This is a genomic window from Streptococcus troglodytae (assembly GCF_002355215.1).
Taxonomy (GTDB): Bacteria; Bacillota; Bacilli; order Lactobacillales; family Streptococcaceae; genus Streptococcus; species Streptococcus troglodytae.
In genome coordinates this window covers 1,557,126-1,614,796 of the sequence record NZ_AP014612.1, presented here as the reverse complement: position 1 = coordinate 1,614,796, position 57,671 = coordinate 1,557,126, and the positions used below count along the sequence as shown (strand labels likewise).

General features: G+C 37.7%; 45 protein-coding genes and 13 pseudogenes (2 of these 58 cut by a window edge). 46 read left to right on the top strand and 12 right to left on the bottom strand.

The features are described from left to right. From SRT_RS07785 to SRT_RS07745, 10 genes and pseudogenes are all read left to right on the top strand, one after another. On the top strand, positions 1–39 hold the end of the coding sequence (locus SRT_RS07785; RefSeq protein ID WP_128833675.1) for an oleate hydratase. 1,737 nt of this gene lie to the left of the window's left edge; 39 of the gene's 1,776 nt are visible here — the last part of the coding sequence; its start codon lies beyond the left edge, outside the window; its stop codon occupies positions 37–39. Between the two features lie 565 nt (positions 40–604). Beyond that, positions 605–1,144: a 16S rRNA (guanine(966)-N(2))-methyltransferase RsmD gene (gene rsmD, locus SRT_RS07780; protein ID WP_128833674.1), complete on the top strand. Its 540-nt coding sequence runs from the start codon at positions 605–607 to the stop codon at positions 1,142–1,144. Then, positions 1,134–1,550: pseudogene (gene coaD / locus SRT_RS10870) on the top strand (pantetheine-phosphate adenylyltransferase); the annotation flags it as partial. The gene rsmD and the pseudogene coaD, both read left to right, overlap by 11 nt. A 48-nt stretch (positions 1,551–1,598) precedes the next feature. Continuing rightward, a pseudogene (gene sepM, locus SRT_RS07775) lies at positions 1,599–2,650 on the top strand (S16 family serine protease SepM). Between the two features lie 132 nt (positions 2,651–2,782). Next, positions 2,783–4,114, top strand: coding sequence for a bifunctional metallophosphatase/5'-nucleotidase (locus tag SRT_RS07770; RefSeq protein ID WP_128833673.1), 1,332 nt, complete (start codon positions 2,783–2,785; stop codon positions 4,112–4,114). Continuing rightward, the gene (locus SRT_RS07765) at positions 4,111–4,659 is read left to right on the top strand and encodes a YutD family protein (RefSeq protein ID WP_002268848.1); all 549 of its coding nucleotides are present in this window, start codon (positions 4,111–4,113) and stop codon (positions 4,657–4,659) included. Before SRT_RS07770 ends, SRT_RS07765 begins: the two co-directional genes overlap by 4 nt. Beyond that, positions 4,656–5,741 carry a dual-specificity RNA methyltransferase RlmN gene (rlmN, locus tag SRT_RS07760; protein WP_128833672.1) on the top strand — a complete coding sequence of 362 codons (1,086 nt, stop codon included), beginning with the start codon at positions 4,656–4,658 and terminating at the stop codon, positions 5,739–5,741. The genes SRT_RS07765 and rlmN overlap by 4 nt, the downstream gene beginning before the upstream one ends. Then, a pseudogene (locus SRT_RS07755) lies at positions 5,741–6,258 on the top strand (VanZ family protein). The gene rlmN and the pseudogene SRT_RS07755 overlap by 1 nt, the downstream one beginning before the upstream one ends. A 163-nt stretch (positions 6,259–6,421) precedes the next feature. Further along, complete coding sequence (locus SRT_RS07750) at positions 6,422–8,185, top strand: ABC transporter ATP-binding protein (protein ID WP_128833671.1); 1,764 nt, start codon at positions 6,422–6,424, stop codon at positions 8,183–8,185. Beyond that, positions 8,175–9,917, top strand: coding sequence for an ABC transporter ATP-binding protein (locus SRT_RS07745; protein ID WP_128833670.1), 1,743 nt, complete (start codon positions 8,175–8,177; stop codon positions 9,915–9,917). Before SRT_RS07750 ends, SRT_RS07745 begins: the two co-directional genes overlap by 11 nt. A gap of 67 nt (positions 9,918–9,984) precedes the next feature. Here SRT_RS07745 and SRT_RS07740 read toward each other — a convergent pair whose 3' ends face one another. Continuing rightward, a complete protein-coding gene (locus tag SRT_RS07740; RefSeq protein ID WP_128833669.1) occupies positions 9,985–10,821 on the bottom strand; it encodes a MerR family transcriptional regulator in 837 nt (278 codons plus the stop codon). 297 nt (positions 10,822–11,118) lie between these two features. Here SRT_RS07740 and SRT_RS07735 point away from each other — a divergent pair, with 297 nt between their 5' ends. Beyond that, complete coding sequence (locus tag SRT_RS07735) at positions 11,119–12,153, top strand: NAD(P)H-dependent amine dehydrogenase family protein (protein WP_128833668.1); 1,035 nt, start codon at positions 11,119–11,121, stop codon at positions 12,151–12,153. A 144-nt stretch (positions 12,154–12,297) separates the two neighbouring features. On the opposite strand, the pseudogene SRT_RS07730 reads toward SRT_RS07735, so the two are convergent. Then, positions 12,298–12,571 (bottom strand): annotated as a pseudogene (locus SRT_RS07730) (putative quinol monooxygenase). 126 nt (positions 12,572–12,697) lie between these two features. Further along, complete coding sequence (locus SRT_RS07725) at positions 12,698–13,435, bottom strand: DUF975 family protein (protein WP_128833667.1); 738 nt, start codon at positions 13,433–13,435, stop codon at positions 12,698–12,700. Positions 13,436–14,117: 682 nt separating this feature from the next. Between SRT_RS07725 and SRT_RS07720 the strand changes: the two genes are divergently transcribed. The 8 genes and pseudogenes from SRT_RS07720 to trpA all read left to right on the top strand — a co-directional run bounded on the left by SRT_RS07720 (position 14,118) and on the right by trpA (position 20,692). Continuing rightward, a complete protein-coding gene (locus tag SRT_RS07720) occupies positions 14,118–14,414 on the top strand; it encodes a chorismate mutase (RefSeq protein WP_223213937.1) in 297 nt (98 codons plus the stop codon). Between the two features lie 8 nt (positions 14,415–14,422). Then, the gene (gene trpE, locus SRT_RS07715; protein ID WP_128833665.1) at positions 14,423–15,784 is read left to right on the top strand and encodes an anthranilate synthase component I; all 1,362 of its coding nucleotides are present in this window, start codon (positions 14,423–14,425) and stop codon (positions 15,782–15,784) included. Continuing rightward, entirely contained in the window at positions 15,781–16,344 is a 564-nt protein-coding gene (locus SRT_RS07710) for an aminodeoxychorismate/anthranilate synthase component II (RefSeq protein ID WP_128833664.1), read from the top strand. The genes trpE and SRT_RS07710 overlap by 4 nt, the downstream gene beginning before the upstream one ends. Before the next feature lie 20 nt (positions 16,345–16,364). Further along, a pseudogene (trpD, locus tag SRT_RS07705) lies at positions 16,365–17,370 on the top strand (anthranilate phosphoribosyltransferase). Further along, on the top strand, positions 17,363–18,130 hold the full coding sequence (gene trpC, locus SRT_RS07700; RefSeq protein ID WP_128833663.1) for an indole-3-glycerol phosphate synthase TrpC: 768 nt from the start codon (positions 17,363–17,365) through the stop codon (positions 18,128–18,130). The pseudogene trpD and the gene trpC overlap by 8 nt, the downstream one beginning before the upstream one ends. Beyond that, on the top strand, positions 18,117–18,698 hold the full coding sequence (locus SRT_RS07695) for a phosphoribosylanthranilate isomerase (RefSeq protein ID WP_128833662.1): 582 nt from the start codon (positions 18,117–18,119) through the stop codon (positions 18,696–18,698). The genes trpC and SRT_RS07695 overlap by 14 nt, the downstream gene beginning before the upstream one ends. After that, on the top strand, positions 18,695–19,906 hold the full coding sequence (trpB, locus tag SRT_RS07690) for a tryptophan synthase subunit beta (RefSeq protein ID WP_128833661.1): 1,212 nt from the start codon (positions 18,695–18,697) through the stop codon (positions 19,904–19,906). The genes SRT_RS07695 and trpB overlap by 4 nt, the downstream gene beginning before the upstream one ends. 3 nt (positions 19,907–19,909) lie before the next feature. Beyond that, positions 19,910–20,692, top strand: coding sequence for a tryptophan synthase subunit alpha (gene trpA / locus SRT_RS07685; RefSeq protein ID WP_128833660.1), 783 nt, complete (start codon positions 19,910–19,912; stop codon positions 20,690–20,692). Between the two features lie 234 nt (positions 20,693–20,926). On the opposite strand, the pseudogene SRT_RS07680 reads toward trpA, so the two are convergent. Next, a pseudogene (locus tag SRT_RS07680) lies at positions 20,927–21,582 on the bottom strand (prepilin peptidase). A gap of 102 nt (positions 21,583–21,684) precedes the next feature. Here SRT_RS07680 and dpr point away from each other — a divergent pair. The 4 genes and pseudogenes from dpr (at position 21,685) to SRT_RS07660 (ending at position 23,987) form a co-directional block, all read left to right on the top strand. After that, a pseudogene (gene dpr / locus SRT_RS07675) lies at positions 21,685–22,211 on the top strand (DNA starvation/stationary phase protection protein). Positions 22,212–22,417: 206 nt separating this feature from the next. After that, the gene (locus tag SRT_RS07670) at positions 22,418–22,624 is read left to right on the top strand and encodes a YqgQ family protein (protein WP_128833659.1); all 207 of its coding nucleotides are present in this window, start codon (positions 22,418–22,420) and stop codon (positions 22,622–22,624) included. Next, on the top strand, positions 22,617–23,588 hold the full coding sequence (locus SRT_RS07665) for an ROK family glucokinase (protein ID WP_128833658.1): 972 nt from the start codon (positions 22,617–22,619) through the stop codon (positions 23,586–23,588). The genes SRT_RS07670 and SRT_RS07665 overlap by 8 nt, the downstream gene beginning before the upstream one ends. Before the next feature lie 9 nt (positions 23,589–23,597). Beyond that, on the top strand, positions 23,598–23,987 hold the full coding sequence (locus tag SRT_RS07660) for a rhodanese-like domain-containing protein (protein WP_128833657.1): 390 nt from the start codon (positions 23,598–23,600) through the stop codon (positions 23,985–23,987). A gap of 222 nt (positions 23,988–24,209) precedes the next feature. Here the strand turns inward: SRT_RS07660 and SRT_RS07655 are convergent, their stop codons facing one another. Further along, a complete protein-coding gene (locus SRT_RS07655) occupies positions 24,210–25,163 on the bottom strand; it encodes a DDE-type integrase/transposase/recombinase (RefSeq protein WP_128833656.1) in 954 nt (317 codons plus the stop codon). A 193-nt stretch (positions 25,164–25,356) separates the two neighbouring features. Here SRT_RS07655 and typA point away from each other — a divergent pair, with 193 nt between their 5' ends. From typA to ileS, 13 genes and pseudogenes are all read left to right on the top strand, one after another. Next, the gene (gene typA, locus SRT_RS07650; RefSeq protein WP_128833655.1) at positions 25,357–27,201 is read left to right on the top strand and encodes a translational GTPase TypA; all 1,845 of its coding nucleotides are present in this window, start codon (positions 25,357–25,359) and stop codon (positions 27,199–27,201) included. A gap of 28 nt (positions 27,202–27,229) precedes the next feature. Then, on the top strand, positions 27,230–27,484 hold the full coding sequence (locus tag SRT_RS07645) for a DUF3165 family protein (protein WP_128833654.1): 255 nt from the start codon (positions 27,230–27,232) through the stop codon (positions 27,482–27,484). Between the two features lie 187 nt (positions 27,485–27,671). Then, positions 27,672–29,026, top strand: a pseudogene (murD, locus tag SRT_RS07640) (UDP-N-acetylmuramoyl-L-alanine--D-glutamate ligase). Between the two features lie 2 nt (positions 29,027–29,028). Beyond that, positions 29,029–30,114: a UDP-N-acetylglucosamine--N-acetylmuramyl-(pentapeptide) pyrophosphoryl-undecaprenol N-acetylglucosamine transferase gene (locus SRT_RS07635; RefSeq protein WP_128833653.1), complete on the top strand. Its 1,086-nt coding sequence runs from the start codon at positions 29,029–29,031 to the stop codon at positions 30,112–30,114. Further along, positions 30,114–31,234, top strand: a pseudogene (locus tag SRT_RS07630) (cell division protein FtsQ/DivIB). Before SRT_RS07635 ends, SRT_RS07630 begins: the two are co-directional and overlap by 1 nt. Before the next feature lie 149 nt (positions 31,235–31,383). After that, the gene (gene ftsA, locus SRT_RS07625; RefSeq protein ID WP_128833652.1) at positions 31,384–32,745 is read left to right on the top strand and encodes a cell division protein FtsA; all 1,362 of its coding nucleotides are present in this window, start codon (positions 31,384–31,386) and stop codon (positions 32,743–32,745) included. 23 nt (positions 32,746–32,768) lie between these two features. Next, positions 32,769–34,073, top strand: a complete 1,305-nt coding sequence (gene ftsZ, locus SRT_RS07620; protein ID WP_128833651.1) for a cell division protein FtsZ — start codon at positions 32,769–32,771, stop codon at positions 34,071–34,073. Between the two features lie 2 nt (positions 34,074–34,075). Next, positions 34,076–34,747 (top strand): YggS family pyridoxal phosphate-dependent enzyme, encoded by a 672-nt coding sequence (locus tag SRT_RS07615; protein WP_128833650.1) that lies wholly within the window; start codon positions 34,076–34,078, stop codon positions 34,745–34,747. 13 nt (positions 34,748–34,760) lie between these two features. Next, positions 34,761–35,341: pseudogene (locus SRT_RS07610) on the top strand (cell division protein SepF). Then, positions 35,341–35,601 carry a YggT family protein gene (locus SRT_RS07605; RefSeq protein WP_128833649.1) on the top strand — a complete coding sequence of 87 codons (261 nt, stop codon included), beginning with the start codon at positions 35,341–35,343 and terminating at the stop codon, positions 35,599–35,601. Before SRT_RS07610 ends, SRT_RS07605 begins: the two are co-directional and overlap by 1 nt. Before the next feature lie 5 nt (positions 35,602–35,606). Continuing rightward, positions 35,607–36,394: pseudogene (locus SRT_RS07600) on the top strand (YlmH family RNA-binding protein). A gap of 10 nt (positions 36,395–36,404) precedes the next feature. Next, on the top strand, positions 36,405–37,220 hold the full coding sequence (locus SRT_RS07595) for a DivIVA domain-containing protein (protein WP_128833648.1): 816 nt from the start codon (positions 36,405–36,407) through the stop codon (positions 37,218–37,220). Between the two features lie 375 nt (positions 37,221–37,595). Then, on the top strand, positions 37,596–40,388 hold the full coding sequence (gene ileS, locus SRT_RS07590) for an isoleucine--tRNA ligase (protein ID WP_128833647.1): 2,793 nt from the start codon (positions 37,596–37,598) through the stop codon (positions 40,386–40,388). A gap of 333 nt (positions 40,389–40,721) precedes the next feature. On the opposite strand, the gene SRT_RS07585 is transcribed toward ileS, so the two are convergent. From SRT_RS07585 to SRT_RS07575, 3 genes are all read right to left on the bottom strand, one after another. Next, a complete protein-coding gene (locus SRT_RS07585) occupies positions 40,722–41,024 on the bottom strand; it encodes a DUF1827 family protein (RefSeq protein ID WP_161940042.1) in 303 nt (100 codons plus the stop codon). 66 nt (positions 41,025–41,090) lie between these two features. Next, positions 41,091–41,546, bottom strand: a complete 456-nt coding sequence (locus SRT_RS07580; RefSeq protein WP_161940041.1) for an NUDIX hydrolase — start codon at positions 41,544–41,546, stop codon at positions 41,091–41,093. Between the two features lie 110 nt (positions 41,547–41,656). Continuing rightward, positions 41,657–43,918 carry an ATP-dependent Clp protease ATP-binding subunit gene (locus SRT_RS07575; protein ID WP_128833644.1) on the bottom strand — a complete coding sequence of 754 codons (2,262 nt, stop codon included), beginning with the start codon at positions 43,916–43,918 and terminating at the stop codon, positions 41,657–41,659. A 255-nt stretch (positions 43,919–44,173) separates the two neighbouring features. Between SRT_RS07575 and argF the strand changes: the two are divergent. From argF to SRT_RS07530, 9 genes and pseudogenes are all read left to right on the top strand, one after another. Next, positions 44,174–45,152: pseudogene (gene argF / locus SRT_RS07570) on the top strand (ornithine carbamoyltransferase). Positions 45,153–45,228: 76 nt separating this feature from the next. Then, on the top strand, positions 45,229–45,459 hold the full coding sequence (locus SRT_RS07565; RefSeq protein ID WP_002263567.1) for a YkuJ family protein: 231 nt from the start codon (positions 45,229–45,231) through the stop codon (positions 45,457–45,459). Between the two features lie 213 nt (positions 45,460–45,672). Further along, entirely contained in the window at positions 45,673–46,359 is a 687-nt protein-coding gene (locus SRT_RS07560) for an amino acid ABC transporter permease (RefSeq protein WP_128833643.1), read from the top strand. Continuing rightward, positions 46,359–47,093 (top strand): amino acid ABC transporter ATP-binding protein, encoded by a 735-nt coding sequence (locus SRT_RS07555; protein ID WP_128833642.1) that lies wholly within the window; start codon positions 46,359–46,361, stop codon positions 47,091–47,093. The genes SRT_RS07560 and SRT_RS07555 overlap by 1 nt, the downstream gene beginning before the upstream one ends. 190 nt (positions 47,094–47,283) lie before the next feature. Further along, the gene (locus tag SRT_RS07550; RefSeq protein WP_128833641.1) at positions 47,284–47,760 is read left to right on the top strand and encodes a ferrous iron transport protein A; all 477 of its coding nucleotides are present in this window, start codon (positions 47,284–47,286) and stop codon (positions 47,758–47,760) included. Further along, the gene (gene feoB, locus SRT_RS07545; RefSeq protein WP_128833640.1) at positions 47,757–49,907 is read left to right on the top strand and encodes a ferrous iron transport protein B; all 2,151 of its coding nucleotides are present in this window, start codon (positions 47,757–47,759) and stop codon (positions 49,905–49,907) included. The genes SRT_RS07550 and feoB overlap by 4 nt, the downstream gene beginning before the upstream one ends. Positions 49,908–49,925: 18 nt before the next feature. Next, the gene (locus SRT_RS07540) at positions 49,926–50,072 is read left to right on the top strand and encodes a FeoB-associated Cys-rich membrane protein (RefSeq protein WP_161940040.1); all 147 of its coding nucleotides are present in this window, start codon (positions 49,926–49,928) and stop codon (positions 50,070–50,072) included. A 120-nt stretch (positions 50,073–50,192) separates the two neighbouring features. Next, positions 50,193–51,047 (top strand): bifunctional methylenetetrahydrofolate dehydrogenase/methenyltetrahydrofolate cyclohydrolase, encoded by an 855-nt coding sequence (locus tag SRT_RS07535; protein ID WP_128833638.1) that lies wholly within the window; start codon positions 50,193–50,195, stop codon positions 51,045–51,047. After that, positions 51,044–51,876, top strand: a pseudogene (locus SRT_RS07530) (NAD(P)H-hydrate dehydratase). Before SRT_RS07535 ends, SRT_RS07530 begins: the two are co-directional and overlap by 4 nt. 323 nt (positions 51,877–52,199) lie before the next feature. Here the strand turns inward: SRT_RS07530 and lrgB are convergent. The 4 genes from lrgB to lytS form a co-directional block, all read right to left on the bottom strand. Next, a complete protein-coding gene (gene lrgB / locus SRT_RS07525) occupies positions 52,200–52,931 on the bottom strand; it encodes an antiholin-like protein LrgB (RefSeq protein WP_128833637.1) in 732 nt (243 codons plus the stop codon). 1 nt (position 52,932) lies between these two features. Beyond that, complete coding sequence (lrgA, locus tag SRT_RS07520; protein WP_128833636.1) at positions 52,933–53,400, bottom strand: holin-like protein LrgA; 468 nt, start codon at positions 53,398–53,400, stop codon at positions 52,933–52,935. 174 nt (positions 53,401–53,574) lie between these two features. Further along, positions 53,575–54,309: a two-component system response regulator LytR gene (lytR, locus tag SRT_RS07515; protein WP_128833635.1), complete on the bottom strand. Its 735-nt coding sequence runs from the start codon at positions 54,307–54,309 to the stop codon at positions 53,575–53,577. After that, complete coding sequence (lytS, locus tag SRT_RS07510; RefSeq protein WP_128833634.1) at positions 54,290–56,032, bottom strand: two-component system sensor histidine kinase LytS; 1,743 nt, start codon at positions 56,030–56,032, stop codon at positions 54,290–54,292. Before lytS ends, lytR begins: the two co-directional genes overlap by 20 nt. A 436-nt stretch (positions 56,033–56,468) precedes the next feature. On the opposite strand from lytS, the gene xseA reads away from it, so the two are divergent. Beyond that, positions 56,469–57,671 carry the 5' portion of an exodeoxyribonuclease VII large subunit gene (xseA, locus tag SRT_RS07505; RefSeq protein WP_128833633.1) on the top strand. Its footprint extends 141 nt past the window's final position, so 1,203 of the gene's 1,344 nt are visible here — the first part of the coding sequence; the start codon lies at positions 56,469–56,471; its stop codon lies beyond the right edge, outside the window.

The following is a 57,671-nucleotide window of genomic DNA, read 5'->3' as shown; positions in this document are numbered from 1 at the left end:
GATCTTGAAAAATTACTGAAAGATTATCATCTTGTTTAAGTTGGACTTATGTTTAGTACAAAAACATTTTATGATCAATGGAGATTAGGATTATTGTATTCTAATCTCTTTTGTTATCATAAAGGTTTAGTTATAATAATTTATACTGATTTAAAATCAAAGTACAATCTAGTTTGCCTTGCATTATACTTTGCTCAAGTGAGAACAGACAGCGACCTCCTAGGAAATTTCATAACTGGATATTAAGTCTGCCGATCTCAATATCTCCAACTTATATAAGTTTTGATCACGGCACAACGTATTTAGTTAGTAAGGGGAGTATTTTACAAGCGATTGCATTTTAAATGTTGTTGAGTCTTAAACTAAACCGAATCGAACAATTAATTCGATGGACCGAGAGTGGTTGGCTGATACTGATAGACTCTTAATACTGTTACTTAGAATGGTAAAAAGAAATAATGACAGGACTATTAAACATGCTGAATGTATGAAAGTCCTTATTATAAGCTGCTTTTAATCTGATGGCAAACTCTTTTGGTTTTTTAATAGTTACTTAATTATTTGCCAGTACGAAATTGTTATACTTTTTGATATAATGGAAAGTATGAGAATTATTTCCGGTAATTATGGCGGCCGTCCTTTAAAAACCTTGGAAGGTAAGATAACCCGTCCGACATCAGACAAGGTTAGAGGTGCTGTTTTTAATATGATTGGTCCTTACTTTAATGGCGGTCGTGTCTTGGACCTTTTTGCAGGCAGTGGGGGTCTTTCTATTGAAGCGATTTCAAGAGGGATGACTGAGGCAGTCTTGGTGGAAAAGAATCGCAGAGCTCAAGCTGTTATTGAAGCTAATATCAGGATGACTAAAGAAGGAAATAAATTCCGACTGTTAAAAATGGATGCAGCGCGTGCTCTGACAAATTTAAATCAACAGTTTGACTTGATTTTCTTAGATCCACCATACGCAAAAGAAGTAATTGTGAAAAACATTAAGGAACTCTGTCAGCGAAAGCTTCTGTCTGAGGAAGTTATGGTTGTCTGTGAAACGGATAAAGCGGTTGAGCTGCCAGAAGAAGTTGCAGAATTAAGCATTTGGAAACAAAAAATTTATGGGATTTCTAAGGTAACGGTTTATGTCAGATAGAATTGGACTCTTTGCAGGTTCTTTTGATCCTGTGACAAATGGACATGTGGATATTATTCGTCGTGCTAGCGGACTTTTTGATAAGCTTTATGTTGGGCTTTTTTATAATAAAGATAAGACGGGCTTGTTTGAACCTGCTAGGCGGCAAATTATGCTAAAAGAGGCACTGGGTGATTTAAAAAATGTTGAAGTCGTTGCAGCTCGAGATAGTTTAGCAGTTGATATTGCCAGACAGCATCAGGTTACACATTTAGTTAGAGGGCTAAGAAATGCGCAAGATTTGGAGTATGAAGCTAATCTCGCCTTTTTCAATAGTCAATTAGCTCAAGAAATTGAAACTGTTTTTTTATTAACAGCTTTAGACTATCGTTATTTCAGTTCTAGTCGGATACGCGAGCTTATTCATTTTGGGGCAGACATTAGTCCTTATGTTCCGCAGGGAGTTGTAAAAGAAGTGGAGAAAAAATGTGAAAACAAACAAAAATTTAAATGGTGGCTAATCAGCGGTATCAGTCTTATTTTGCTTTTAATGGTACTCTTTTTTCCTCTTCCTTACTATTTAGAAATGCCCGGCGGAGCTTATGATATTCGTTCTGTTGTGACAGTTAATCATAAAAAAGATAAAGAGAAGGGGTCTTATAATTTTGTAGCTGTCTCTCTTAGTAAGGCAACCCCTATAAAAGTCCTCTATGCTTGGCTGACCCCTTTTACAGAAATTACCAGTGCCAAGGAAACAACTGGTGGTGTTAGTGATGCGGATTATATGCGGATTAATCAGTTCTATATGGAGACCTCACAAAATGGAGCTATCTATGAAGCTCTTACTTTAGCTCATAAAAAGGCAAACTTTAATTATATGGGTGTTTATGTTTTGCAGGTTAGTAAGAATTCAACTTTCAAGGGTGTTTTAAATATTGCTGACACTGTAACAGGTGTTAATGACAAGACCTTTCATAGTTCGAAAGAATTGATTAAATATGTGTCTGGATTGAAATTAAGCAGCAAGGTCAGTGTTCAATATACTTCTGAAAATAAGAAGAAAACTGCTAAGGGCAAGGTCATTAAATTATCAAATGGCAAAAATGGTATTGGCATTGGCTTGGTTGATCATACCAAGGTCACTTCTGATGATAAAATCGAATTTAGCACAAATGGTATTGGAGGGCCAAGTGCCGGTCTCATGTTTACCCTTGATATTTACGATCAACTAGTGAAAGAGGACTTATGTAAGGGTCGTATTATTGCAGGTACTGGCACTATTGGAGAAGATGGGACTGTCGGGGATATTGGCGGTGCTGATATGAAAGTGGCCGCAGCAGATAGGATTAATGCAGATATCTTTTTTGTTCCCAACAATCCTGTGAGTAAGGCAACTTTGAAAAAAATCCCAAAGCTGTCACTAATTATCAAGAAGCTAAACAGGCTGCTAAAAAATTAGGGACTAAGATGAAGATTGTTCCTGTTAAAAATGTGCAGGAGGCTATTGATTACCTAAGAAAGCATTAATAAAAAGGTTCTAGAATTTCTAGGACTTTGAACTGCACCCCAAAAGTTAGACAGAAAAAATCTAACTTTTGGGGTGCAGTTCAATTTTGTTTTCTCTTTTAATATCAGAGCTGAAAATGTTAAAATAAAAGAATGAAAGAAAGTCTGCGTATTTTACACATCAATGATTTACATTCTCACTTTGAAGCTTATCCCAAGATTAAGCGTTTTTTTGCTGAGCATTCAAAAACACAAAGGGAAGTGTTAAGATTTGATATTGGTGACAATGTAGATAAAAGCCATCCTTTGACCGATGTGAGTGCTGGTAGGGTAAATGTTGATTTGATGAACGATCTAGGAATTGATTTTGCAACAATTGGCAATAATGAAGGCATTGGCTTAGCAAAGGCTGAAATTAATCAGCTTTATGATAAAGCTGATTTCCAAGTCATCTTAGGAAATTTGAAAGATAAAAAAGGGCGTCCTGCTTGGGCTCAGTCCTATGTCATTTATGAAACTAAGGCTGGGACAAAACTGGCACTTTTGGCCTACACTTTTCCTTACTATTGGACTTATGCGCCTAATGGTTGGCAAGCTCTTGATGCGATTTCCAGTCTTAAAAAGGATTTGGGAAATCCAGAGGTAGCGGCAGCAGATTTTCGTATTTTACTTAGCCATTTAGGCATTCGTTTAGATGAAAAAATAGCGCGCCAAATTCCCGAAATTGATTTGATTATTGGAGCTCATACCCACCATGTCTTTGAAGAAGGTGAGGTTATCAATGGGACTTATCTAGCAGCGGCAGGGCGTTACGGAGATCATGTGGGACAAATTGATTTGGATTTCGAAGATCATAGCTTGACGGATATCGCTATTGAAGCTGTGCCAACCAGTGATCTTGATTCGGAAAAAGAAGATGCGGCTTTTGTTGCTCGTCTTTTTGAAGAAGGCGAAAAGTTGTTAGCAGAGAATTTGATCTGCAAATTATCTCGCAAACCAAGTCTGAAAGAGTGTGCAGATTTAGTGATGGAGGCAATGAAGAAGTCAGCTGCCGCAGACTTGGCTATTATAAACACAGGATTGATTGTTGAGCCTTTTTCGCAAACTATTAGTAAGGCAGAACTTCACAAATCCTTGCCACATCAAATGCGTTTGGTCAAATTCCAAGTGACACGAGATGAGCTCTTAGAAATCTGTCAAGATATCTTTTCGCAAGCTGATTTATTAGCCAATCAGCAGATTCGTGGTATGGGTTTTCGCGGCAAACAATTTGGCAAAGCAGTAACGAGTGGATTTACTTACAAAAATGGAAAAATAGTGTATAATAATAAGGCTATTGGCAGAAAAGATAAAATAAGTCTTGTTTTAGTGGATCAATATTATTTTGCTCCTTATTTTAATAGTCTAACGTCAAGAAAGGGGCAATTACTGTTTCCTGATTTGCTGAGACAGACAGTAGAAAAATACCTGAGAGGAGCTCTATGAGAAAAGACATTACTCCTGAAATGTATAATTACAATAAGTTTCCCGGTCCTCAATTTGTAACCTTTGATAACCATGTTAAGAGCGATGATATTGATTTGCTTCTTTTGGAAAATGTCAAAAATGCTTTTGATGTGACTGTTTTTACCCAACGCTTTTCAGACATCTTGCTCAAATACGATTATATTGTTGGTGATTGGGGCAATGAACAACTGCGTTTGAAGGGCTTCTATAAAGAGGAAATGCAAGGGAAAACTAAAACTCCTTACATTGGTTATTTGGATGATTATCTAAAAGAATATTGCAATTTTGGCTGTGCCTATTTTGTTTTGGAAAATCCTAATCCTAAAGAAATCAAAAGTGAAGAAGATAACTCTCAAAGACGTAAACGGCGCGATAATCGTAGAAAAAAACGTTTTAATAAAAATAATGCTAAAATGAATCTTCAAGAGAAACTTCGTCGCGAAAAGATAAAAGAGCGTCAGGCTATGCGAGAGATTCAGGATGCTAAGAATAATTTTGTGATAAGAAAAAAGGAAGTTAAATGAAACCATCTATTTATAGCTTAACCCGCAATGATTTAATTGCTTGGACGATTGAACACGGTGAAAAAAAGTTCCGAGCTACTCAAATTTGGGATTGGCTTTACCGTAAACGTGTTCAGTCTTTTGAGGAAATGACTAATCTTTCAAAAGATTTAATTGCTCTTTTAAATGAAAATTTCCTTGTCAATCCGCTCAAACAGCGTATCGTTCAAGAGTCAGCAGATGGAACAGTCAAGTATTTATTCGAGCTGCCAGACGGTATGTTAATTGAGACGGTGTTGATGCGTCAGCATTATGGTCTTTCTGTCTGTGTGACGACACAGGTAGGCTGTAATATTGGCTGTACTTTTTGCGCCAGTGGTTTGATCAAAAAACAACGCGATCTTAATAATGGCGAAATTACAGCGCAGATTATGTTGGTGCAAAAATATTTTGATGAACGCGGTCAGGGTGAACGTATCAGTCATGTTGTGGTGATGGGAATTGGTGAACCTTTTGATAATTATGACAATGTGCTCAAATTCCTGCGCACAATCAATGATGATAATGGACTGGCAATTGGTGCTCGCCATATTACAGTGTCAACTTCAGGCTTGGCTCATAAAATTCGTGCTTTTGCCAACGAAGGGGTTCAAGTTAATTTGGCTGTCTCACTTCACGCGCCTAACAATGAATTGCGCTCCAGCATTATGCGTATCAATCGTTCCTTTCCTTTGGAAAAACTATTTGCAGCCATTGAATATTATATTGAAACGACCAACCGTCGTGTGACTTTTGAGTATATTATGCTCAATGGTGTTAATGATAACCCTGAAAATGCTCAGGAATTGGCAGATTTGACTAAGAACATCCGCAAACTTTCCTATGTTAATTTAATTCCTTACAATCCTGTCACGGAACACGACCAGTACAGTCGTAGCCCCAAAGAGCGTGTCAATGCTTTTTACGATGTTCTTAAGAAAAATGGTGTTAACTGTGTGGTGCGTCAGGAACATGGAACCGATATTGATGCAGCCTGTGGACAGCTGCGTTCTAATACTATGAAACGCGATCGTGAGAAAGCGACTGCTGGAACAGCTCAGTAATGACTGCTTTTTTTGATGAAACAGCTGAGTTAAAACCAATTGGTCGCAAGCTATCTTGGCTTTTGCTGGTTTTATATTTTATCGCTATTTGCTATATGTGTTTTTGTCCTCAGCATGCAATAAAGGGTGTTCAAACCCCGAACATTCAGCATTTTGGTCGGCTTGTTGTACTGCTTGTCCCTTTCAATTCACTATTTAGTCTAGGGCACTTGTCCAGTCCTTTGAAACTTATCTGGGTGTTTGGTCAAAATGTTGTTAATATCTTTTTGCTCTTTCCCTTGGTTTTGCAAGTTCTGTTACTTTTTCCAAACTTAAGAACTAAGAAAAAATCTTGTTATTTAGTTTTTGCCTAAGTCTAAGTATTGAATGCACGCAACTGCTTCTTGATTTCTTTTTCGATGCTAATCGTGTTTTTGAAATTGATGATTTATGGACCAATAGTTTGGGTGGTTTACTGGCTTTTTATTGTTATCTTTTTATTCAAAAGAAAATAAGGAAAGTTTATCAGCAGAACTGATAGAGTGGTGGGATTTGTCTTGCCGCTTTTTGTATGAAATGTTTTTGCCGATTCAGAAAGTTCATTTTATTTGACTTAGAGTTGACTTCAAGATATACAATAGAAATGATGTAAAAAAAGATTTCCCTCAGATCAGAGATAAGAGGGAGTTTTTCTTGTCAAAATGAAAGAAAGGACAATAATGTCTGTTATAAAAAATTTATGGTGGTTTTTCAGACTTGAAAAGCGCCGCTATTTAATTGGAATATTAGCACTGAGTTTGGTCAGTATACTTAATCTGATTCCGCCCAAAGTGATGGGACATGTTATTGATCATATCACTAATAAAAATTTAAGCAAAGAGATGCTTCTATGGGATTTGTTTTACTTGCTTTTATCCGCTTTTGCCATGTATGGCTTGCGTTATGTTTGGCGGATCTATATTTTAGGAACATCTTATCGTTTGGGACAAATTATGCGCTCTCGTCTTTTTGAGCATTTTACCAAAATGTCACCTTCTTTTTATCAGAAGTACCGCACAGGAGATTTGATGGCACATGCCACCAATGATATTAATTCCTTGACTAGGTTAGCAGGTGGTGGTGTCATGTCAGCAGTTGATGCTTCTATTACTGCTTTGGTGACCTTAATGACTATGTTTTTCAGCATTTCATGGCAGATGACCTTGGTGGCTGTCATTCCTCTGCCTTTGATGGCTTTAGCAACCAGTCGTTTAGGACGTAAAACACATGAAAGCTTCAAACGTTCACAAGCTGCCTTTTCAGAACTTAACAATAAGGTTCAAGAAAGCGTTTCAGGCATCAAGGTGACAAAATCATTTGGTTATCAAACCAATGAATTAGCTTCCTTTCAAGCAACAAATGACATGACTTTTGCTAAAAATATGATAACCATGAAGTACGATAGCCTATTTGATCCTCTGGTTCTTTTGTTTGTGGGAGCCTCCTATGCTTTGACGCTTCTTGTTGGTGCTTTTTTTGTTAAAAATGGTCAGGTAACTGTCGGAAGTCTGGTTACTTTTGTGACTTACTTGGATATGCTGGTTTGGCCTTTAATGGCGATTGGTTTTTTGTTTAATATTGTTCAGCGTGGTGCGGTTTCTTATGAACGCATTATGGATTTGTTGTCGCAAAAATCAGATATTACAGATCCTAAGCATCCCTTAACAAAGATTGAAAATGGTTCTTTAGAATATGATATTGACCGCTTTGCTTATGAAAAGGAAGCAACACTTAAAGATGTTCATTTTACCTTGGAAAAAGGTCAGACACTAGGTATTGTTGGTCAGACAGGTTCAGGAAAAACCAGTCTTCTCAAACTTCTTTTGCGAGAATACGATGTTAATCAAGGTACAATCAAGTTAAATGGACATGATATTCGTCAGTATCGTTTGGCTGATTTGCGCAGTTTAATTGGTTATGTTCCACAGGATCAAATCCTTTTTGCCATGTCTATTTTAGATAATATTCGTTTTGGCGATCCTAATTTAACTTTTGCAGCAGTTGAAGGTGCCACTAAGTTATCTCAAGTTTACGATGATATTGTAGCCATGCCGCAAGGGTTTGACACGATTATTGGTGAAAAAGGCGTCTCCTTGTCTGGTGGTCAAAAACAAAGAATTGCCATGAGCCGTGCCATGATTCTAAATCCTGATATCCTTATCTTAGATGATTCCCTGTCAGCAGTTGATGCTAAAACTGAACATGCTATCATTGAAAATCTTAAAAAAACACGGCAGGGCAAGACAACTCTGATTACTGCCCATCGCTTAAGTGCTGTTGTGCATGCTGATTTGATTTTAGTTATGCAAGATGGGCGCATTCAAGAACGCGGCCGCCATGATGAGCTCATTCGAGCGGGTGGTTGGTATGCTAAAACTTATGAATCTCAACAATTAGAAATGAAAGGAGACATGGATGAAGAATAATGAACACCAAGGACGTGTTTTTTGGCGTCTGATGTCTTATCTTAAACCCTATAAATGGTTGACCTTCTTCGCATTGCTTCTCCTTTTGCTGACAACAGTGATTAAAAGTTTTGTTCCTTTAGTGGCCTCTTATTTTATTGATCATTTTTTGACTCATTTTAATCAGACAGCAGCCTTGCTTTTGCTGGGTTACTATCTGCTCTATGTTTTGCAGACGATTTTACAATATTTTGGCAATCTTCTTTTTGCGCGTGTTTCTTTTAGTGTTGTTCGCGATATTCGTAGGGATGCCTTTGCTAATATGGAAAGATTGGGAATGGCTTATTTCGATAAAACGCCAGCAGGTGCCATCGTATCACGTTTAACCAACGATACCGAAAGCATTAGTGACATGTTTTCAGGTATCTTATCCAGTTTTATTTCAGCTATTTTTATTTTTAGTGTCACCCTTTATACCATGTTAATGCTGAATTATCGCCTAACCTTTCTTGTCATGCTTTTTTTGCCCTTTATTTTTATTTTGGTCAATCTCTATCGGAAAAAGTCTGTTAAGGTTATTGCCAAAACGAGGAGTTTATTAAGTGATATCAATACCAATTTATCTGAAAGTATTGGAGGTATCAATATTATTCAAGCTTTTGGGCAAGAAGAGCGTTTAAAAGCAGAATTTGAGGCAATTAATGAAGAACATTTTCATTATGCCAATCGCTCTATGGCTTTGGACAGCCTTTTCCTACGTCCTGCTATGTCACTCTTGAAGCTCTTGGCTTATGCTCTTTTAATGGCTTATTTTGGTTTTAATTGGCAGACTATTGGTATTTCAGCTGGGATGATGTATGCTTTTATTCAATATGTTAATCGTCTTTTTGATCCTTTAATTGAAGTGACTCAGAATTTCTCGACCTTGCAGACCTCAATGGTGTCAGCAGGACGTGTTTTTGATCTGATAGATGAAAGAGGCTATGAACCTCATCAAGATGATAGTGATATTAGCATTTCAGCTGGAAATATTGAATTTAAGGATGTCTCTTTCTCATATGATGGACAGCATCAAATTTTAGATCATATTTCTTTTAAAGTCAATCAGGGCCAAACGATTGCTTTTGTTGGACCAACAGGATCGGGAAAGTCTTCCATTATTAATGTTTTCATGCGTTTTTATGAGTTTCAAGAAGGTCAAGTTACCATTGATGGTCATGATATTCGTCACTATAGTCAGGAAGAATTAAGAAAAAATATCGGTTTGGTTTTACAAGAGCCTTTCCTTTATCACGGGACAATCAAGTCTAATATTAAAATGTATCAGGATTTGACAGATGCGGATATTGAAGCTGCCGCAAAATTTGTGGATGCCGATCCCTTTATTCAAAGATTGCCTCATCGGTACGATGAACCTGTCAGTGAGCGAGGATCAAGTTTTTCAACTGGACAGCGGCAGCTTTTAGCTTTTGCCAGAACAGTGGCAAGTTCCCCTAAAATATTGATTTTGGATGAAGCGACAGCTAATATTGACTCAGAAACAGAGCAACTGGTGCAAAATTCTTTGGCTAAAATGCGTCAAGGACGGACAACCATTGCGATTGCTCACCGTTTGTCAACTATTCAAGATGCCAATTGCATCTATGTTCTTGATAAAGGTAAAATGATTGAGTCGGGAACTCATGAGGAGCTCCTAGCGAAAAAAGGAACCTACCATAAAATGTATCAACTCCAAGCAGGTATGATGGATTGAATAAGTTTTAACTAATAAAAAGGTTGGATAAGTGTACGTATATCTTATCCAACTTTTTTGTAAATCCTTAGTCTTTATTAACAGCGACCTGCATTCTAATAAATATTTCTCTTTTGTTGTGATTTAAATTAGGATGTTCATAAATGACCTCACAAATGTAATCTCCCTTAATTTGATAACCCTTATCAACAATCATTTGGTAGAAATTGTCTAATTTTTCAATCTCCTCTTGAAAAGAGGAACAGTAAATTGAAGCATAAAGAGCAGAAGGATAGGTTTTTATTTTAAAATTTTCCACAATATCATTAGAGAACATAAACATTTGATAAGACAACCAATTTTTATTTTTGAAGTCTTCTTCCTTAATAATAGAACCAACACGAGAAAAAATTGAATAGGAGAGATTATTTTTTCTCAAAGCCCGTTTAAATTCTCTTAGGTTAAATTCATAAGCCTCATCAGTCATTTGGTAAATATTTTCTTTCATTTCATAAACAATCATTCGTCTAGCTGGTAAAGTCAAAATTTCCAAACTTTGGTTATGCTTTTTATAATCATACATAAAGGCACCTGCTTGATAGGTATTGATTTCTGCTAAGCGCTCTTCCAAACGTTGCTTTTCAAATAAAAGACACTGGCGTCGTTCATTAATGTAATGGTTGAGTTCAGTCAAATTTTCATGTTTAGAAAGTATTCCTTTAATTTCCTCCAGAGAAAAGTCAAGTTGTCTTAAATATTGGATTTCATCTACTATCTGGGATTGATTGATATGATAATAACGATAGTTCGTTTTTTGATCAATACGATAGGGCTTTAAAAGACCAATTTTATCATAATAACGCAGCGTTTGAATAGGGATATTATTAATGTAGGAAAAATCTCCAATTTTTAAAATAAGCTCCATACCATTTCTCCTTGACTCTATAGTTACTATAGATATTATAATATATTTGTGAAATAAATATAGTTGTTTAGTTTATCTTTTATGGTGTTATTAATCTCCTTGTTTAACTCAAGTTATTCTGCAGTTCATTGCTGATAATGATATTTTGGGAATTTTAAATTTCAAAGATATTAATTAATGCAGCTATTAGAGAAAATTCCATAGGATCTCTTCTTGTTTAACGAAGGAATTTATTTGCCATTAAATTTGCATCTGCCTAATACTAAAAGACTATAGTAATAAAAGGAGAAACGTCTCATGAGAAATGCAAAAATTCGTGCTGTCCAATACGGCTGTGGTAAAATGTCAAAGGTCATCCTTAATTATCTTGTGGATCATGGTGTCGAAATCGTCGGTGCTATTGATAAAAATCCAGCAGTAGTAGGACAGGATATTGGTGATTTTGCTGACTTTGGTTATAAGACTGGTATTATTATTTCTGATAAGGCTGACCAAGTGTTTGATAATTGTGATGCCGATATCGCTATTGTTACCATTTTTTCCTACATGCCAGAAATGTATGAATTTTATGAAACGGCTATCAAACACGGTGTTAATGTCATTTCAACCTGTGAAGAAGCCATTTATCCTTGGACAACATCCCCTTCTGAGACCAATCGTTTGGATAAGTTAGCTAAAGAGAATCATGTCACTATTATGGGATCAGGCATGCAGGACATTTATTGGATTAATATGCCTTGTTTAGCAATGGCAGGAATGAATAAGATTAAAAAAGTGAGAGGTGTGGTCAGCTATAATGTTGAAGATTATGGTTTGGCATTGGCTGAGGCACACGGCGTTGGTTATGATTCAGAACGTTTTGAACGCGACATTGCTTCTGCGGAAAGTTTACCTTCTTATATGTGGAATGCTGCGGAAGCTATCTGCTCAAAAATGAATTGGACCATTCAATCCATTAGTCAAAAGAGTGTACCTTATACTTTAGATGAAGATGTCTATTCTGAAACGCTAGGACGCACGATTCCGGCTGGTCAAGTGACAGGAATGTCGGCAGTTACTAAGGTTCAAACGCATCAAGGCATTGACTTAGAGGTGGAATGTATTGGTAAAGTTTATCGACAAGATGATGGCGATATGTGTGATTGGGAAATTACAGGAGAGCCAGCTCTTATCTTCTCAGTTAACAAACCTGATACGGTAGCACTCACATGTGGTACAATTGTTAATCGCATTCCAACTGTTCTTGATGCCCCAGCTGGTTATATTACGTCGGAAAAGGCTCGCTTGATAACCTATCCGAGCTATCCTCTTCATACCTATATTGAAAAATAAGTCTAAAAAGATTATATGCTAAAGAGTAGCCGGTTTCTCGCTTGAAATGATGGGATAAATGGTATGAGAAAAGGAGCAGGACGATAAGGTCGGCTTTTAGGAAATCACGATTTGGTTCTGCTCCTTTTTTTACTTAACTTAGCCTTATGCCACTTTGATAGTGGGTTCGGCTGTGCTGTAAATTTTAAGTTCTCCAACAATTGAATTAATAACGGGTTGGTATTATGCTGAACAATGGCTGCTTGAGTTTGCCATTGTTCAACCATAACGAATTGATTAGGCATATCAATTGCTTCATAGAGTTGCTAGCTAATGTTGCCGGATTCTGCCCTTGATGAACGGATTAAAGGTAGGATATCAACTAAAAAGTTCTCTCTTTTGTCTGCCTTAACAAAAAACTTGTATTAATGATTTTCATGGGTAGTCTCCTTTCTGACGCGACAATCGAAGTCGTTTACATTCTTTTAGTATAGCCTTTTCAATATGAGCAAGTAAAAAAGCCAGATGTTCATCTAGCTTTTGGCATTAGAATTGATTTTAAGCATCAGACAGCCCCTGTTTCAGTTTCTTGAGATAGAGATGCAATAGAATGACTTGCTATTTGACTGTCAATCAAATTTTGATAAAAGGCAGCATTGGTTGTTTCAATGTAAGGAACGAGCCAAAGATAGCCAATACCAAGTGTGAGATTGGCTAAAATTGCCCAGCCAATAAAGCTTAACTGAAGAACAAAATATTCCCATTTATGACCATTCATTAATTGACGGCTTTCAGTGATAGCCTGAGTGACAGTTACGGATTCGCCTTTTTCCAATTTGTCTTTAAGAATATAGTTGGTCATGGAGTAACTGTAAGTTTTAATGATTCCAGGGATAAGAAAGAGCAATGACCACAGGTAAAGCAAAATACTCATAAGCACATTGGTCCAGAGGAACTTCCAAAAGCGATTTTCTTTTAAAAGATAGGTGCTCGCTTCAGTATAGGTTGGACGTCCTCCTTTAAAGAAGTTCAAAAATCCTAAATTAACTCCGATTGTCACCGTGAATGAAACGACCAAAACTAGTAGCCACAGAATAATGAGAAGTGGCAATGTTGCAAGAAAAGCAGTTTCTCCTATAGATAGGGCAAGAGAGGAGGTCAGAATAATGTATACGAGGATGCAAGCCAAGTAGATACCCATAACAGCTAAAACCGGCAAAATATATAGGCCAATGGCGTAACCCCAGTTTTCTTGCAGGCGTACTTTAGCTTCTGCTTTCAGATCAGCTCTTGTTTTTGACATAAAAGTCTCCTTAATAAATAATGATAGCAACTATAACTATAGCATAATTTGAAGTTAAGAACAATTTAATCTATTAACGAATTGCTTTTTCTAACGATGTGTTTTATGGAACCTAAAAATTATCACTTTTCAATATTATAAAAAAGTTTTTATCTCTCAGTGAGAAGGTGTTGTTATAAGGTCTTAGAAGTTATCAATTGGCTTATTTGTTTTGCATCTTAAATGTTTTCAGATTCTAAGTCAAACAGCTTTAAACGGTGTAACAAGGACAACTCAAACAATGGTTTTAGGACTTTAGAAAACTTTTCGAGGGAAACTTGACACAAACTAATGATAAAATACGCAAATACGCTTGCAATTCTTTTTTAGAAAGTGTATAATCTAGACAATAAATCAGAAAAGTACCAAATCTTTTGTTTTCAGGGAGTCTGTGGGTATTGTGAACAGGCAGCAGAATTTTGGGAAGTGGGCTGATTTTTAGAAAGCGAAGATAAACAATATTCTTCCGGTGAGCACACCTTATCGTGCAACTCCTTGTTAGAGGAGATTAAGATAACGGGGAAAGACTATTGGTTCTCGTTAATTGAGGTGGCACCGTGTTAGCTAGATTTAACGCCCTCACACAGATTTTCTGTGTGAGGTTTTTTGTTAGCTTCATTCAATTTTAATGCAGGTGATAATGATGACAAGTATCCAGAATCTGAGAAATCAAATTGATCAGTTAGATCATCAATTATTAGTTTTATTAGCGCAACGTCAGCAAATTGTTGAAAAGATTGGTCAGCTAAAACCTATCAACAGTCAAGCAGCTGTCACTGCTCCTGATCGAGTGAAACAAGTCCTTTTAAATAGACAGCAAGAGGCAGAAAAGCTCGGTCTATCACCAGATGTTGCTCTGGCTATTTGGCAAACGATGATTGAAGCCTTCACAGCTTTAGAGCTAAGGATTAATAGCAAACATGACCTAAATAGAAAGTGAGACTGAATATGAAAAAGAAGATATTGAGTGCTGATATTTTGACCCCAATCCTTGCTTACATGCGTGTACAGGGTGACCATAAGGTAATTTTGGAGTCTATCCCTCGTGAAAAGGAAAATGCGCGTTTTTCAATTGTTGCTTACAATCCTGTTTTTGAAATCAAATTTGAAAATGGGCAATTAACAGAGAATGGCAAAGTTATTGAAAGTGATCCCTTAGATTATCTCAGTCAAATCACTGTCAAATCACAATTGTCTCAGGATTTACCTTTTAATGGCGGCGCTATTGGTTTTGTGGGCTATGACATGATTGGCCTTTATGAAAATATTGGCAGTATTCCTCAAGATACGATTGGGACACCGGATATGCACTTTTTTGTTTATGAATCTTATCTCATTTTTGACCATAAGAAGGAGAAAGTTGTCATTGTTGAAGATAATCTTTACAGCGGCAGAGAAGAAGAGGAACAAAAGGCTGCCTTGCAGGAAGTTTTAGCAGATCTTAAAAAACAGGCGGTTGATGAATTTTCGGAACGTGATTTACATACTTTAACTTTTAAGAACCATTTGGAAGAAGCTACTTTTAAAGACATGGTTAGCAAAGCAAAAAAATTTATTCGTCAGGGAGATATGTTTCAATGCGTGCTCAGCCAGCGTTTCTCAGCAGATATTAGTGGCAAGCCTCTAGATTTTTATCGTAATTTACGTATTACCAATCCTTCCAATTATCTTTATTTTTATGATTTTGGTGATTATCAGATTATCGGAGCCAGTCCAGAAAGTCTCGTTTCTCTTAAAAATGGTGTGGTTACTACAAATCCTATTGCAGGGACACGTCCTCGTGGCGCCAACGATCAGAAAGACAAAGACTTATCTGAAGAGCTCTTATCAGATGTCAAGGAAGTAGCAGAGCACCGTATGTTGGTAGATTTGGGCCGCAACGATATTGGGAAAATTGCTGAAATAGGAAGCGTTCAAGTGTCTAAATACATGGAAGTTGAATTTTTTCGTTATGTGATGCATTTAACCAGTGTTGTCAAAGGTAAACTCCTGTCAGGTTTGACTGGTATGGATGCTCTTAAGTCAACATTGCCAGCAGGTACGGTATCAGGAGCACCGAAAATTCGTGCTATGAAGCGCATTTATGAGTTGGAAAAAGAAAAGCGCGGTATCTATGCAGGAGCAATTGGTTATCTTTCAGCAAGCGGAGATATGGACTTTGCCATTGCCATTCGTACCATGATTATCAAAAATCAAAAGGCCTATGTTCAAGCAGGTGCGGGGATTGTCTATGATAGCGTTCCTGAAAATGAATACTACGAAACCATTAATAAGGCCAAAGCAATGACTAGGATAGGAGAGATACAATGATTTTATTGATTGATAATTATGATTCTTTCACTTATAATTTGGCACAATTCATTGGTCATTTTACTGAAGTCAAGGTATTGAGAAATGATGATGCTGATCTTTATGAAGCAGCTCAAGAGGCAGATGGCCTTGTCTTTTCACCAGGACCTGGTTGGCCAGCTGATGCTGGAAAGATGGAAGCCTTGATTAAAGACTTTACAGAGGAAAAACCTATTTTGGGAGTCTGCTTGGGACACCAAGCCATTGCTGAAAGTTTTGGAGGGAAATTGGGATTAGCCCATCAAGTCATGCACGGCAAACAAAGTCAGATGGCAATCACAAAATCATCTCCAATTTTTAAAGAATTAGCAGAAAAGCTCGAAATTATGCGCTATCATTCCATAGTAGTCGATAAGCTACCAGAAGATTTTGAAATAACGGCTAGAACAGTAGATGATGACGAGATTATGGCTATTCAGCATAAGACACTTCCTATCTATGGTTTACAATATCATCCAGAATCCATTGGCACACCTGAAGGATTAAAAATGATTGAGAATTTTGTAAGATTAGTCGGTTAGAATGCAGAGAGGACGAATAGATGAAAGACATTTTTGAAAAATTAGCTGCTCAAGAAAATTTAACAGAAGCTGAAATAACGGCAGTTGCTGAAAAATTTTTAAAGGAGAATTGTCAGAAGCGCAAATAGCAGCCTTCTTAATGGCCTTGAAAATCAAGGGTGAAACACCGGAAGAAATTTTAGGCCTCATTAAAACGATTAAAAAAATGCGGTTGTTGTTCCTAGCCAAACAAGCGATGCTATGGATAATTGTGGTACAGGTGGTGATAAGTCCTTTTCTTTCAATATTTCAACGACTTGTAGCTTTGTCCTCGCTGCTGGTGGTATCCATGTCGCTAAGCATGGTAATCGCTCTATTTCTTCAAAATCAGGTTCAGCAGATGTCCTTGAAGAATTGGGAATCAATGTTGCCTTAGCTCCTGACAAATTGGCCCAAGTTCTAGATGAAACAGGCATTGTCTTTCTCTTTGCTCAAAAGATGCACCCAGCCATGCGTTATATTTCACCGGCTAGACAGGCCTTAGGTATTCCAACGGTCATGAATCTTATTGGGCCACTAACACACCCCATGGATTTGGAAACGCAGTTATTAGGTCTTTATCAAGCAGACTTACAAGATGATTTAGCTCAAGTCCTTAAACTTCTTGGCCGCAAACGTGCGGTTATCATTACTGGACCAGATAATATGGATGAAGCAGCACTTTATGGTAAAAATCATTATACTCTGTTGGATAACGGTCAAATTTCACAAGGTAGTTTCACTTTTGAAGATTTTGACATGCCAAAAGTTACGCTTGAGGATATCAAGGGTGGTGATGCTAAAGAAAATGCTCAAATCCTTGTTAGTGTTCTCAAAAATGAACCTAGTCCTTATTTAGAGACAACGCTTCTAAATGCTGGTCTTGGTTTTTATGCTAATGGCAAGGTGGATTCGATTAAAGAAGGCATTGACCTAGCACGTGAAGTCATTGCATCAGGCAAGGCTTATGATAAATTAAAGGCATTGCAGGAGGCGCAAGTTGACTAAAGAATTTTTACCTACTATTTTAAAGCAAAAACAAGAAGAAGTAGCTGGTCTAACTATGGAAGAAGTCAAACCGCTTCGTTTAAGTTATCATCTCTTTGATTTTTTAAAAGAGCATCAAGACCAGCTGCAGATTGTGGCTGAAGTTAAAAAGGCTAGTCCCAGTATGGGAGACATCAATTTGGATGTTGACATTGTCAACCAAGCTCAAACGTATGAAGCAGCTGGAGCTGCTATGATTTCTGTTTTAACTGATCAGGTTTTTTTCAAGGGAAATATTGATTTTTTGGCTGAGATATCTGGCAGTGTCAGTATTCCGACCTTGGCTAAGGATTTCATTATTGATGAGAAACAGATTGTTCGCAGCCGTAATGCTGGTGCAACAGTCATTCTGCTCATTGTGGCCGCTTTGCCAGAGAAGAGACTGAAAGAACTGCATGACTTTGCTACAGGTTTAGGGCTAGAAGTTCTAGTGGAAACCCATAATTTGTCTGAATTGGAAACAGCTCATCGTATTGGGGCACAGATCATTGGTGTCAATAATCGTAATCTTGTTACTTTTGAAGTTGATATCAATACCAGCTTAGAGCTATCTACCCATTTCCGAGATGATAAGGTTTATATTTCCGAATCAGGTATTTTTACAGGACAGGACAGTAAACTCGTCGCTCCCTACTTTAATGCTATTCTTGTAGGAACGGCTCTCATGCAGGCAGATAATGTCGCTGATAAAGTAAAGGAGTTGGCTATTGACAAAGGTTAAAATTTGCGGTCTATCAACACAAGAAGCGGTTACAGCAGCTGTTAGTAGTGGTGCAGACTATATCGGTTTTGTTTTTGCCAAAAGTAAACGTCAAGTCAGTCTAGAACAGGCTCAAAAATTAGCTGAACTTATTCCAGAAAGGACTAAAAAGGTTGGTGTTTTTGTCAGTCCGACTTTGGAGGAATTGAAAATTGCTATAAAGACAGTTCCTCTTGATTTAGTACAGATTCATGGTGACTGTGATGAAGACTTGCAAGCCGACTTTTCAGTTCCGCTTATTCGGGCTGTTCACATTAAAAAAGGCAAGGAAAATTTGCCAAGTAAAGCGGATTATCTGCTTTTTGATGCTCCCATAGCTGGCAGTGGTGAAACTTTTGATTGGCAACAGTTGGAGACAGAGCAGCTACAAAAGCCTTTCTTTATTGCAGGCGGACTAACAAGCGATAATGTCAAAGAATGTATTGAACATTTTGCTCCTTATGCTGTTGATGTGTCATCTGGTGTTGAAACAAATGGACGGAAAGATACAGAGAAAATTAAACGATTTATAGAAAGTGTGAAAAAATGACATATAATCAACCCAATAACAACGGTTTTTATGGTAATTTTGGAGGACAATTCATTCCTGAAACGCTGATGACAGCTGTTATTGAATTGGATGAGGCTTATCGTGAAGCCAAGGCTGATCCTAGTTTTCATGAAGAATTAGATGCCCTCTTAAAAGATTATGTCGGCCGTGAAACCCCCTTGTACTTTGCTAAACGTTTAACGGATTATATTGGTGGTGCTAAAATTTATCTGAAACGTGAAGATCTTAACCACACAGGTGCTCACAAAATTAATAATGCGCTGGGTCAAGTTCTTTTAGCTAAGCGTATGGGGAAAAATAAGATTATCGCTGAAACAGGTGCAGGACAGCATGGTGTTGCGACAGCAACAGCAGCGGCTCTCTTTGATATGGAATGTACCATTTATATGGGGGAAGAAGATGTGAAACGTCAAGCTCTTAATGTCTTTCGCATGGAGCTATTAGGTGCTAAAGTGCATTCCGTTACAGATGGATCGCGTGTGCTTAAAGACGCAGTTAATGCAGCTTTGCGAGCATGGGTAGCCAATATTGAGGATACCCATTATGTTATGGGCTCTGCTCTTGGACCAGCTCCTTTCCCAGAAATTGTTCGTGATTTCCAATCGGTTATTGGCAGAGAAGCTAAACGTCAATTTGCGGCAGTTTCAAATGGACAGCTGCCAGATGCAGTCTTAGCTTGTATCGGTGGCGGCTCCAATGCAATCGGCCTCTTTTATCCTTTTGTCAACGATAAATCAGTTGCCATGTATGGTGCGGAAGCGTCAGGTTTAGGGCTTGATACCGATAAGCATGCGGCGACCTTTGCCAAAGGACGACCAGGTGTTTTACATGGTGCTCTTATGGATGTGCTGCAGGATGAGCATGGACAGATTATGGAAGCTTTCTCGATTTCCGCGGGCCTTGACTATCCAGGCGTTGGTCCCGAACACTGCTATTTCAATGAAATTGGACGTGCAACTTACGATTCTATTACGGATGAAGAAGCTCTGGAATCTTTCAAATTGCTATCTCGTCTGGAAGGTATTATTCCTGCCTTAGAATCTAGTCATGCGATTGCTCTGACACAAAAAGTTGCGAAGGAACTAGGAGCGGATAAGTCCATTATTGTTTGCCTCTCAGGACGTGGTGATAAGGATGTGACTCAAGTTAAAGAACGTCTTGAGCAGGAAGCAAAAGAAGGGAAGTAGATTATGACAAAAACACTGACAAAGCATTTACAAGCTATTAAGGCAGAAGGCAAAGGTCTTTTCATCCCTTATATTATGGCTGGGGATCATGAGAAAGGTTTAGACGGTCTTTTTGATACCATTTCTTTTTTGGAAGATCAAGGTGTATCAGCCATTGAAATTGGTATTCCATGGTCGGATCCTGTAGCGGATGGTCCTGTCATTGAATTGGCTGGTCAGCGCAGTTTGGCAAAGGGGACATCACTGGCAAGTATTATTGCTAAGTTGCAGGAAAAGAAAACGCAAGTGCCGCTGGTTATCATGACTTACTTTAATCCTATTTTTCAGTATGGTGTTGAAACATTTGTTGCAGATCTGCAAAATACTTCTGTCAAAGGATTGATTATTCCCGATTTGCCTCATGAACAAGAAAGTTTTATCAAACCTTATCTGGAAAATTTAGACTTAGCTTTAGTTCCTTTAGTCAGCTTGACAACAGGTCTAGAACGTCAAAAGGAACTCATTGAAGATGCTCAAGGATTTGTCTACGCTGTTGCTATCAATGGTGTTACCGGAAAAACAGGGAATTATCGTGATGATTTGGATAAACATTTAAAACATTTGACAGAAATTGCTCAAATCCCTGTTTTAACTGGATTTGGTGTATCAACTTTAGCAGATATTAAACGCTTTAACCAAGTATCAGATGGTGTCATTGTTGGTTCAAAAATTGTCAAGGGCTTACATGAAGGAATGCAAGAAGAAATAAAAGATTTCATTTATGCAGGAAGTCATTATCAAAAATAATTATTCAATCAGCTAGTCGGGAATATTGTTTCTCTGATTGACTGATTTTTTAATTCCTTTCAAAAATCAAAATGATATATTGGTTATTTAGTTTTGCCATGCTGTCTGTAATTATTGTCTGCTTTTTTGATTTTTATTGAGTGTAATCTCATTGCCAATGTAATAAACGTTTGATTTGATTGCCTCCTTTTTGATATTTTGTTTAAAGTCTTTAGAGTTTTGTCCTTACAATCCTTAAATCAATTGAGAGAAAATAATAATGAGGTGACCCAAGAATAAGAAAGGGACAAAAGCAAAAGGTTCTTTGTGCTTTTGAAAAAGCAGGCTGTAAAGAATTCCCAATAAACTGGCAATCTGAATAATCCAAATAATTTGCTGAAGATTAAGAGAAAGTGCCAAAGTAGCCAGATAGAGGAAATCACCGCTTCCGATATTAATATTTTTGAGAGCAGCAAAAATACCAAATAGAAAAAGAATTAAGCTAATTAGGTTAAGAGGATAGATAAACATTAAGAGAAAAGTAAAACCTATCCACAGTGTCAAAGGATAAGACTGATCTTGTAAATCATAAAGAGATAAAAGCACGCCCATGAAGAGCAAACAGACTTGTGAAGTGGTTAATAAATCAAAAGCAAAACCTATGCTAATCAGTCCGCAGAGTAATTCTACCAAGGAATAACGCAATGGAATAGGATAACCGCAAAAGCGACAAGAATTTTTGTTGATGATTCGTGAAAATATTGGGATAAGATCCCTCACGGGTAAGCAGTTATAACACTTATTGCAATGGCTTCTAGGAAATATAATAGATTCCTGAGGGTAACGATCGGCAACTAAGCCCAAAAAGAGCCAAGAGAAGCTCCCAACATAAAAAATAAAATAAGTTTCATATCTATTTATTCGTCAAAAGAAAACAAAATAATTGCTTTTTATTTAGAATCGTTCTAAAATATAAATTGTAAAAAGGATATTTCTTTTAAGGAGGAGTTATTATGACAAATACAATTACTGAAAATATTTATGCCTCTATTATTCATCAAGTGGAGAAAAAGAAAATTCAGGAAATGAAAAAACCAAGGCTGTACTTAATCAGGCTGTAGCGGATTTATCAAAAGCAGCTTCCATTGTTCACCAAGTCCATTGGTATATGCGTGGTTCAGGCTTCCTTTATCTGCATCCTAAAATGGATGAATTGATGGATGCCTTGAATGGTCATCTTGATGAGATTAGTGAACGCTTGATTACTATCGGTGGCGCTCCGTTTTCAACCTTGAAGGAATTTGATGAAAATTCCAGACTTGAAGAAACAGCTGGCACATGGGATAAATCAATGACTGATCATCTCAAACGCCTTGTTCAAGTTTATGACTACCTTTCAAGTCTTTATCAAGTAGGTCTTGATGTGACAGATGAGGAAGGCGATGCTGTTTCTAATGATATTTTCACAGCAGCTCAAACAGAAGCCCAAAAAACAATCTGGATGTTGCAGGCAGAGCTTGGACAAGCTCCCGGTTTATAATATATGAAGATAGAAAGTTATTTGTTTAGAAAGATTTTCTATGTTAGGTGAAAGTCTGGCACTTTTGATATATCTCAAACGATGGGTTAGTTATCCAGCAATTGAGGTATGTCATTTTTTGAAGTCAGGCTTTTTTTTATTTAAAAAGAGGCAAGCGCTTGCAAAAAATCTTGAAAACTTTCTGTTTTTTTGGTAGAATTTGAGAGATGAAAACATTATATGATGTGCAGCGACTGCTAAAGCAATTTGGTATCTATGTTTATTTAGGTAAACGTCTTTATGATATTGAAATGATGAAAATTGAGTTAGAAAGACTCTATGATAATGGCTTGATTTCAAAGAGTGATTATCTACATGCTGAATTGATTTTACGCAGAGAACACAGAATAGAAAAGGAAAGAGAAGATGGCTAAGAAACTTTTAGGGATTGATCTTGGTGGAACAAGTATTAAATTTGGAATTTTAACTTTAGATGGGCAGGTTCAGGAGAAATGGGCCATTGAAACCAATATTTTGGAAGATGGAAAACATATTGTTCCAGATATTGTGTCCTCTATCAAGCATCGCTTGGGACTCTATAATTTAACTAAGGATGATTTTGTTGGTATTGGAATGGGATCTCCTGGAGCTGTGGATCGTAATCTAAAGACTGTTACAGGTGCTTTTAATCTTAATTGGGCTGCTACCCAAGAGGTAGGAACAATAATTGAAGCAGAATTGGGAATACCATTTGCTATTGATAATGATGCTAATGTTGCGGCACTTGGAGAACGCTGGGTTGGAGCGGGTAATAATAATCCTGATGTTGTCTTTGTAACACTTGGTACAGGTGTTGGTGGTGGCATTATTGCCGATGGCAATCTTGTTCATGGAGTTGCTGGTGCAGGTGGTGAAATTGGACATATTATTGTTGAGCCGGATACTGGTTTTGAGTGCACCTGCGGCAATAAAGGCTGCCTTGAAACAGTGGCTTCAGCAACAGGTGTCGTTCGTGTTGCACGTCATTTAGCAGAAGAATATGAAGGTATTTCCAGTATTAAAGCAGGTATTGATAATGGTGATGATGTGAGCAGTAAGGATATTTTTATTGCTGCACAGGCAGGTGATAAATTTGCAAACTCAGTTGTTGAGAAAGTTACTTTCTATCTAGGCCTTGCAATCGCCAATATCAGCAATATTCTTAACCCAAGCACAGTTGTCGTTGGGGGAGGAGTATCAGCTGCTGGAGAATTCTTACGCTTGCATATTGAAAATTATTTTAAATTGTACGCTTTTCCACAAGTGAAGCAATCTACAAAAATTAAAATTGCAGAATTAGGAAATGACGCTGGTATTATTGGGGCAGCCAGTCTTGCACATCAGTTTTTAGAAAGTTAAAGGAAAATTATGTCAATCATCTCTATCATTTCATGGGTTATTATCTTTGCTTTTGTAGCCTGGTTCATTTGGAATTATTTTCGTGTTCGCCGTGCTGCCAAGTATATCTCAAATGCTGAATTTGAAAACATGATGAGAGGCGCACAAATTGTTGATTTACGTTCCCCCAATGAGTTTCGTCGTAAGCATATCTTAGGGGCTCGTAATCTTCCTTCTGAACAATTCAAAGCATCTGTTTCGGCTCTTCGCAAAGATAAACCGGTTTTATTGTATGATAATACTCGTGGACAGCTGGTTGCTCGTGCTGTTTTAACTTTGAAAAAGGCAGGTTATAAAGATCTTTATGTCCTTAAAAATGGTTTAGATTATTGGAATGGAAAAATAAAAGAGAAGAATTAGTTCTTTTTGAGATAATGACAAGAATTAGCATGAGCTGCTGCCTTTTGTTTTTGCAATACTGGTTGATTAAGAACCTATCCTATTAAAGTTTGGAGATACCAAGACTGCGATTTTGTCATCTTGGTTTTTCTTTTGTATTTTAAAACATTTACATGTCTCTGAACATTTGTCAATGATGTGAGACCAAAAAAGATAAAACCTGACTAGCTTTTTGCTAGCCTATCAGGAGCTAGCTCCTGATAGGACTTTTCGCATGTCGATAGGAGATTTCCAGCCCAGAGTCTGCATGGGTAGTCTGTTTGAAGTGTAGAGGTAGCGTTTCATCTGTTTGATGAGGTCGTCATAAGAATAAAATTGTAAGTGCTGGTAGAATCGTCTATTGTCGTTTCTGTGGCTTCGTTCAACCTTACCGTTGTGTCTGGGAGTTCTAGGTCGGATGAGTTTGTGTTCAATGCTTAGTTCACGACAGAGAATATCCAGAGGGTGAACGTGTTTATTTTCCTTGAAATGGGTAAACTCGAAGCCATTGTCCGTTTGTATGATTTTCGGCTTGTAGCCAAAGTGTCGGATGGCCATTTTGACAAATTGGATGGTGGAATGAGAAGATTGTTCCTTGAAAGGGAAGATGAAGCGTTCTCGACTGGCCTCGTCAATGATGGTGTATTGGTAGAATTTATCAGGCATTGCCCCAGTATAGCAGTCTTTTGGCACGTATTTGACAGCCATCTGCCACTTGATACCGAGTTTTGTTGGTGTATCGTAAGGCTTTGGAATATAGGGTTTGGTCTTTGCTTTAGCAGGTTTGAAGAAGTCTAGTTTTCTCAAGATCCGAAAGAGTGAGCAGGGATGCCTGTCATAGCCCTTATTTAATTTGAGCTTGTAGAAGATTTCAATGAGAGTGGCATGGGGGTTTCTTCGAATACAGTTTTTTATCCAGGCTATTTCTTGTTCTGTATGAGCCTTGGGATGGGGTGTCAGAGGTCTGTGAGATTTGTCTTGAAGAGAGGCTTTGGTTCCGTCAAATCGTTTGTTCCACCTCATAAGGGAAGCTTTAGAGACCTTATAGCGTCGGCAGATGAAAGCAACAGAAGCGCCACCACGATAGGTTTTGACAGCATGGTAGCGAGTATCAAGGGTGTGTGGCAAATAACGAAAGGGTTGTGGTATACTAGTCATGAGAAAATTCCTTTTTGATGAGTGGGTGGTACTCTTATCATATCAAGGTTTCTTCTTTTTTGGGAGCTAGGTCTCACATCTATTGTAAGGCTACAGTATTTTAAAACATTTACATGTCTCCCCTGAGTTTTTCTTAATTTTTATGGTACAATAGATAAGTTGAAATAAATTAACGTAAAATGTAAGAGGAATTATGACAAATTTTAGAGAAGATATTAGAAATGTTGCTATCATTGCTCACGTTGACCATGGGAAAACAACCCTTGTTGATGAGCTCTTAAAACAATCACATACACTTGATGAGCATAAAAAATTAGAAGAACGTGCGATGGACTCTAATGATCTTGAAAAAGAGCGCGGGATTACTATTCTTGCAAAAAATACGGCTGTTGCCTACAATGGTGTGCGTATTAACATTATGGACACACCAGGACATGCGGATTTTGGCGGAGAAGTAGAACGTATCATGAAAATGGTTGACGGAGTTGTTCTTGTTGTTGATGCTTATGAAGGGACTATGCCGCAAACGCGTTTTGTTTTGAAAAAAGCTTTGGAACAAAACTTGGTTCCAATTGTTGTGGTGAATAAGATTGACAAGCCGTCAGCTCGTCCGGCAGAAGTTGTTGATGAAGTTCTTGAACTTTTCATTGAACTTGGTGCAGATGATGACCAGTTAGAGTTCCCAGTCGTCTATGCTTCGGCGATTAATGGAACTTCTTCATTATCAGATGAACCAGCGGATCAAGAACATACAATGGCACCCGTTTTTGATACTATTATTGAGCATATTCCAGCACCGATCGATAATTCAGAACAGCCACTTCAATTTCAAGTGTCTCTCCTTGATTATAACGACTTTGTTGGACGTATCGGTATTGGGCGTGTTTTCCGTGGTTCTGTTAAAGTCGGGGATCAAGTGACACTGTCTAAACTTGATGGTACAACAAAGAATTTTCGTGTCACAAAACTTTTCGGTTTCTTTGGCTTAGAACGTCGTGAGATTAAGGAAGCTAAGGCTGGTGATTTGATTGCTGTTTCAGGTATGGAAGATATCTTTGTTGGTGAAACGATTACACCAACTGATGCTGTAGAACCACTTCCTATTCTTCACATTGATGAGCCAACTCTGCAAATGACCTTTTTAGCTAACAATTCCCCTTTTGCAGGCCGTGAAGGTAAATTTGTAACCTCGCGTAAGGTAGAAGAGCGTTTGTTGGCGGAATTGCAAACAGATGTTTCCCTTCGTGTAGAAGCCACTGACTCACCAGATAAATGGACAGTTTCAGGTCGTGGAGAGTTACATCTGTCAATCCTTATTGAAACCATGCGTCGTGAAGGATATGAGCTGCAAGTATCGCGTCCAGAAGTTATCATCAAGGAAATTGATGGCATCAAATGTGAGCCATTTGAACGCGTGCAAATTGACACACCGGAAGAATACCAAGGTGCTGTTATCCAGTCCCTTTCAGAACGTAAAGGTGAAATGCTTGATATGCAAGCAACTGGTAATGGACAAACGCGTCTCATATTTTTAGCACCAGCTCGAGGACTTATCGGCTACCCAACAGAGTTCTTATCCATGACACGAGGTTATGGTATCATGAACCACACCTTTGATAAATATATGCCAGTTATCAATGCTGAAATCGGCGGTCGTCATCGCGGTGCCCTCGTTTCAATTGATACAGGTAAGGCAACGACTTATTCTATTATGTCTATTGAGGAACGCGGAACAATCTTCGTTAACCCAGGTACAGAAGTGTATGAAGGGATGATTATCGGAGAAAATGCACGCGAGAATGATTTGACAGTCAATATTACAAAGGCCAAACAGATGACCAATGTGCGCTCTGCAACCAAGGATCAGACAGCAGTTATTAAGACACCGCGTATTTTAACACTTGAAGAATCCCTTGAGTTTCTGAATGATGATGAATACATGGAAGTAACACCTGAGTCCATTCGTTTACGTAAGCAAATTCTTGATAAGAATGCGCGTGCTAAAGCAGCTAAGAAGAAAAAATCAGCTGAAGATTGAGAAGGCTTAGTAATGAAAAGGAGAAAAAATGTTTTATGCTATCATCGCTATTTTGCTTTTAATGTATTACATTTTTATTGCTCCTAAGACAATTAAAAATACCATGAACATGATTTCCGTGGTGGGAATTATCGCTTTCCTGATGGTCTTAGCAGGCATGACTTTTATTCGGATCATGCAGTCACCGCCTGAGATTTTTATTGGGATCGGTATGATTATTGTTGGTTATTACGCTTTGAAAGATGTTTTGCACTTACGAACAAGACCTAGAAATAAAAGATAAGAAATGGCACTGGATCATTTAAATCCAGTGTCATTTTATTTACAGCATTAATAACTGAAGAAGAAAGTAGGATTTAATCTTGCAGGTGTAAGGCATGATTTAATCTATTGTAAAATCTTGAAAAACTCTCCTATTAAGGGTAAAATATTAAAGTATCTAGTTAATGAGAAGGTAAAGAAAGATAACAATGAAACATGTCAAAAATTTTGAAAATAAAAAGGTTTTGGTTCTTGGTTTAGCACGATCAGGTGAAGCTGCGGCACGTCTCTTAACAAAATTAGGAGCTATTGTAACTGTCAATGATGGTAAGCCTTTTGATGAAAATCCATCAGCGCAGGCACTTTTAGAAGAAGGCATTAAAGTGATTTGCGGCAGCCATCCTTTGGAACTTTTGGATGAAGCATTTGCCTATATGGTTAAAAATCCGGGAATTCCTTATACAAACCCGATGGTGGTTCGTGCGCTTGAAAAAATATCCCAATTATAACAGAAGTTGAGTTAGCTTATTTGATTTCTGAAGCTCCGATTATCGGTATTACAGGATCTAATGGTAAAACAACGACCACAACTATGATTGCCGATGTTCTTAATCATGCAGGACAATCAGCACGACTTTCAGGGAATATTGGATTTCCGGCTAGTGAAGCGGCTCAGCTAGTAACTGAGAAAGATATCTTGGTTATGGAATTGTCTTCTTTTCAATTGATGGGAACGGAAAGTTTTCATCCGCATATGGCAGTGATTACCAATTTGATGCCAACTCATATTGACTATCATGGTTCATTTGAAAATTATATTGAAGCTAAATGGAATATTCAAAAAAATATGACAAAAGAAGATTTTCTCATTCTTAATTTCAACCAGGACTTAGCAAAAGGCTTAGCTAATAAAACGCAGGCAAAGATTATTCCTTTCTCAACTAAGGAGAAAGTAGATGGTGCTTATCTTGATGGCCAAATGCTCTGCTTTAAAGGCCAAGCCGTCATGTCAGCTTCTGAGCTTGGTGTACCAGGAAGCCATAATGTTGAAAATGCTTTAGCAACAATTGCTGTGGCTAAGTTATCAGGTGTTTCTAATGAAGTCATCAGAGAAACACTTGTCCACTTCGGTGGTGTCAAGCATCGCTTGCAGGCTCTGGGGAATATTGCTGGTGTTAAATTCTATAATGATAGTAAGTCAACCAATATTTTAGCAACCCAAAAAGCTTTATCAGGATTTGATAATAGCAAGGTTATCTTAATTGCTGGTGGTCTCGATCGTGGCAATGAATTTGATACGTTAGTTCCAGATATTAAAGGACTCAAGAAAATGATTATTTTAGGTGAGTCCGCTCCCCGCCTTAAACATGCTGCAGAACAAGCTGATGTCACTTATCTTGATGCCAAAGATGTTGCACAAGCAACTCGTATTGCTTTTCAGGAAGCTAGTCCTGGAGATGTTGTCCTTCTTAGTCCTGCCAATGCTAGTTGGGACATGTATAAAAATTTTGAAGTTCGTGGAGATGAATTTATCACAACTTTTAAATCTCTTAAAGGAGAATAGGCATGGCAAAAAAGAAAATTATCTTTACAGGTGGTGGGACAGTCGGTCATGTTACTCTTAATTTACTCCTTATTCCCCGCTTTTTAAAAGATGGCTGGGAAGTGCACTATATTGGTGATAAACATGGCATTGAGCATGAACAAATTGAGCACTCAGATTTTGATGTCATCTTTCATTCAATTGCAACAGGTAAACTGCGCCGTTACTTTTCTTTGAAAAATGTATTGGATGTTTTCAAGGTTGGTTGGGGTGTTCTGCAGTCTCTTGCGATTATGGTGAGGGTTCGTCCACAAGTACTATTTTCTAAAGGTGGGTTTGTTTCAGTCCCTCCTGTTGTAGCTGCTAATCTTTTGAGAATCCCTGTCTTTGTGCATGAATCTGATTTATCAATGGGACTGGCTAACCGAATTGCTTACAAATTTGCCACTACCATGTACACAACATTTGGACAGTCCGCTCATTTGACTAAAACGAAACACGTTGGGGCTATTACTAAAGTTAATCAAACTATTTCTAGCAGTGATGATAATACAGAAATCAAAACGATTAAAGAATATTTTGATCCTCGTTTAAAAACGTTGCTGTTTATTGGAGGCTCAGCTGGAGCCAAAGTTTTTAATCAATTTATTTCTGATACACCAGAACTCACTAAGCATTATAATGTTATCAATATTTCTGGCGATAAAACAATAAATAATCTGAGTCAAAATCTTTATCGTGTAGACTACGTGACGGAAATGTATCAGCCCTTGATGGATTTAGCAGATGTTGTTATTACACGCGGTGGTTCCAACACCATCTTTGAGCTGCTTGCTATGGCAAAACTTCATATCATTGTGCCGTTAGGAAAAGAGGCTAGTCGTGGCGATCAGCTTGAAAATGCTGCTTATTTTGAGGAAAAAGGTTATGCTCCGCAATTATCTGAAGAAAATCTAAACTTTGCAGAACTTGATAAAAAGATCAAAGATTTATTAGCAAATCAAACCATTTATCAAGATAAAATGACTTCATCAAGTGAGATAAAGACTCCGAATGATTTTTACAATCTTTTGTTAACAGATATAATATCTAAGAGTAAAGGAAAATAATGGCGAAAGATAAAGATACAGAAAAGCAAGAAATTCCTTTGACAGAATGGCAGCAGCGCAATTTGGAATTTCTCAAGAAAAACAAGAAGAAAAACGCGAAAAAGAAAACTAAATGAAAAGAAAATGGCTGAAAAAAAGGCTCATTTTCAAACTGATAAAGAAGCAGATAGTAAGGAAGGGGATAAGCAACCTTCAAGTTTATTTGATGATAAAAACAAGAAGAGCCTAAAAAAAGCCAGCTAAACCTAAAAAGATAAAAAAAGAAAAGAAGGTGCCAAAACCTCCTCGAAAGGACTACTGGCAGGCTGCTATGGTTATTATCATTTCAAGCATTGTTTTAATTGCCTCCTTATTTATGATTAGTCCTTTGAGTCGTCAAAAGGAGATAACTGTTTCGGGTAATAAAAATGCTATTGAATCTCAGTTAATTGAAGAATTAGGGATTAAGAAATCAGATTATCTAACGACCTTGCTTTTTCAGGCCAGTCGTTTTGAAAGAAATCTTAAGTCTAAGGATAAATGGGTAAAGGAGGCAAAATTAGTTTATCATTTCCCCAATCAGTTCACTTTAAGAGTAAAGGAGTACCGTATTATTGCTTATAGACAAACGGATAAAGGCTATGTCCCAATTTTAGAAAATGGTACCCGTGTTGATACCGTTAACGCTTCAGAACTACCTGGTTCATTTGTGACTATTAATTTAGATCAGGAAAAAGAGGTTCGAAAACTGGTTCAAAAATTGGCAAAACTTGATAAATCTTTAGTTGATAGTATTAAAGTCATTTCTTCTGTTGATTCCAGCTCCACAAAGGATTTGCTTTTATTGGAAATGAAAGATAACAACAGTGTTCGTGTTCCTTTATCAGAAATTGATACAAAATTACCTTATTATTCTAAAATTAAAAAGAATCTTACAGATGGCAGTATTGTTGATATGGAGGTGGGACTTTATAGTACAACTGCAGATATAGAAGCTTCGATTGCAAAACATAAGACAACAGCTACAACAGAGTCTTCTGAGAACGCCTCTAATGATGAAAATACTGATTCAACCCAAGCTTCAGAAGCAAATTCACAAGAAGGTTCACAATCAGTAACGCAGGCAACCGTATCTCAATAATAACAATGAGAGATAGGAAATTAAGTTTCTATAACAAAAACGTAAAAGCTTAACATTTTACGTTTTTTTATGGTATAATATTTTCTGAATAATTCTGTTTTTGACAGTTTTTAATAGTAATAGATTGGAAAGATAGAGAGGTCGAGTAAATGGCTAGAGATGGCTTTTTTACAGGATTGGATATAGGGACAAGCTCGATTAAAGTTTTAGTTGCTGAATTTATCAATGGCAGTATGAATGTTATTGGTGTTAGCAATGTCAAAAGTTCGGGTGTAAAAGACGGTATCATTATTGATATAGATACTGCGGCAGAAGCCATTAAATCAGCAATTAAAGAAGCAGAAGAAAAAGCAGGAATGTCAATCAACAAGGTTAATGTTGGTCTACCGGCAAATCTGTTGCAAATTGAGCCGACACAGGGGATGATTCCTGTTCCTAGTGAATCTAAGGAAATCAAAGATGAAGATGTTGATAGTGTTGTTCGTTCAGCTTTAACAAAGAGCATTACACCAGAACGTGAAGTGATTTCACTTATTCCTGAAGAATTCATTGTGGATGGTTTCCAAGGTATTCGCGATCCTCGCGGAATGATGGGAATTCGTTTAGAAATGCGCGGTCTAATTTATACTGGACCAAGTACTATTTTGCATAATCTTCGTAAAACAGTAGAACGTGCAGGTATTGAAGTTGAAAATATTATTATTTCTCCACTGGCTCTTACCAAGTCAGTTTTAAATGAAGGAGAACGTGAGTTTGGAGCCACCGTCATTGATATGGGAGGCGGTCAAACTACAGTAGCTTCAATGCGAGCGCAAGAATTGCAATTTACCAATACCTATGCCGAAGGTGGTGATTATGTTACTAAGGATATTTCTAAAGTCCTTAAAACATCCCACCAAGTGGCTGAGGCACTTAAGTTTAACTTTGGTGAAGCTAATGTAGTTGAAGCGAGTTCAACTGAAACTGTTCAGGTGGAAGTGGTGGGTGAACGCAATCCGGTTGAAATTACTGAACGTTACCTTTCCGAAATTATATCAGCGCGTGTTCGTCACTTGTTAGACCGTATTAAACAAGACTTAGAACGCGGTAGATTATTAGATCTGCCTGGTGGAATTGTTATTGTGGGTGGAGCTGCTATCATGCCTGGGGTTGTAGAAATCGCTCAAGAAATTTTTGGTTCCAATGTTAAACTTCATGTTCCAAATCAAGTCGGCATCAGAAATCCTATGTTTGCTAATATTATTAGCATTGTTGAATATGTAGGAACACTTACTGAAGTTGATATTTTAGCGCAAGGTGCGGTTTCTGGTGATGAAAAATTAAGAAGAAAACCGATTGATATTAAGCCGTCAGGTGTTGCACCCAAAACGAGAAGTTTTGCCCAACCGCAAGAGTCGACTACTCTTGAATCACAATTGGAACAATTGCCACCTCAACAGAAGGAAGCAAATGAGCCAAAACAAAAAGTGGGTGATCGTTTACGTGGTATCTTTGGTAGCATGTTCGACTAAAATTAAAGTGAGGAAAAATTAAAATGGCATTTTCATTTGATGCAGCATCTGTACAAGGTGCAGTAATTAAAGTTATTGGAGTCGGTGGTGGCGGCGGTAACGCTATTAACCGTATGATTGATGAAGGTGTTGCAGGTGTTGAATTCATTGCTGCTAACACTGATATTCAAGCTTTGAGTAGTTCCAAAGCTGAAACAGTTATTCAACTTGGACCTAAATTAACCCGTGGTCTTGGTGCAGGAGGTCAACCTGAAATTGGTCGTAAAGCTGCTGAAGAAAGCGAAGAAGCTTTGACAGAAGCACTTACTGGCGCTGATATGGTTTTTATTACTGCTGGTATGGGTGGTGGTTCTGGTACAGGAGCCGCTCCAGTTATTGCTCGAATTGCTAAGGGCTTAGGTTCATTGACAGTTGCTGTCGTAACTAGACCATTTGGCTTTGAAGGCAGTAAACGTGGGAATTATGCAATTGAGGGTATCAATGAACTTAGAGATGAAGTTGATACACTTCTTATTATTTCAAATAATAATTTGCTCGAAATTGTTGACAAAAAAACCCCTCTTCTTGAAGCACTTAGTGAGGCAGATAATGTCCTTCGCCAAGGTGTTCAGGGGATTACCGACCTGATTACAAGTCCAGGTCTGATTAATCTTGACTTTGCTGATGTTAAAACAGTTATGGCAAGTAAAGGCAATGCTCTCATGGGAATTGGAATCGGTACAGGTGAAGAACGTGTTGTTGAGGCTGCTCGTAAGGCAATCTACTCTCCTCTTCTTGAAACAACAATTGATGGTGCAGAGGATGTCATTGTCAATGTTACTGGTGGACTTGATATGACGCTGACAGAAGCTGAAGAAGCTTCTGAAATTGTTAATCAAGCTGCAGGTCATGGCGTTAACATTTGGTTGGGAACATCAATTGATGACAGTATGAAAGATGAAATTCGTGTGACTGTAGTTGCCACTGGCGTTCGACCAGACAAAGCAGACCAAGTCTCTGGTATTCGCCGTCAAGCTTCATCTTATACACAAGCAAGAACACAACAGCAAGCTCCGTCTTCAAATTCTACGCAACCAAATTTTGAACGCCGTCAAAATTTTGATTTTGATTTGAATGAATCGCCTGAGATGCCTGCTGCTGAACCGAAGCAAACTCAATCATCATCTGAGGCACAGCAATCAGCTTTTGGCGATTGGAATCTTCGTCGTGAAAATATTGCTCGTCCAACCGAAGGTGAAATTGATAGTCAACTAAAAATGAGTAGTTTTTCCGCTGATTCTGATGATGACGATGAATTGGAAACACCTCCTTTCTTTAAGAATCGTTAATAATGGATTTACAAGCAAATAAAGAACGCGTTTTTCAAGAAGTTGCAGCCTATGCTCAAAAGTCAGGACGCAGTAAGGATGATGTTACTGTCATTGCAGTGACAAAATATGTAGACAGTGATACAGCTGAAAAACTTGTTAAAGCTGGGGTTAAGCACATTGCTGAAAATCGTGTTGATAAGTTTCTCGATAAATATCATGCTTTAAGAGCTTACGATTTAACTTGGCATCTGATTGGAAGTTTGCAGCGTCGTAAGGTTAAGGACGTGATTAATTTTGTCGACTACTTCCATGCGCTTGATTCTGTAAAATTAGCTGCTGAAATTCAAAAGCGTGCAGATCATCAAATAAAGTGCTTTTTACAAGTCAATATTTCTGAAGAAGCAAGCAAACATGGATTCAGACTATCAGAAGTTGACAAGGCACTTGAAGAAATTCAAAATTTTGATAAGATTAAGGTTATCGGTTTAATGACGATGGCTCCAATAGATGCTTCCGAACAAGAGTTAACTGATATTTTTCAAAAAACGAATGCGTTGAGAAAGAATTTAAAAGAAAGAAAACTGAAGAATATGCCTTTTGATGATTTGAGTATGGGGATGAGTGGCGATTTTCCGATTGCTATTCAAAATGGCTCAACCTTTGTCAGAATTGGCAGTGCATTCTTTAAATGAAATGGAGATACATATGGCACTTAGAGATAGCTTTAACAAAATTATTTCCTACTTCGATACTGATGAGGTCAGTGAAGTAGAAGAGCCTGTTGTTGCGCCTGTTAAACGGCAGCAAGATGCTGCTCAACCTGCTAGTCAGCAGCAACAGCAAAATGCTCAAAGTCACCAATACCACCAATCAGCCTCCAGACCAAGTCAGCAGCAAGCACAGTCTGGACAGAATCGTCGTTCTGGAGAGGAAAATATTCACTCACTTCCAACACGCCGCCAATCTCATAATCAACAGCCTGCCCAAGAAAAACAACAATCGCTCTTAAACTCCCTCGTAAATATGAAGATGCTGAAGAAATTGTTGATTTGTTGATTAGAAATGAATGTGTTTTGATTGATTTCCAATATATGTTGGAAGCACAAGCACGTCGTTGTTTAGATTTCATTGATGGTGCGAGTAAAGTTTTAGCAGGAAATCTACAAAAAGTTGGGGCTTCAATGTATCTTTTAACACCAATAAATGTTATTGTTGATGCTGAGGAGATGACTCTTGCTGCAAATGGACAAGATGTTAGCTTTAACTACGATATGAAGAGACGTTAATGGTTATGGCATATGTTGTACTTATTCTAGCAAGAGTAGTTGATATTTATTCCTTTTTGCTAGTAATTTATGCTCTCTTGTCTTGGTTTCCTAATGCTTATGATAATTGGCTTGGAAAACGTTTGGTTGATATTGTGGAGCCGATTGTAAAGCCTTTTAAACGTTTTAATTTTCAATTTGCTGGACTGGATTTTACGATTATTGTTATTCTGTTGCTTTTGCAGTTATTAAAACGTTTCTTATTTCTTTTGCTTATTTAAAAACGATGACAAAGCAAGATATTTATCAACATTTTAGAGCAGAAGAACAGGAAGTAATTGAAAAAACGTATGATCTGATCAAACAAGTAGAGGATACTTATAGCTTTTATGTCACAGAATTCTTAAATCCTAGACAGATTACAGTGATGAAAAGTATCTTAGGTCAAACAAAACTACAGGTCTATCAAAGCTCTGACTTTATATCTTCTGAAAATGCTCGTTTGTTAATAGCACCAGCTTATTATGAGTTAAATATAGCAGACTTTCATATTAGTCTGTTAGAGATTAACTATAACAGTAAGTTTAATCAGCTAACACATTCTCAGATTTTGGGAACCCTGATTAATAGATTGGGTATTGAACGTTATCTTTTAGGTGATATTATCGTTCAAGGAAATCGTGCTCAGGTTTTTATTGAAAAACAATGGTCTCCTACCTTAACGCACAGGTTACTAAAATAGGGAAAGCCGCAGTTGTTTTTGAAGAAATTCCTTTTGAAAGACAATTAACAAGTCAATCTCACATTAGAGAAATGAATGTCTTGGTATCAAGTATGCGTCTGGATAAAATTATTGCAGCCGTTTTAAAATTATCAAGAAGAAAAGCAAATCAATTAATCGAAAGCGAAAAAGTCAAATTAAATTACTTAGTTCAACCAAAAGTCTCTTATGTGGTTGACATTGGTGATTTAATTAGTGTTAGGGGTTATGGCAGATTTACTATCAGTAGAGACAATGGCCTTTCAAAAGGCGGAAAGCATAAATTAATAATTGATCGAATCACACATAAATAAGGAGAATAGAATGGCAATTACAGCACTTGAAATTAAAGATAAAACATTTGGGACAAAAATGTTTGGTTACAATACTCAAGAAGTGGAAGAATTCTTGGATATTGTGGTTGATGATTATGAAGAACTGGTACGTACTAATCGTGAGAAAGATAACCGTATCAAAGAGTTGGAGGATAAATTAGGCTATTTTGATGAAATGAAGGAATCTCTTAGTCAATCAGTTATTTTGGCTCAAGAAACAGCTGAAAAAGTGAAATCATCAGCCAATACTGAATCAACTAACATTCTTAACAAAGCTACTTATGAGTCACAACAATTAGTTGATGCAGCTAAATCAAAAGCTAATCAGATTCTTCGCGATGCAACAGATGAAGCTAAACGTATTGCAGTTGAGACAGAAGAATTAAAACGTCAAAGCCGTGTCTTCCATCAACATCTTTTATCTGTAGTAGAGGGTCAGTTAACACTTGCAAATTCTCCAGAATGGACAGAGTTACTTCAACCAACTGCTGTTTATTTACAGAATTCAGATGCTGCTTTCAAAGAAGTCGTAGAGCAAGTTTTAGGTGAACATGTTCCAGATGCTGCTGATACTGAACCTATTGAGGTGACACGTCAATTTACGCCAGAGGAAATGGAAGAATTGCATCGTCGTGTTTCTGAAAGTAATAAAGAACTGGAAGAGACAAAAGCTGGTCAGTCTACAGTTGATGATCAACAGCCTCTTATTATCGAGGCAGCTGATGAAACAAAAGTAAATGAGTCAGCGGCTGAGCAACCAAATTTGAATGAAACACAGACTTTTAAATTAAATATTAACGAATAACAAAAACACAAGCTTGATTAATAGATTTAGCGAATAGGTGATGGTGTAAGACCTATGCTCCCTTAATTGAAGCTTATCATTTTGTTTGTTTCTATCTGATTTTCTAGGATAGAAGGTGGCTAGATTCACCTTACGAATCTAAAGAGGGAAATTCCAATAAGTTTTCCTTATCCTGCGTTAGTTCCTCTTGATAGTTTTGCTATCTTGAGTCACTGCTTGGGCTAAGAAAAATTTTTTAGAACTTTCTGAATTAAGGTGGTACCACGAGCTTTCGTCCTTTGATGGAAGTTCTTTTTATTGATTTAAGTCTATAGTGAATGAATTCCCTCATTCCTAATTCCAAAGCAAAACATCATTATATTATAAGGAGTTGTCATGAAATTAAAAGAAACGCTTAATCTCGGAAAAACAGCCTTCCCAATGCGTGCAGGTCTTCCTAATAAAGAACCACAATGGCAAAAACAATGGGATGAAGCTAATATTTATGCTAAACGTCAAGAATTAAATGCAAATAAACCAGCTTTTTTCCTACATGATGGACCACCCTATGCCAATGGAAATATCCATGTAGGACATGCTCTTAATAAAATTTCAAAGGATATTATTATTCGTTCCAAGTCAATGTCTGGTTTTCGAGCACCTTATATTCCGGGGTGGGATACACATGGTTTACCTATTGAACAAGTCCTTGCTAAAAAGGGTGTTAAACGTAAAGAAATTGACTTAGCAGATTATTTAGACATGTGTCGCCAGTATGCTTTGAGTCAAGTTGATAAGCAGCGTCAGGACTTTAAACGCTTAGGTGTCTCAGGAGATTGGGAGAATCCCTATATCACACTTGTTCCTAAGTATGAAGCTGCTCAAATTCGTGTCTTTGGTGCTATGGCTGACAAAGGCTATATTTATCGTGGAGCTAAACCGGTTTATTGGTCTTGGTCTTCTGAATCAGCTCTTGCAGAAGCAGAGATTGAGTATCATGATATTGATTCAACTTCCCTTTACTATGCTAATCGTGTTAAAGATGGTAAAGACATTCTAGATACAGATACTTATATTGTTGTCTGGACAACAACACCATTTACCATTACAGCATCTCGTGGTTTGACAGTCGGTCCAGATATAGATTATGTGGTTGTCAAACCAGCTAATGACGAACGTAAATTTCTCGTAGCACAAGCTCTTCTTCCAAAATTGGCAGAACGTTTTGCTTGGGACAATCCTCAAGTGTTAGCGACTCATAAAGGTATTGACCTTGACCGTATTGTCACAGCGCATCCATGGGATGATAATGTAGAAGAATTCGTCATGAACGGGGATCATGTTACACTTGACTCTGGTACGGGGATTGTTCATACAGCGCCGGGATTTGGTGAGGATGACTATAATGTGGGAGTTAAATATGGCTTAGATGTTGTTGTCACTGTCAACGAACGTGGTATCATGATGGAAAATGCCGGTCCTGATTTTGAAGGACAGTTCTATGACAAAGTTTTGCCAACAGTGAAAGAAAAACTAGGTGATTTGCTTTTAGCATCAGAAGTTATCACGCATTCTTATCCTTTTGACTGGCGAACAAAAAAACCAATTATCTGGCGTGCAGTCCCACAATGGTTTGCTTCTGTTTCAAAATTCCGTCAAGATATTCTTGATGAAATTGATAAGGTTCATTTTTATCCTGCTTGGGGTAAGACGAGACTTTACAATATGATTCGTGATCGTGGTGATTGGGTTATTTCACGTCAACGTGCTTGGGGTGTTCCGCTTCCAATTTTCTACGCAGAAGATGGCACTGCCATTATGACCAAAGAAGTGACAGACCATGTTGCCAATTTGTTTGAAGAACACGGCTCAGTCATTTGGTGGCAACGTGAGGCTAAAGAACTTCTTCCTGAAGGTTTTACTCATCCAGGCTCTCCAAATGGTGAATTTACTAAAGAAAATGACATTATGGATGTTTGGTTTGATTCAGGATCATCTTGGAATGGTGTTCTCAATACACGTGAAAACTTAGGCTATCCTGCAGACCTTTATCTTGAAGGCTCTGATCAATATCGTGGTTGGTTCAATTCATCACTGATCACTTCTGTAGCTGTTAACGGTCATGCACCTTATAAATCAGTCTTGTCTCAAGGTTTTGTTCTGGATGGCAAGGGTGAGAAGATGTCTAAATCAAAAGGAAACATTATTTCGCCAAATGATGTTGCCAAGCAATATGGTGCTGAAATTCTTCGCCTTTGGGTAGCTTCTGTCGACACCGATAGTGATGTTCGTGTATCTATGGAAATTTTAGCTCAGGTTTCGGAAACTTATCGTAAAATCCGCAATACCCTTCGTTTTTTGATTGCTAATACCACTGATTTTAATCCTTATGTCAATAAGATTGCCTTTGAGGATCTTCGTTCTGTTGATAAATATATGATAATCAAATTTAATCAGTTAGTTGCAGTGATTAATCGGGCCTACAGCCATTATGATTTCATGGCTATCTATAAGGCTGTTGTTAATTTTGTGACTGTTGATTTGTCAGCATTTTACCTCGATTTTGCTAAAGATGTTGTTTATATTGAAGCAGCAGACGATTTAGCTCGTCGTCAAATGCAAACGGTCTTTTACGAAATCTTGGTGAACATTACTAAGCTATTGACGCCGATTTTGCCGCATACGAGTGAAGAAATTTGGTCTTATTTAGATCATGAAGAAGAAGCATTTGTACAGTTAACAGAAATGCCTGAAGCACAAGAGTTTGCCAACCAAGACGAAATTTTGGATACATGGAGTGCTTTTATGTCTCTGCGTGATCAAGCACAAAAAGCACTTGAAGAAGCCCGTCATGCTAAAATTATTGGTAAATCATTAGAAGCTCATTTGACTGTCTATGCTAGTGAAGAAGTTAAAACGCTTCTGACTGCTCTTGATAGTAACATTGCCCAACTGCTTATTGTGTCACAATTGACAGTGACACAAGAACAAGCACCGGAAAATGCACTTGTCTTTGAAGATGTAGCCTTTAGTGTGGAACATGCTCAGGGTCAAGTTTGTGACCGTTGCCGCCGCATTGATGAAACTGTCAAAGAACGCCCTTATCATGTTACAATTTGTAATCATTGTGCAGCTATTGTAGAAAACCATTTCCCTGAAGCTGTTAGGCAAGGATTTGAAAGCAAATAAAAAGACTGAGCTCTTTCGTTCTCAAAAATTTGAGAATGATGAGTTCAAGTCTTTTTTTGCTTTCTAGATGAATTAATACCCTTCAAAAACCAAAAGTTTGTTACTAATGCTCCTAGCTTTGCTGCCTTTATTTCCACCTTAAAGGGATCTGTGAGACCTTTTAAGCTTGTTTGTAGTTGGCTGTGACGAAGAGACAAGAGACAAAATCACTACATTCATCGGCTGTCTGCCTAGTCTATTGATTTTTATTGAGTATAAAGCAGACAGATAAGATAAAACAAATTATTTAACTATTAATATTAGAATGAAGCTGTGCTAAGTTTCAGATGATTTCTAATCAGCTATTGGAATGGAAATCTCAATTAGGTTTGCGGTATGCAGTGTTTTTAATTGATCTAATAAAACAATATTTTTATTAATTTTACGCTTGAGGAAAAATTCTCGAATGGTTTCAATTTCATTATCTTTGATAGCACGATGTTTGTTTGAAATTAAAAGTTCATAATGTTTAGGCGCTTGAGTGAAAATAACGTCGGTATTGCCAGCTGAATAAGTTTCAACGAGTGTAGCATCAGTATGTTTTAGTTGATTTTTAACTAAATGTTGATGACTGCTAGTCGTATTGATTAATCTCATGTTTTTCCTCCTGTATCCATTCATAATAATATTATAGCATGAATTTTACGGAAATGCTGTCCTAATTTAGTTTTTCTCTTGGTCTTTTTGCCAGCAATCAATTCCCCATTTATGACTACCTCGTTTTAATTTACTTTTTGCTTCCTCAATAGAAAACCATGCTAAGTGGTTAAAATCTTCTAGAGGCTTACCAACCTGTGTAAACTGGGTGACTTCATAAAGGTAGGCAGGATTGTAAAAATAGGTTTCACGATGACTGGAGTAGAAATATTCATCAGCCTGACCATAATAATGGCCAATATCAGCCGTAAAACCTAGCTCTTCAATGAGTTCTCGCTCTAAAGCTGTTAAGTGATTCTCACCTGCTTCAATTTCACCGCCGGGTAGAAACCAAGCTCCATTGGGCGCCTGTACTAAAATGATTTTAGTCTTATCTTTGTTTGGAATAACAGCATAAACACCATAGCGCGTCTTGTAATCAACATTTTCTAATTTATTACCAAAGGTCGGATGGTTTGTCATATTATCTCCTTCAATTGTTAACCAGTCAGATTCGCTTTTTATTATACTAAAAAAAGCCATATTTGCCTAATTAGTGATAAAAAGAAAAAATCAGGAAAGACCTGATTTCTTTAATCTGAAGCTGCTTTGGTAACCGTTTCGACTTTGTTAGAAGCCCTGATAACAATTTTGCCGCTGCTTGTCATAATAGCTTTTAATTCTTTTTGATCAGGATGCTCTAAGTAGAAATCCGTAATAGCATCTTCAATATGTTCTTGGATAGTACGACGCAATGGTCTTGCTCCCATTTTAGGATCATAACCGAGATCAACTAATTTTTCTTTAACTTTATCAGTTACATCAAGGTGAATAGCATTAACAGCTAAACGCTGATTAACATCATCAAGCATGAGAGAAACAATTTGAAGAAGATTATCCTTGCTTAAAGCCTGAAATTCGATGATACCATCAAAACGGTTCATAAATTCGGGGCTAAAGAAGTTACCCAATTCACCTAGAACAGAATTAGTCCGGCCTTCTCGGCTGGCACCAAAACCAACATTAGCTTCAGATTTCCCTGTACCAGCATTTGAGGTCATGATAATAATAGTATCCTTAAAGCTGACAGTGCGTCCTTGTCCATCCGTTAGACGACCATCATCAAGTACTTGTAAGAACATATGCATGACATCTGGGTGAGCTTTTTCAACTTCGTCGAGTAGGATCAATGAATAAGGATTGCGACGAACTTTTTCGGTTAACTGACCAGCTTCTTCATAACCGACATATCCCGGAGGTGCACCAACAAGTTTAGCCACAGCATGTTTTTCCATGTATTCACTCATATCGAAACGAATCATACTATCTTCAGAACCAAAAAGCTCAATAGCTAATTGTTTAGAGAGTTCTGTTTTACCAACACCAGTAGGACCGACAAAAAGGAAAGAACCAATTGGCCGATTTGGAGTGCCTAGTCCAACACGATTGCGGCGGATAGCTTTAGCAATTTTGTCAACAGCAGCATCCTGTCCAATAACACGCGTTTTAAGATCGTCAGCAAGATGAATTAATTGTGATTGTTCCTTTTCTTTTAATTCACCAACAGGAATATTGGTCTTTTGCTCGACAATTACTTCAATATTTTTTTCTGTAATAACAGGAGTATTCTCCTTGTCAAGTTTAGCGGATTGCATTTCCTTGTATTTGGCAATTTGATCACGGAAGTAAGCTGCTTTTTCATAATCCTCATCACGAGTTGCTTGAGCTTTTAGATTTTCGGCTTCAACCAAACGGTGATCAATTTCTTTAGGATCTACAAAGTTAAGTGTTAAATTCATTTTAGAGCCAGCTTCATCCAGAAGATCAATAGCCTTATCAGGTAAGAAACGATCCTGAATGTAACGATTTGAAAGATTTGCAGCAGCTTCAATCGCTTCATCTGTATACTTTACATGATGGTAATCTTCATATTTGGGCTGAATACCCTTAAGAATCGTTATGGTTTCTGCAACACTAGGTTCATCAACTTTTACGGGTTGCATCCGACGTTCCAAAGCGGCATCTTTTTCAATAATCCGATATTCATTGAGTGTTGTAGCACCAACAAGTTGAAGCTCACCGCGTGCCAAAGCGGGTTTTAAAATATTTCCGGCATCCATATTGCCATCGCCAGCAGAACCAGCACCAACAATTTCATGAATTTCATCAATGAAAAGAATAACATCTTGACGTTGACGGATTTCTTCCATTAGCTTTTGCATCCGTTCTTCAAATTGGCCTCGAATACCAGTACCTTGAACGAGGCTGACGACATCCAGACGAATGACATTTTTTCCATGTAATTTTTGTGGAACATCACCATCAACAATTTTTTGCGCCAGTCCTTCGACAACAGCGGTTTTACCAACACCCGGTTCTCCAATAAGAACAGGATTATTCTTTGTGCGACGGTTGAGAATTTCGATAACCCTTGTGATTTCTTCATCGCGGCCAATAACAGGATCAATTTCACCCTTGCGCGCAATTTCGGTTAAATTAATACCAAATTCTTCAAGCAGCCCATTTGGCTTTTGGGAGGCCTGTTGCTGCGGTCCGCCGGGACGGCGATTATTGCCTCCGTTGCCATTGCCACCGCCAGCTTGTGTTGGCGGTGTGTTTGGCAGATCTTGATTATTAAAGGCACGAAAATTATTCAAATCGCCAAAGAAATCATCAAAGAAAGGATTGATGGATGACGAATTTTGTTGTGAAAGATGATTTAAAGGCCCATTTTCAGGATCCGTTTTCATAATTTGATAACAATTTTGACAAAGGTCAATCTGTTTTTGCTGACCATTAACATTAGCATATAGATGAATAGTCGCTTCATTTAAATTACAATTTTGACAGAGCATAATATAAATACCCCTTTCGTCATAGAATACAAGATTTGCTCATTAAAGAAATGGTCAATAATGGTCAAACTTTATACGTTAATTATAGCATCATTCGCTTATAAATCAAGTAAAAAGATTGGAAGTTAGAAATTTGATATGATTTGGCTACCATTTTGTAATATTGAATGCTTAGAGCTAATTTAGTTAAAGCTGTTCTTGACAAATATGAATAAAAATGTAAAAATTAAGTATAAAAATTCAAGGAGATGACTTATGGCAAAAGCAAAATCATTTTTAAAAGAAATTGATTATAGTAAGAAAGAGATAGAGGACTTCATAAATCTCGCTCTGCGATTTAAAAACTAAAAAGGAGCGTATTCCACACCGGTATTTGGATGGACTCAATATTGCTTTGATTTTTGAAAAAGCCTCTACAAGAACAAGGAGTGCTTTTACTGTTGCTGGGCAAGATCTGGGAATGAATATGTCTTATTTAGGGAAAGATGACATCCAATTAGGGAAAAAAGAATCTCTTGTTGATACGGCTAAAGTTTTAGGAACCATGTTTGATGGTATTGAATACCGTGGGTTTAAGCAAGAAAGTGTTGAGCTCTTAGCGGAGTTTTCTGGTGTGCCTGTTTGGAATGGTTTGACAGATACTTGGCATCCCACGCAGATGATTGCTGATTTTATGACTATAAAAGAACATTTTGGGAAATTTGAAGATCTGACCTTAGCTTATCTAGGGGATGGCCGTAATAATGTTGCCAATTCCTTACTTGTGACGTCAGCTATTTTGGGGATCAATGTTAAAATCATTGCACCTAAAGAGCTGCAGCCTGAATCAGAAATTGTAGATTTGGCTAAAAAGCATCAGACAGAAGGGCTAATTACAATTACTGATGACACTGCAGCTGTTGCCGATACTAATATTCTCTACACAGATGTCTGGGTATCCATGGGAGAAGAGGTTGATTTTAAGGAAAGGATCGATTTATTACTGCCCTATCAGATCAATCAAGCTCTGCTTAATAGGGTTAGAAAGCCCAATGCTCTTGTTCTGCATTGTTTGCCGGCTTTTCACGATCTCAATACTGAAATTGGCCGAGAAATTTACGAGCGGTACGGTTATAAAGAACTTGAAATAACAGATGCTGTATTTCAAAAGCATAGCCAGACTATTTTTCAAGAGGCAGAAAATCGTTTACATTCAATTAAAGCAATTATGTATCACTCCTTAAAAAATATCTAAAAATCAACTATTTTACTGTTTTTTTAGCTTATTTGTGTTAAAATGAAAAGAGTTAAAAAACGAATAGGAGAATATCATGGAATCACACTTAGTGAGAATTATTAATCGTTTGGAATTAATGACGACTGACAGCAATAATTTGAAACGTCATTTTGAACGTGATGGTGCTGTTGTTGCAGAGGTTTCCTTTAATAATGATCCAGAAAACGGTCCTGTCTTTACTTTGCGGGATGTTGCTGCGCATGAGACTTATACTTTTGACAGTATTGACCTTATTGCAATGGAAATCTACGATTTACTTTATTAATAGTTATTCAAAAAAGGGGTCTGGAACAAAAGAGTTCTGGACTCCTTTTTAAAGTTCAGTACAAGAGCTTTCTTTTTGGTATTGTTGATTAGATAATAGTTTTTAAGGGACTTATTATTTGTCTGTTTTTGCTCTTGTAAATTGTTAAAGGGTAACTTGTATTTTTATTCAAATTGTAATATAATATGTCATATCATTTTAGAGGAGTAATTCATGGATTTTTCATTTTTATCTAAATATTGGGCTTATTTTAATTATGGTGTTCTTGTAACCATCATGATTTCAGCCTGTGTTGTCTTTTTTGGAACTATTATTGGTGTTCTGGTAGCCTTAATTAAACGCAGTCCTATCAAGGTTTTAGATTGGTTGGTTTCCTTTTACGTGTGGATTTTTCGTGGCACTCCTATGGTTGTGCAAATTATGATTTCTTTTGTCCTTTTGCATTTTACCAATATGCCAATTGTTAAATTTGGTGTTTTAGATCTAGATTTTTCCCGTCTTTTACCTGGGATCATTGTTCTATCATTAAATAGTGGTGCTTATATATCAGAAGTTGTCCGTGCAGGAATTGAAGCAGTGCCTAAGGGACAGCTAGAAGCTGCTTATTCATTAGGGATTAAGCCAGTAAATGCTATGCGTTATGTCATTTTACCGCAGGCCTTTAAAAATATTTTACCTGCTTTGGGAAATGAGTTTATCACCATCATTAAAGATAGTTCTCTTTTGCAGACCATTGGGGTTATGGAACTATGGAATGGCGCTCAATCAGTCGTAACGGCAACCTATCTGCCTTTGACCCCACTTTTATTTGGTGCCTTTTATTATTTGATGGTGACAACCTTGATGTCGGCACTTGTCAAATTACTTGAAAATCGTTTTGGTAAAGGAGATGCCAGCTAATGTCAGAAACACTTATCAGTATTAAAAATTTGCATAAATATTTTGGTAAAAATGAAGTACTCAAAGGAATTGACCTTGATATCAAACAAGGAGAAGTTCTTGTTATTATTGGACCATCAGGATCAGGGAAGTCAACTTTTTTACGGACAATGAATCTTTTGGAAGTACCAACCAAAGGGAGCATTACGTTTGAAGGTATTGATATTACCGATAAATCCAATGATATTTTCAAAATGCGTGAAAAGATGGGAATGGTTTTTCAACAATTTAATCTTTTCCCTAATATGACGGTTTTGGAAAATATTACGCTTTCCCCTATTAAAACCAAAGGGCTTAGTAAGGCAGAAGCAGAAGAAAAGGCTTATCAGCTTTTGGATAAAGTAGGTTTGCGTGATAAGGCAGCGGCTTATCCGCAAAGTCTATCAGGTGGGCAGCAACAGCGAATTGCTATTGCGCGTGGCTTGGCTATGGATCCAGACGTACTTCTTTTTGATGAGCCAACGTCAGCTCTTGATCCAGAAATGGTCGGCGAAGTGTTAAGTGTTATGCAAGACCTTGCTAAATCAGGGATGACCATGGCTATTGTCACCCATGAAATGGGCTTTGCACATGAAGTGGCTGATCGTGTGATTTTCATGGATGATGGTATTATTGTTGAAGAGGGAGCTCCCGAAGAAGTTTTTAAAAATGCCAAAGAAGAAAGGACCAGGGATTTCCTTGGAAAAGTGTTATAAAGAAAAAAGCTGAGAGTTGCATTTCGCATAGTGATCTAGAAAGATTTAGCGGAGGTATACTCAGCTTCTTTTTTATAATGTTTCTCATTTATCTTTTTTACAGAATTCTATCAGAAAATAGAGAAAATTATGATATACTAAGCTTGTAAATTATTTATTTTATCAAAACTGTGAGAGGGGGTCAAAGAATTTGATTCTGCAGGATGCAAGAATAGATGTTCCTTATACTGTTGTCAGTATCAATTTGCCTGAAGACAGTGTGAGACATCTTTCCAATCTCGGTTTAAAAGTAGGCAGCCGTCTTGAATTGATTTCAAAAACGAAAACTAGTGCTATCGTTATGCTGAAATCTAGTCGTTTAGCTTTTGATGATTCGATTTTAAGTAAGATTGATGTTAGCGAAAGTCAGGAAACGGTTGAAACATTGCCTTTATCTGAGTTAGAAGTAGGTCAATTTGCATATATTGACAATATCTTTGCTGTTAATGAGGCTAAGCGCCGCCTTATGGATATGGGGCTGACGCGTCATACAAAGATTTATTTGAGGAAAGTAGCTCCTTTAGGAGATCCAATAGAAATCAGTTTACGTGGTTATGAGTTGACCTTGAGAAAATCTGAAGCACAGATGATTAGTGTTGTTAAGATAGACAATCAGGAGGAAAAATGACAGAAATTGCTTTGATTGGGAATCCCAATAGCGGAAAGACAAGTTTATTTAACCTTTTAACAGGGACAAGTCAGCGTGTTGGGAATTGGCCTGGTGTAACCGTTGAGCGTAAGAGCGGTAATGTCAAAAAGCTCAAAGAGATTAGTGTTCAGGACTTACCAGGTATTTATTCCATGTCTCCATACAGTCCTGAAGAAAAAGTAGCGCGTGATTATCTGCTGAGTAATCATGCAGACAGCATCTTAAACGTGGTTGATGCTACGAATCTGGAACGCAACCTTTACCTAACAACGCAGTTAATTGAGACAGGAATTCCTGTAACGATTGTGCTTAATATGAGTGATGTGTTAAAAAATCAGGGAAAATCTATTAATAGTGATAAATTGGCTTATCAGATGGGAGTGCCAGTCGTTGCGACCAGTGCTTTAAAAAATACAGGTGTTGATAAGGCTGTTAAAAAAGCCAGTCAAACAACTAAGAGCAGTGTTGATAGTATTCAATACCCAACTTATGATGCCAAATTTGAAGCAGCAATTGCCCAAATTATTGAGGTTCTCGGTCAGACAGTACCAGAACGTTTTAGCCGTTTTTATGCCATCAAATTATTTGAGCGCGACCGTCTGGTTGAAGAAGAATTAGATTTATCTTCTTTTCAAAAGAAGGAAATTAAAGATATCATCCAAATCACCGAAGAAGTCTTCACAGAAGATTCTGAGTCCATTGTGATTAATCAGCGTTATGCTTTCATTGAACGTGTGAGTCAAATGGCACAAAGTCAAGATAATGATTTTAAGATGTCTGCTTCTGATAAAATTGATAAGATTGTGACTAATCGCGTTTTGGCCCTACCTATTTTTGCAGTCGTTATGTTCTTAGTTTATTACTTATCCATTCAAACAGTGGGAACAATGGGGACGGATTGGGTTAATGATGTTCTTTTTGGCAAATACGTACCTGAGTTTATAACAGGTATTTTAGAAACTTTGAAGGTGCAGGCTTGGCTGCAGTCTTTAATCATTGATGGGATTGTTGCTGGTGTTGGGACAGTTCTTGGCTTTTTACCGCAAATTTTTGTCCTCTTTATTTGTCTGGGAATTCTAGAAGATATTGGTTATATGAGCCGAATTGCTTTTGTTATGGATCGGATTTTCAGACGTTTCGGACTTTCAGGGAAATCCTTTATTCCTATGCTTATTTCAACGGGATGCGGTGTTCCGGGAATTATGGCCAGTCGGACCATTGAGAACGAACGTGATCGCCGTATTACCATTATGACAACGACTTTTATGCCTTGTTCAGCCAAGCTATCCGTCATTGCCTTAATTGCGGGAGCCTTTTTCCCTCATAATCCTTGGATAGCTCCAAGTGCTTATTTCATGGGAATGATTGCTATTATTTTATCAGGTATTGCCCTCAAGAAAACCAGTTTTTTAGGCGGTTATACGAGTCCTTTTATCATGGAATTACCAAGTTATCATCTGCCAAAGGTTGATGCTGTTTTGCGCTATGCCTTTGGTAAGGCCATGAGTTTTGTTAAGCGTGCTGGAACGATTATATTTAGTTTAACCGTTTTAATCTGGTTTATGAGTTCCTATAATTTTACTTTGCATTCAGTTGATACGGAAAACAGTATTTTGGCTAGTCTTGGACGTCTCTTGGCTTGGATCTTTACACCGCTTGGTTTTGGAAATTGGAAAGCGACTGTTGCTGCTCTGACTGGTCTTGCAGCTAAGGAAACAGTAGTTGCAACTTTTGGGATTCTCTACAATAATCCCGATGCGACAGAAACAACGCATTCACTATGGGTTAGCCTTCAAGGAGATTATACAGCGTTAGCAGCCTATTCATTTTTGACATTCAATTTACTTTGTGCACCTTGTTTTGCCGCTATTGGAGCTATTAAACGCGAAATGGGAAATCTGAAGTGGACTTTAGTGGCTATTGCTTATCAAACGGGTCTGGCTTATCTTGTTAGCTTAGTTATTTACCAGCTTGGTTTAGTCGCTTTTTATGGCAAGCCAGTGACGCTTTGGACAGGTTTAGCGCTTGTTTTATTACTTGTGATGCTTTACTTTATTATTAGAAAGCCACGTCAGGTCAAAGAAAAAGTGATTACCTTAGATAATTTGAGTTTAAGTCATAACTAATAGAAAGGAAGAATGTCTATGTCAACCTTTATTATTGCTATCTTAATTGCAGCTGGAGCTTTCTTAGGAATCCGTCATTATATTAAGCAGAAAGGTTCTTGTGGCGATTGTGACTGTGCCTGCCCTGTTAAAGATGAGATGAAAAAATCAAGTAAGATACATTAAAACAAAGCTTCATATTTTGAACTGATTATAATATTTAAATATAGAAAAAAAGATGTAGCAGCGTGTTATCTGCTCATCTTTTTTGGTATAATAAAAGCAGTATTTTTTCAGGAGATGAGAATGACAGAAATTATTGATGGTAAAGCCTTGGCGCAAAAAATGCAGTTGCATTTAGCCAATAAAGTTGAACAGATGAAAGAAAAGCATGGGCTTATTCCCGGTCTTGTGGTGATTTTAGTAGGTGATAATCCTGCCAGTCAAGTCTATGTGCGTAACAAAGAGCGCTCAGCTATCAAAGCAGGATTTAAAAGTGAAACCCTATGCCTATCTGATTCTATTAGTGAAGAAGAATTAATTGAGATTATTGAAGGTTATAATCAAGATCCTTCCTTCCATGGTATTCTGGTTCAATTGCCGCTGCCGGCTCACATTAACGACAAGAAAATCATTTTAGCCATTGATCCTCATAAGGATGTGGATGGCTTTCATCCTATGAATACTGGTCATTTGTGGAGCGGTCGTTCCATGATGGTACCTTGTACCCCCGCTGGTATTATGGAAATGCTGAGTGCCTATCACGTTGATCTTGAAGGAAAACATGCAGTTATTATTGGCCGTTCCAATATCGTTGGGAAGCCAATGGCGCAGTTATTGCTCGAAAAAAATGCAACAGTTACCCTGACCCATTCTAGAACGGAACATTTATCAGAAGTCACACGCTGTGCGGATGTGCTTATTGTTGCTATTGGTCAAGGAAATTTTGTCACTGAGGAATTTGTTAAAGAAGGTGCTGTTATCATTGATGTTGGCATGAACCGTGACAAAAATGGAAAACTTATCGGCGATGTTAACTTTGATCAAGTCGCTCAAAAAGCCAGTCTTATCACTCCTGTTCCGGGTGGTGTCGGCCCTATGACCATCACCATGCTTTTGGAACAAACCTATCAAGCAGCTTTAAGAAGTGTGACCAAATGATTATTGATGACCTTTTAACGAAAAAATAATTAAACCACGTCCTCTTGACAGTTACAAGGGGACTTTTGGCCGTGTCCTTTTGATTGGCGGCAACTACCCTTACGGTGGCGCCATCATTATGGCTGCCCTTGCTTGTGTCAATAGCGGAGCTGGTTTGGTGACGGTTGCGACCCACAAGGACAATATCACAGCTCTGCACAGCCATTTGCCTGAAGCCATGGTCTTTGATATGGTTGAAAAAGATCGCTTGTCAGAGCAAATAACAGCAGCAGATGTAGTTCTTATGGGACCGGGATTGGCAGAAGATGACTTGGCTCAAACAACTTTTGATGTGGTTTGGAAGACCATCAAATCAAAACAGACCTTGATTATTGATGGCTCTGCTCTAAATCTATTAGCCAAAAGAAAACCAGCCCTTTGGCCAACCAAGCAAATCATCCTAACACCCCATCAAAAAGAATGGGAAAGATTGTCGGGACTGACTATTCCAGAACAGACAGAAACAGCAACACAAACAGCACTAGTTCATTTTCCAAAAGAGACCATCCTAGTCGCAAAATCCCATCAGACAAAGATTTATCAAGGACAAAAAATTGGACATATCCAAGTTGGCGGTCCCTATCAAGCGACTGGCGGTATGGGAGACACCTTGGCTGGAATGATTGCAGGCTTTGTTGCCCAATTTTACACAGACCGCTTTGACGTAACCGCTGTCGCTGTCTTCCTCCACTCTTATATCGCAGACCAATTAAGCAAAGAGGCCTATGTCGTCCTACCAACAAGAATCAGTGCAGAGATAGCAAGAGTGATGAAGGAGATGAGTGAGTGACATGACGAAAATAGTATTAAACGATATTTTAAATTTGATGAATTGCTTTCCTCACCTATTAAATCTTCAGAACAAGAAGTATACCTATCAAGCTTAAAAGCTAAATTGGATAAAGGATATCAAGATATTTTAGATGGCAATATGATAGATGCTAAAGAGGTCTTTGCTGAATACGATTTATAAGGTTAATTGACAAACCTGTGAGGTAGAATTTTATTAATTAAATGAATTTTTTTATTTTCCTTTTATCCCCCTACTTTTAAAAAGCCTTTCACGAAAAATTTCATGAGAGGCTTTTGTCTTATCGATAGCAGTTTTAATTTTTAGTGCACTAATCCTATCATGTAGCTAAAGACGGGAATAATCAAGTCAACGACGAGGCCGATAACAACGACTGCGATGGCAGCCATGGCGCCTTGTAATTCTCCTAGTTCTAGGGCAAAGGCTGCACCGACCGTATGTCCCGATGTTCCTAAACCTAAGCCGACACCGATTTCACTCTTATTGAGGTGGAAGAAAGCGACTAATTTTTTACCTAAAGCATAGATGATAACGGCGTTTAAGATACAAGCCATAGCAGTGATGGCAGTATTGCCGCCGATAGCGTGAACAATAGGAAGAGCGATGGCGGTTGTTGCTGCTTGCGGCAGCATAGAAGCAGTGCTAGCTTGGCTTAAACCAGTAGCTTTTGAAATAGCAACAATGATGACTAAGGAAACGATCATACCGATAATCAAACTGCTGATAATTTCCTTCCAATATTTTTTGACAACATCATTTTTCTTATAAAGTGGAACGGCAAAGGCAATGGTTGCGGGATTGAGAAACCAGAAAATCAAATCGCCGCCGGGTTTATAAGCCTGAGTATATAAGCTTTTAACATCAGTTCCCAATCCTTTCGCCAATAAAACAAGTACGATAATGCCTGCAACCATAGCGAAGAAAAGAGGTTGTAAGAGAAAGAAACCTTTGCTTTTTCTAAACACAGCTTGTCCAATAGTATAAAGGATTAATGAAAAACAAATGCCAAAAATAGGTGATTTTAACAGTTCCATCTTATTTTCCCTCTACTTTCTTGCTAAATTTCTTTTCAAAGCTATGAGCAGTCCATTTTTCCCAAAGACTTGCCACATTCACCTTTTTGATAGATAGAATGATAGAAGTGGTATAGGTGACAATGACTAGCATGAGAATGGTCGATAGGCTAATAACAGCGACCAACTGCAATCCTTCAGCTTTGAGAATATTTAAATTAGCTGCTAGGGAAATACCTGATGGGACAAACATAAAGCCAATCATACTAATTAATAAGGAGCCTAAGGAATCAACCCATTCAACTTTGATGATGTGGCTGCACAAGAGGACATACATGAGAATTAAGCCAATAACGGTGGTTGGAATTGGCAAGGCTTTAGGCAATAATTCTGAAATAAGCTGAGAAACGAGCAGAATAGCAGCATAGATAGACATTTGAATAAACATAGGTGCTGATTTTGATTGTGTTACTTTACTAGTGTGTTTCATAATACGAACGACTCCTTCCTTTCTTGACAACGTTATTGTAGCTCATTTTATGTAAAACGTTTTCAAAATTATCCCCGGTTGCAAAAAAAGAAGCTGAATTGCAATATCCAACTTCTTAACGCCAATGTAAAATCATTAAATGAAAATTTTGAGGGGTTAATGAAATTAATTCATTTATAAGGTCAAATGAGCATTCAACTCTTTCATATAGGAACGGCCGACTGGGAATTTTTCACCATTGACCATCACCAGTAAGAGTGTATGGTTAAACCAAGGCTGAATTTCCTGAATCATTTCCAGATTAACAACCGTATTGCGATGAATCTGCAGAAAATAATTGGTCTTGGCGCGAGTTTTAAACCAATTCAATGTTTTCTTGATAGTGTAGCTTGTGCTTTTGGTACTGACAGTCAGTTCCCCATCTTCAATGCTAGCGGCCACAATATCTGGCATCTTAAGGACAATGCTTCTATCTGCTAAAGTCAGTGTTAACAATTCCATACCTTTCTTTTCTGTCGTGGCTGTCTGATCTATTGTAGATAAGTGTTGTATTTTCTTAACTTTAGCCAGAGCTTTATCCACACGCTCCTGCTCGAAGGGCTTCAAAATATAGTCAGCAGCATTGCTTTCAAAAGCTTTAACGGCATAATGATCATAGGCTGTCGCAAAGACAACAAGTGGCGGATGTGCCAATTGATCTAATTGGTTGGCCAAGGTAAAACCATTTTCCTCGCTGAGTGAAATATCAAGAAAAATTAAATCAATCTGCTGGCGAAAGAGAATTTTTTCAGCACTACTAATATCTTCAGCTTCAAAAATATCAGGATGATCAAGTTCCTTGCTCTGCTGAATTAAAAAAGTTAATTCCTGTCTTGCCAACATTTCATCATCAAGAATTAAAATGTTCATCTTTATCTCCTTTTTGATAAGGAATCTCATACCAGACGGTTGTTCCTTGATCTGTACTGTCAAAGTGTAACTGACTGGCACTGCCATAAAGTAAATTTAGGCGATTGTTTAAATTAACAAGGGCTGTTCCTGTTCCCTTGCTTTCAGATACGGTTTCCTGTCCTAATTTGTCAATCATATTAGGAGAAATACCCTGACCATTATCGCTAACGGCAACCTTGTAAAACTCTCCCTGATCTGTTATGGAAATGCGAATATGATTGTCTTTTTTGCGTTCTTTAAAAGCATGGCGTATCGCATTCTCAACCAAAACCTGCAAACCAAAAGGAGGCAGGGTCATTTTAGTCGAAACAGTAATATGATAATCCAGTTGGTATTTATCAGGAAAGCGCAGCTTTTCAAGATTCATATAAGCATCAACGTGCGCTTTTTCCTGTTCTAAAGTGATTTCTCTATCTTGTCCGCCTTGTAAACTGGTTCGGAAAAAAGTACTTAATTGCATGAGAGCATATCGGGCTTTGTTGGCATCAATGCGGATCAAGGCACTGATAGTGTTTATGGCATTGAAGAAGAAATGGGGATTAATCTGAGACTGCAAGGCCTTGATTTCAGCAATATTAGCCAACTTATTTTGTTCTTCGGCAATACCGGTGGCCAATTGTCCAGAAAAAATTTGTGAGAGACCTAGGGCAAGATTTTCTTCAACTTCAGTCATCTTCTTATCACCAGAAAAATACATTTTTAAGGCCCCAACCGTCTCATCATTGATCTTGAGCGGAACGACGATGGCTGAATTGAGGAGACAGCTTTGGTCTGGACAGGCAATGGCTGTTTTGTCTAAGGCAATTTGTGGCTGACCGTTTAAAATAACACTTTTTGAGAGATCCGTTTTGACCGCTTGTCCGGCAATATGATGATCTTGACCAACGCCGATATGAGCTAGGACATTGGTTCGATCAGTCAGACCAACGGCATCAAAATTAGTATGCTGCTTAATGATATTACACACTTTAGTAGCTGATTGCTGACTCAGTCCCTGTCTTAAATAAGGCAGGGTTTGCTGTGTCAAATCTAAAACGTCCCGAGTTTGAACGGCTCTCAGCTGTCTTTCATTGGATAAGTAGGTCTTGAGAATAGCTAGGAATAAGGTCGAACCTAGACTGTTAAGCAACATCATAGGAATGAAAATCAGTTTAACCAAATCCCAGCCAGTAAAGAAGCCGACAAAGAGCATTTGAATACTTTCAGCAACAATGCTGATGACAATGACCTGAGAAGTAGATGGATAAAGGTTATTAGTCTTTAATTGATCACCTAGTTGGCCACTAATATATCCTACCAAGGCAGAACTGATAATGTAAAATGCACCAGAAAAATTCCCTTGGAAGAAACGATGGACACCACCAATGAAACCTACAACAGTTCCGACCAAAGGGCCCCCCACTAAACTAGCTGTTGTAATAACCAAAGTTCTCGTATTAGCCAGAGAATCTGAATGAGAAATAGTCGTTAGAATAGGACGTTCCACCAAACTTTTATCGCTAGTGATTTCAATTCCTGTCATATTGGAAATAATGACGAAAATGCCAAAAATGATAATAAGAACCAGCTTTTCACGCTTAGAACGTTCTTCAATCAACTGTCGAAAATAGCTGTTATTGACTAGTAAAAATGCCAGAATCATGATAATACCAAGTCTCTGAAATAATAATATCATTAACATATTGTGCTTCCCCTATTATTTGACACCTAATATGGACAGTTACTTATTAGTCGAAAAAGAGCTCTTTTTCAAAGCACTTTTTTGATGACGTCTGTTTCTAATTTTCTATTGTAAACGTTTTATTTTAGATTTTCAAGCTTGCTTATTTTTAAAAGCTACTGGTGAGGTTGTCATGAAAAGGTTAGGTTGTATATATCATCAATTTAGATTTTTCTGTTATTTTCCATTCTTATGAGGAAAAAAGTGAACTGCCTCTCCATTTTTCCATTTCAAAAGGAAGTATAAATTTTCATTTTTTGGTATAATAATGACAGCTATATTAACGGAAAAGGAGCCAAGATAAAGACAGATAAAAAATCAAGAAAAACGGTCATTGTTTTAGAATTTAGAACAAGATTCCAAGAATAACGTTTTCCTTTGTCTTTAGATGAGATTTATGTCAGATTATTTATCAGTATCTTCTTTAACCAAGTATTTGAAATTAAAATTTGATCGTGATCCTTATTTGGAACGGGTTTATCTGACAGGTCAGGTTTCTAATTTCAGAAGACGCCCCAATCATCAGTATTTTTCTCTTAAAGATGAGAAAGCTGTCATTCAGGCAACCATGTGGAGCGGTATTTATAGGAAATTGGGCTTTGAGCTTGAAGAAGGCATGAAAATCAATGTCATTGGCCGTGTGCAGCTTTATGAACCCAGTGGTTCTTATTCTATCATCATTGAAAAAGCAGAGCCAGATGGTATCGGTGCACTGGCTATTCAGTTTGAACAACTTAAGAAAAAACTGGCTGAGGCTGGCTATTTTGACGATAGGCATAAACAAAGACTGTCGCAGTTTGTTAAAAAGATTGGTGTTGTCACCAGTCCTAGTGGGGCAGTTATTAGGGATATTATCACAACAGTCTCGCGTCGTTTTCCTGGTGTAGATATTTTACTTTTTCCAACCAAGGTTCAAGGTGAAGGGGCAGCACAAGAAGTGGCTGACAACATTCGTTTGGCTAATGAACGTACTGATTTAGACCTGCTCATTGTCGGTCGTGGCGGTGGTTCTATTGAAGATCTCTGGGCTTTTAATGAGGAAATTGTCGTGCAGGCCATTTTTGAATCGTATCTGCCCATTATTTCTAGTGTTGGACATGAGACGGATACAACTTTGGCTGATTTTGCGGCAGATCGCAGAGCAGCAACGCCAACGGCAGCAGCTGAATTGGCAACACCTGTGACCAAGGCTGATTTATTAGCTTTTCTTCAAGAAAGACAGATGAGATCTTATCAGGCTGTTATGCGTCTGATTAGACAAAAGGATGAACAAGTTAAGAAACTGCAAAGCTCAGTTATTTTCAGACAGCCTGAAAGACTCTATGATGCTTATGTTCAAAAATTGGATCATTTAAGAACGCGTTTGTTGACCAAGGTGCGGCAGGTTTATGATGTTTATGATAGTAAGGAACATTTGCTCAGACAAAGATTGTTGTCCCTTAATTTATCGGGGTGTATTCAGCGCTATCAAGCACAATTAAAGCAAGATCAGCGTTTATTGTTGAGCCATATGAGCAGTCAATATGATAGTAAATTAGCCCGTTTTGAAAAAGCGCAAGATGCGCTTTTGTCACTGGATACGACTCGGATTGTGGCGCGT

Coding starts and splice junctions, on each gene's coding strand:
- SRT_RS07750 (WP_128833671.1), top strand. CDS start 6,422: ATGAAAGAAAGGACAATAATGTCTGTTATAAAAAATTTATGGTGGTTT.
- SRT_RS07540 (WP_161940040.1), top strand. CDS start 49,926: ATGTCAACCTTTATTATTGCTATCTTAATTGCAGCTGGAGCTTTCTTA.
- SRT_RS07735 (WP_128833668.1), top strand. CDS start 11,119: ATGAGAAATGCAAAAATTCGTGCTGTCCAATACGGCTGTGGTAAAATG.
- SRT_RS07580 (WP_161940041.1), bottom strand. CDS start 41,546: ATGACAAACCATCCGACCTTTGGTAATAAATTAGAAAATGTTGATTAC.
- rlmN (WP_128833672.1), top strand. CDS start 4,656: ATGAAACCATCTATTTATAGCTTAACCCGCAATGATTTAATTGCTTGG.
- trpA (WP_128833660.1), top strand. CDS start 19,910: ATGACAAAAACACTGACAAAGCATTTACAAGCTATTAAGGCAGAAGGC.
- SRT_RS07645 (WP_128833654.1), top strand. CDS start 27,230: ATGTTTTATGCTATCATCGCTATTTTGCTTTTAATGTATTACATTTTT.
- ftsA (WP_128833652.1), top strand. CDS start 31,384: ATGGCTAGAGATGGCTTTTTTACAGGATTGGATATAGGGACAAGCTCG.
- rsmD (WP_128833674.1), top strand. CDS start 605: ATGAGAATTATTTCCGGTAATTATGGCGGCCGTCCTTTAAAAACCTTG.
- ftsZ (WP_128833651.1), top strand. CDS start 32,769: ATGGCATTTTCATTTGATGCAGCATCTGTACAAGGTGCAGTAATTAAA.
- SRT_RS07725 (WP_128833667.1), bottom strand. CDS start 13,435: ATGTCAAAAACAAGAGCTGATCTGAAAGCAGAAGCTAAAGTACGCCTG.
- SRT_RS07740 (WP_128833669.1), bottom strand. CDS start 10,821: ATGGAGCTTATTTTAAAAATTGGAGATTTTTCCTACATTAATAATATC.
- SRT_RS07670 (WP_128833659.1), top strand. CDS start 22,418: ATGAAAACATTATATGATGTGCAGCGACTGCTAAAGCAATTTGGTATC.
- trpB (WP_128833661.1), top strand. CDS start 18,695: ATGACATATAATCAACCCAATAACAACGGTTTTTATGGTAATTTTGGA.
- SRT_RS07555 (WP_128833642.1), top strand. CDS start 46,359: ATGTCAGAAACACTTATCAGTATTAAAAATTTGCATAAATATTTTGGT.
- SRT_RS07710 (WP_128833664.1), top strand. CDS start 15,781: ATGATTTTATTGATTGATAATTATGATTCTTTCACTTATAATTTGGCA.
- SRT_RS07575 (WP_128833644.1), bottom strand. CDS start 43,918: ATGCTCTGTCAAAATTGTAATTTAAATGAAGCGACTATTCATCTATAT.
- SRT_RS07660 (WP_128833657.1), top strand. CDS start 23,598: ATGTCAATCATCTCTATCATTTCATGGGTTATTATCTTTGCTTTTGTA.
- lrgB (WP_128833637.1), bottom strand. CDS start 52,931: ATGGAACTGTTAAAATCACCTATTTTTGGCATTTGTTTTTCATTAATC.
- SRT_RS07765 (WP_002268848.1), top strand. CDS start 4,111: ATGAGAAAAGACATTACTCCTGAAATGTATAATTACAATAAGTTTCCC.
- SRT_RS07585 (WP_161940042.1), bottom strand. CDS start 41,024: ATGAGATTAATCAATACGACTAGCAGTCATCAACATTTAGTTAAAAAT.
- SRT_RS07595 (WP_128833648.1), top strand. CDS start 36,405: ATGGCAATTACAGCACTTGAAATTAAAGATAAAACATTTGGGACAAAA.
- SRT_RS07605 (WP_128833649.1), top strand. CDS start 35,341: ATGGTTATGGCATATGTTGTACTTATTCTAGCAAGAGTAGTTGATATT.
- feoB (WP_128833640.1), top strand. CDS start 47,757: ATGACAGAAATTGCTTTGATTGGGAATCCCAATAGCGGAAAGACAAGT.
- SRT_RS07770 (WP_128833673.1), top strand. CDS start 2,783: ATGAAAGAAAGTCTGCGTATTTTACACATCAATGATTTACATTCTCAC.
- SRT_RS07535 (WP_128833638.1), top strand. CDS start 50,193: ATGACAGAAATTATTGATGGTAAAGCCTTGGCGCAAAAAATGCAGTTG.
- SRT_RS07655 (WP_128833656.1), bottom strand. CDS start 25,163: ATGACTAGTATACCACAACCCTTTCGTTATTTGCCACACACCCTTGAT.
- lytS (WP_128833634.1), bottom strand. CDS start 56,032: ATGTTAATGATATTATTATTTCAGAGACTTGGTATTATCATGATTCTG.
- ileS (WP_128833647.1), top strand. CDS start 37,596: ATGAAATTAAAAGAAACGCTTAATCTCGGAAAAACAGCCTTCCCAATG.
- SRT_RS07635 (WP_128833653.1), top strand. CDS start 29,029: ATGGCAAAAAAGAAAATTATCTTTACAGGTGGTGGGACAGTCGGTCAT.
- SRT_RS07615 (WP_128833650.1), top strand. CDS start 34,076: ATGGATTTACAAGCAAATAAAGAACGCGTTTTTCAAGAAGTTGCAGCC.
- SRT_RS07560 (WP_128833643.1), top strand. CDS start 45,673: ATGGATTTTTCATTTTTATCTAAATATTGGGCTTATTTTAATTATGGT.
- typA (WP_128833655.1), top strand. CDS start 25,357: ATGACAAATTTTAGAGAAGATATTAGAAATGTTGCTATCATTGCTCAC.
- SRT_RS07720 (WP_223213937.1), top strand. CDS start 14,118: ATGACAAGTATCCAGAATCTGAGAAATCAAATTGATCAGTTAGATCAT.
- trpE (WP_128833665.1), top strand. CDS start 14,423: ATGAAAAAGAAGATATTGAGTGCTGATATTTTGACCCCAATCCTTGCT.
- SRT_RS07665 (WP_128833658.1), top strand. CDS start 22,617: ATGGCTAAGAAACTTTTAGGGATTGATCTTGGTGGAACAAGTATTAAA.
- lytR (WP_128833635.1), bottom strand. CDS start 54,309: ATGAACATTTTAATTCTTGATGATGAAATGTTGGCAAGACAGGAATTA.
- lrgA (WP_128833636.1), bottom strand. CDS start 53,400: ATGAAACACACTAGTAAAGTAACACAATCAAAATCAGCACCTATGTTT.
- SRT_RS07565 (WP_002263567.1), top strand. CDS start 45,229: ATGGAATCACACTTAGTGAGAATTATTAATCGTTTGGAATTAATGACG.
- SRT_RS07745 (WP_128833670.1), top strand. CDS start 8,175: ATGAAGAATAATGAACACCAAGGACGTGTTTTTTGGCGTCTGATGTCT.